The sequence below is a fragment of the Mesorhizobium sp. AA22 genome, from assembly GCF_001672375.2.
GTDB lineage: Bacteria > Pseudomonadota > Alphaproteobacteria > Rhizobiales > Rhizobiaceae > Mesorhizobium > Mesorhizobium wenxiniae.
Window position 1 is genome coordinate 1,355,957 of the sequence record NZ_CP048406.1, and the last position, 53,676, is coordinate 1,409,632.

The 53,676-nt window shown below is 60.9% G+C and carries 67 protein-coding genes, 1 tRNA gene and 1 pseudogene (2 of these 69 only partly in view); 33 read left to right on the forward strand and 36 right to left on the reverse strand.

From position 1 onward, the window contains the following. Together rpoH and A9K68_RS06505 are read right to left on the reverse strand one after the other, a co-directional pair. On the reverse strand, positions 1–179 hold the beginning of the coding sequence (rpoH, locus tag A9K68_RS06500) for an RNA polymerase sigma factor RpoH (protein ID WP_029348727.1). The gene continues 733 nt to the left of window position 1, outside the view; only the first 179 of its 912 coding nucleotides appear in the window; the start codon lies at positions 177–179; its stop codon lies off the left edge, out of view. 207 nt (positions 180–386) lie between these two features. Then, positions 387–1,487, reverse strand: a complete 1,101-nt coding sequence (locus A9K68_RS06505) for an RluA family pseudouridine synthase (protein ID WP_082982289.1) — start codon at positions 1,485–1,487, stop codon at positions 387–389. A gap of 25 nt (positions 1,488–1,512) precedes the next feature. Here A9K68_RS06505 and A9K68_RS06510 point away from each other — a divergent pair, with 25 nt between their 5' ends. From A9K68_RS06510 to A9K68_RS06540, 7 genes are all read left to right on the forward strand, one after another. Then, positions 1,513–1,890, forward strand: coding sequence for a fimbrial protein (locus A9K68_RS06510; protein WP_065007492.1), 378 nt, complete (start codon positions 1,513–1,515; stop codon positions 1,888–1,890). Beyond that, positions 1,887–2,294 carry a VOC family protein gene (locus A9K68_RS06515; RefSeq protein WP_065007491.1) on the forward strand — a complete coding sequence of 136 codons (408 nt, stop codon included), beginning with the start codon at positions 1,887–1,889 and terminating at the stop codon, positions 2,292–2,294. The genes A9K68_RS06510 and A9K68_RS06515 overlap by 4 nt, the downstream gene beginning before the upstream one ends. 90 nt (positions 2,295–2,384) lie before the next feature. Beyond that, a tRNA-Glu gene (locus A9K68_RS06520) sits at positions 2,385–2,459 on the forward strand. A 268-nt stretch (positions 2,460–2,727) separates the two neighbouring features. Next, entirely contained in the window at positions 2,728–3,162 is a 435-nt protein-coding gene (locus A9K68_RS06525) for a hypothetical protein (RefSeq protein WP_065007490.1), read from the forward strand. A 37-nt stretch (positions 3,163–3,199) separates the two neighbouring features. Beyond that, a complete protein-coding gene (locus A9K68_RS06530) occupies positions 3,200–3,964 on the forward strand; it encodes a TIGR02391 family protein (RefSeq protein ID WP_082982282.1) in 765 nt (254 codons plus the stop codon). Between the two features lie 213 nt (positions 3,965–4,177). After that, a complete protein-coding gene (locus A9K68_RS06535) occupies positions 4,178–4,702 on the forward strand; it encodes a hypothetical protein (protein ID WP_065007488.1) in 525 nt (174 codons plus the stop codon). 52 nt (positions 4,703–4,754) lie between these two features. After that, a complete protein-coding gene (locus A9K68_RS06540; RefSeq protein WP_156768260.1) occupies positions 4,755–4,928 on the forward strand; it encodes a hypothetical protein in 174 nt (57 codons plus the stop codon). Between the two features lie 54 nt (positions 4,929–4,982). Here the strand turns inward: A9K68_RS06540 and A9K68_RS06545 are convergent, their stop codons facing one another. The 4 genes from A9K68_RS06545 to A9K68_RS06560 form a co-directional block, all read right to left on the reverse strand. Further along, positions 4,983–5,303 carry a hypothetical protein gene (locus A9K68_RS06545; RefSeq protein WP_246811307.1) on the reverse strand — a complete coding sequence of 107 codons (321 nt, stop codon included), beginning with the start codon at positions 5,301–5,303 and terminating at the stop codon, positions 4,983–4,985. Between the two features lie 77 nt (positions 5,304–5,380). Next, positions 5,381–5,602, reverse strand: a complete 222-nt coding sequence (locus tag A9K68_RS06550) for a DUF768 domain-containing protein (RefSeq protein WP_065007485.1) — start codon at positions 5,600–5,602, stop codon at positions 5,381–5,383. 41 nt (positions 5,603–5,643) lie between these two features. Next, complete coding sequence (locus A9K68_RS06555) at positions 5,644–6,483, reverse strand: ATP-dependent DNA ligase (RefSeq protein ID WP_065007523.1); 840 nt, start codon at positions 6,481–6,483, stop codon at positions 5,644–5,646. Positions 6,484–6,624: 141 nt separating this feature from the next. Then, positions 6,625–6,975: a response regulator gene (locus A9K68_RS06560; protein ID WP_156768259.1), complete on the reverse strand. Its 351-nt coding sequence runs from the start codon at positions 6,973–6,975 to the stop codon at positions 6,625–6,627. Between the two features lie 137 nt (positions 6,976–7,112). Between A9K68_RS06560 and A9K68_RS06565 the strand changes: the two genes are divergently transcribed. Next, positions 7,113–7,295 (forward strand): hypothetical protein, encoded by a 183-nt coding sequence (locus tag A9K68_RS06565; RefSeq protein WP_065007483.1) that lies wholly within the window; start codon positions 7,113–7,115, stop codon positions 7,293–7,295. A gap of 985 nt (positions 7,296–8,280) precedes the next feature. Here the strand turns inward: A9K68_RS06565 and A9K68_RS06570 are convergent. From A9K68_RS06570 to A9K68_RS32445, 16 genes and pseudogenes are all read right to left on the reverse strand, one after another. Next, complete coding sequence (locus tag A9K68_RS06570) at positions 8,281–8,790, reverse strand: DUF2243 domain-containing protein (protein ID WP_065007482.1); 510 nt, start codon at positions 8,788–8,790, stop codon at positions 8,281–8,283. A gap of 526 nt (positions 8,791–9,316) precedes the next feature. Further along, complete coding sequence (locus A9K68_RS06575) at positions 9,317–9,940, reverse strand: isoprenylcysteine carboxylmethyltransferase family protein (protein ID WP_163602990.1); 624 nt, start codon at positions 9,938–9,940, stop codon at positions 9,317–9,319. 190 nt (positions 9,941–10,130) lie between these two features. Continuing rightward, positions 10,131–10,666, reverse strand: a pseudogene (locus A9K68_RS06580) (IS630 family transposase); the annotation flags it as partial. Between the two features lie 361 nt (positions 10,667–11,027). Further along, positions 11,028–11,702, reverse strand: coding sequence for a hypothetical protein (locus tag A9K68_RS06585; RefSeq protein ID WP_065007478.1), 675 nt, complete (start codon positions 11,700–11,702; stop codon positions 11,028–11,030). Between the two features lie 11 nt (positions 11,703–11,713). Continuing rightward, a complete protein-coding gene (locus A9K68_RS06590; RefSeq protein ID WP_156768258.1) occupies positions 11,714–11,875 on the reverse strand; it encodes a hypothetical protein in 162 nt (53 codons plus the stop codon). Continuing rightward, a complete protein-coding gene (locus A9K68_RS06595) occupies positions 11,872–12,117 on the reverse strand; it encodes a hypothetical protein (RefSeq protein WP_065007477.1) in 246 nt (81 codons plus the stop codon). The genes A9K68_RS06590 and A9K68_RS06595 overlap by 4 nt, the downstream gene beginning before the upstream one ends. Beyond that, on the reverse strand, positions 12,114–12,497 hold the full coding sequence (locus A9K68_RS06600; protein WP_065007476.1) for a hypothetical protein: 384 nt from the start codon (positions 12,495–12,497) through the stop codon (positions 12,114–12,116). The genes A9K68_RS06595 and A9K68_RS06600 overlap by 4 nt, the downstream gene beginning before the upstream one ends. Then, entirely contained in the window at positions 12,481–12,888 is a 408-nt protein-coding gene (locus A9K68_RS06605; RefSeq protein WP_065007475.1) for a hypothetical protein, read from the reverse strand. Before A9K68_RS06605 ends, A9K68_RS06600 begins: the two co-directional genes overlap by 17 nt. 168 nt (positions 12,889–13,056) lie before the next feature. Then, positions 13,057–13,338 carry a hypothetical protein gene (locus tag A9K68_RS06610; protein ID WP_065007474.1) on the reverse strand — a complete coding sequence of 94 codons (282 nt, stop codon included), beginning with the start codon at positions 13,336–13,338 and terminating at the stop codon, positions 13,057–13,059. Next, positions 13,335–14,087 (reverse strand): helix-turn-helix domain-containing protein, encoded by a 753-nt coding sequence (locus A9K68_RS06615; RefSeq protein WP_065007473.1) that lies wholly within the window; start codon positions 14,085–14,087, stop codon positions 13,335–13,337. Before A9K68_RS06615 ends, A9K68_RS06610 begins: the two co-directional genes overlap by 4 nt. A gap of 428 nt (positions 14,088–14,515) precedes the next feature. Then, complete coding sequence (locus tag A9K68_RS06620) at positions 14,516–14,707, reverse strand: hypothetical protein (RefSeq protein ID WP_065007470.1); 192 nt, start codon at positions 14,705–14,707, stop codon at positions 14,516–14,518. Beyond that, positions 14,704–14,895 carry a hypothetical protein gene (locus A9K68_RS06625; RefSeq protein ID WP_065007469.1) on the reverse strand — a complete coding sequence of 64 codons (192 nt, stop codon included), beginning with the start codon at positions 14,893–14,895 and terminating at the stop codon, positions 14,704–14,706. Before A9K68_RS06625 ends, A9K68_RS06620 begins: the two co-directional genes overlap by 4 nt. A gap of 80 nt (positions 14,896–14,975) precedes the next feature. Continuing rightward, on the reverse strand, positions 14,976–15,629 hold the full coding sequence (locus A9K68_RS06630; RefSeq protein ID WP_065007468.1) for a hypothetical protein: 654 nt from the start codon (positions 15,627–15,629) through the stop codon (positions 14,976–14,978). After that, positions 15,629–15,850: a hypothetical protein gene (locus A9K68_RS32435; RefSeq protein WP_348640705.1), complete on the reverse strand. Its 222-nt coding sequence runs from the start codon at positions 15,848–15,850 to the stop codon at positions 15,629–15,631. The genes A9K68_RS06630 and A9K68_RS32435 overlap by 1 nt, the downstream gene beginning before the upstream one ends. 120 nt (positions 15,851–15,970) lie before the next feature. Continuing rightward, on the reverse strand, positions 15,971–16,507 hold the full coding sequence (locus A9K68_RS32440) for a hypothetical protein (RefSeq protein ID WP_348640706.1): 537 nt from the start codon (positions 16,505–16,507) through the stop codon (positions 15,971–15,973). Next, a complete protein-coding gene (locus A9K68_RS32445; protein WP_348640707.1) occupies positions 16,491–17,108 on the reverse strand; it encodes a hypothetical protein in 618 nt (205 codons plus the stop codon). Before A9K68_RS32445 ends, A9K68_RS32440 begins: the two co-directional genes overlap by 17 nt. 278 nt (positions 17,109–17,386) lie before the next feature. Between A9K68_RS32445 and A9K68_RS06640 the strand changes: the two genes are divergently transcribed. Together A9K68_RS06640 and A9K68_RS06645 are read left to right on the forward strand one after the other, a co-directional pair. Continuing rightward, the gene (locus A9K68_RS06640) at positions 17,387–17,968 is read left to right on the forward strand and encodes a VOC family protein (RefSeq protein ID WP_029348723.1); all 582 of its coding nucleotides are present in this window, start codon (positions 17,387–17,389) and stop codon (positions 17,966–17,968) included. Positions 17,969–17,994: 26 nt separating this feature from the next. Next, the gene (locus tag A9K68_RS06645; protein WP_065007467.1) at positions 17,995–18,882 is read left to right on the forward strand and encodes a glutathione S-transferase family protein; all 888 of its coding nucleotides are present in this window, start codon (positions 17,995–17,997) and stop codon (positions 18,880–18,882) included. A gap of 149 nt (positions 18,883–19,031) precedes the next feature. Here A9K68_RS06645 and A9K68_RS06650 read toward each other — a convergent pair whose 3' ends face one another. From A9K68_RS06650 to A9K68_RS06660, 3 genes are all read right to left on the reverse strand, one after another. Further along, positions 19,032–19,916: a hypothetical protein gene (locus A9K68_RS06650; RefSeq protein WP_065007466.1), complete on the reverse strand. Its 885-nt coding sequence runs from the start codon at positions 19,914–19,916 to the stop codon at positions 19,032–19,034. Between the two features lie 403 nt (positions 19,917–20,319). Next, positions 20,320–20,556: a hypothetical protein gene (locus tag A9K68_RS06655; protein ID WP_065007465.1), complete on the reverse strand. Its 237-nt coding sequence runs from the start codon at positions 20,554–20,556 to the stop codon at positions 20,320–20,322. A 335-nt stretch (positions 20,557–20,891) separates the two neighbouring features. Further along, positions 20,892–21,251: a hypothetical protein gene (locus A9K68_RS06660; RefSeq protein WP_156768257.1), complete on the reverse strand. Its 360-nt coding sequence runs from the start codon at positions 21,249–21,251 to the stop codon at positions 20,892–20,894. A 761-nt stretch (positions 21,252–22,012) separates the two neighbouring features. Between A9K68_RS06660 and A9K68_RS06665 the strand changes: the two genes are divergently transcribed. From A9K68_RS06665 to phoB, 6 genes are all read left to right on the forward strand, one after another. Then, complete coding sequence (locus tag A9K68_RS06665) at positions 22,013–23,017, forward strand: PstS family phosphate ABC transporter substrate-binding protein (RefSeq protein WP_065007463.1); 1,005 nt, start codon at positions 22,013–22,015, stop codon at positions 23,015–23,017. A 120-nt stretch (positions 23,018–23,137) separates the two neighbouring features. Then, complete coding sequence (pstC, locus tag A9K68_RS06670) at positions 23,138–24,526, forward strand: phosphate ABC transporter permease subunit PstC (protein ID WP_065007462.1); 1,389 nt, start codon at positions 23,138–23,140, stop codon at positions 24,524–24,526. Next, a complete protein-coding gene (pstA, locus tag A9K68_RS06675; RefSeq protein WP_065007461.1) occupies positions 24,519–26,132 on the forward strand; it encodes a phosphate ABC transporter permease PstA in 1,614 nt (537 codons plus the stop codon). Before pstC ends, pstA begins: the two co-directional genes overlap by 8 nt. A gap of 12 nt (positions 26,133–26,144) precedes the next feature. Beyond that, positions 26,145–26,960: a phosphate ABC transporter ATP-binding protein PstB gene (gene pstB, locus A9K68_RS06680; protein WP_029348716.1), complete on the forward strand. Its 816-nt coding sequence runs from the start codon at positions 26,145–26,147 to the stop codon at positions 26,958–26,960. 38 nt (positions 26,961–26,998) lie between these two features. Next, positions 26,999–27,706, forward strand: a complete 708-nt coding sequence (phoU, locus tag A9K68_RS06685; protein ID WP_065007460.1) for a phosphate signaling complex protein PhoU — start codon at positions 26,999–27,001, stop codon at positions 27,704–27,706. A 16-nt stretch (positions 27,707–27,722) separates the two neighbouring features. Further along, positions 27,723–28,412 carry a phosphate regulon transcriptional regulator PhoB gene (gene phoB / locus A9K68_RS06690; protein WP_031254097.1) on the forward strand — a complete coding sequence of 230 codons (690 nt, stop codon included), beginning with the start codon at positions 27,723–27,725 and terminating at the stop codon, positions 28,410–28,412. 174 nt (positions 28,413–28,586) lie between these two features. Here phoB and A9K68_RS06695 read toward each other — a convergent pair whose 3' ends face one another. After that, on the reverse strand, positions 28,587–29,834 hold the full coding sequence (locus A9K68_RS06695; RefSeq protein WP_065007522.1) for an ROK family protein: 1,248 nt from the start codon (positions 29,832–29,834) through the stop codon (positions 28,587–28,589). Between the two features lie 262 nt (positions 29,835–30,096). On the opposite strand from A9K68_RS06695, the gene xylF reads away from it, so the two are divergent. The 4 genes from xylF (at position 30,097) to A9K68_RS06715 (ending at position 35,229) form a co-directional block, all read left to right on the forward strand. Beyond that, a complete protein-coding gene (gene xylF / locus A9K68_RS06700) occupies positions 30,097–31,137 on the forward strand; it encodes a D-xylose ABC transporter substrate-binding protein (RefSeq protein ID WP_065007459.1) in 1,041 nt (346 codons plus the stop codon). Between the two features lie 141 nt (positions 31,138–31,278). Further along, positions 31,279–32,610, forward strand: a complete 1,332-nt coding sequence (locus A9K68_RS06705) for a sugar ABC transporter permease (RefSeq protein ID WP_065007458.1) — start codon at positions 31,279–31,281, stop codon at positions 32,608–32,610. 73 nt (positions 32,611–32,683) lie between these two features. Beyond that, a complete protein-coding gene (locus A9K68_RS06710; RefSeq protein WP_065007457.1) occupies positions 32,684–33,478 on the forward strand; it encodes an ATP-binding cassette domain-containing protein in 795 nt (264 codons plus the stop codon). 125 nt (positions 33,479–33,603) lie between these two features. Continuing rightward, on the forward strand, positions 33,604–35,229 hold the full coding sequence (locus A9K68_RS06715) for a CHASE domain-containing protein (protein WP_065007521.1): 1,626 nt from the start codon (positions 33,604–33,606) through the stop codon (positions 35,227–35,229). Between the two features lie 95 nt (positions 35,230–35,324). On the opposite strand, the gene A9K68_RS06720 is transcribed toward A9K68_RS06715, so the two are convergent. The 6 genes from A9K68_RS06720 to A9K68_RS06745 form a co-directional block, all read right to left on the reverse strand. Further along, a complete protein-coding gene (locus tag A9K68_RS06720; protein WP_065007456.1) occupies positions 35,325–35,567 on the reverse strand; it encodes a YMGG-like glycine zipper-containing protein in 243 nt (80 codons plus the stop codon). Positions 35,568–35,646: 79 nt separating this feature from the next. After that, complete coding sequence (locus tag A9K68_RS06725; protein WP_065007455.1) at positions 35,647–35,973, reverse strand: hypothetical protein; 327 nt, start codon at positions 35,971–35,973, stop codon at positions 35,647–35,649. Between the two features lie 127 nt (positions 35,974–36,100). Next, positions 36,101–36,283 (reverse strand): hypothetical protein, encoded by a 183-nt coding sequence (locus A9K68_RS06730; RefSeq protein WP_065007454.1) that lies wholly within the window; start codon positions 36,281–36,283, stop codon positions 36,101–36,103. Positions 36,284–36,421: 138 nt separating this feature from the next. Beyond that, a complete protein-coding gene (locus A9K68_RS06735) occupies positions 36,422–37,456 on the reverse strand; it encodes a PAS domain-containing sensor histidine kinase (RefSeq protein WP_065007453.1) in 1,035 nt (344 codons plus the stop codon). Between the two features lie 151 nt (positions 37,457–37,607). Further along, complete coding sequence (locus tag A9K68_RS06740; RefSeq protein WP_065007452.1) at positions 37,608–37,775, reverse strand: DUF1328 domain-containing protein; 168 nt, start codon at positions 37,773–37,775, stop codon at positions 37,608–37,610. 230 nt (positions 37,776–38,005) lie between these two features. Then, positions 38,006–38,800, reverse strand: a complete 795-nt coding sequence (locus tag A9K68_RS06745) for a response regulator (RefSeq protein WP_065007451.1) — start codon at positions 38,798–38,800, stop codon at positions 38,006–38,008. A gap of 233 nt (positions 38,801–39,033) precedes the next feature. On the opposite strand from A9K68_RS06745, the gene A9K68_RS06750 reads away from it, so the two are divergent. Both A9K68_RS06750 and A9K68_RS06755 read left to right on the forward strand, forming a co-directional pair. Continuing rightward, positions 39,034–39,228, forward strand: coding sequence for a NepR family anti-sigma factor (locus tag A9K68_RS06750; RefSeq protein ID WP_065007450.1), 195 nt, complete (start codon positions 39,034–39,036; stop codon positions 39,226–39,228). Between the two features lie 3 nt (positions 39,229–39,231). Then, a complete protein-coding gene (locus A9K68_RS06755; RefSeq protein WP_029348707.1) occupies positions 39,232–39,783 on the forward strand; it encodes an RNA polymerase sigma factor in 552 nt (183 codons plus the stop codon). Positions 39,784–39,837: 54 nt separating this feature from the next. On the opposite strand, the gene A9K68_RS06760 is transcribed toward A9K68_RS06755, so the two are convergent. Further along, a complete protein-coding gene (locus A9K68_RS06760) occupies positions 39,838–40,218 on the reverse strand; it encodes a response regulator (RefSeq protein ID WP_082982280.1) in 381 nt (126 codons plus the stop codon). Positions 40,219–40,407: 189 nt separating this feature from the next. Between A9K68_RS06760 and A9K68_RS06765 the strand changes: the two genes are divergently transcribed. From A9K68_RS06765 to A9K68_RS06775, 3 genes are all read left to right on the forward strand, one after another. Further along, positions 40,408–41,169 carry a Crp/Fnr family transcriptional regulator gene (locus A9K68_RS06765; protein WP_065007449.1) on the forward strand — a complete coding sequence of 254 codons (762 nt, stop codon included), beginning with the start codon at positions 40,408–40,410 and terminating at the stop codon, positions 41,167–41,169. Positions 41,170–41,295: 126 nt separating this feature from the next. Then, positions 41,296–41,622 (forward strand): DUF883 family protein, encoded by a 327-nt coding sequence (locus tag A9K68_RS06770; RefSeq protein ID WP_029348705.1) that lies wholly within the window; start codon positions 41,296–41,298, stop codon positions 41,620–41,622. 12 nt (positions 41,623–41,634) lie between these two features. After that, on the forward strand, positions 41,635–42,099 hold the full coding sequence (locus A9K68_RS06775) for a hypothetical protein (protein WP_065007448.1): 465 nt from the start codon (positions 41,635–41,637) through the stop codon (positions 42,097–42,099). Between the two features lie 97 nt (positions 42,100–42,196). Here A9K68_RS06775 and A9K68_RS06780 read toward each other — a convergent pair whose 3' ends face one another. Continuing rightward, a complete protein-coding gene (locus tag A9K68_RS06780; protein ID WP_246811308.1) occupies positions 42,197–43,714 on the reverse strand; it encodes an HWE histidine kinase domain-containing protein in 1,518 nt (505 codons plus the stop codon). Positions 43,715–43,886: 172 nt separating this feature from the next. Between A9K68_RS06780 and A9K68_RS06785 the strand changes: the two genes are divergently transcribed. Continuing rightward, positions 43,887–44,087, forward strand: coding sequence for a hypothetical protein (locus A9K68_RS06785; RefSeq protein WP_065007447.1), 201 nt, complete (start codon positions 43,887–43,889; stop codon positions 44,085–44,087). A 29-nt stretch (positions 44,088–44,116) separates the two neighbouring features. On the opposite strand, the gene A9K68_RS06790 is transcribed toward A9K68_RS06785, so the two are convergent. Next, a complete protein-coding gene (locus A9K68_RS06790) occupies positions 44,117–45,037 on the reverse strand; it encodes a diacylglycerol kinase family protein (RefSeq protein WP_065007446.1) in 921 nt (306 codons plus the stop codon). A 283-nt stretch (positions 45,038–45,320) separates the two neighbouring features. Here A9K68_RS06790 and A9K68_RS06795 point away from each other — a divergent pair, with 283 nt between their 5' ends. Beyond that, positions 45,321–46,841, forward strand: a complete 1,521-nt coding sequence (locus A9K68_RS06795) for a PRC-barrel domain-containing protein (protein ID WP_065007445.1) — start codon at positions 45,321–45,323, stop codon at positions 46,839–46,841. 52 nt (positions 46,842–46,893) lie between these two features. On the opposite strand, the gene A9K68_RS06800 is transcribed toward A9K68_RS06795, so the two are convergent. Then, a complete protein-coding gene (locus A9K68_RS06800) occupies positions 46,894–48,471 on the reverse strand; it encodes an alkaline phosphatase family protein (RefSeq protein ID WP_082982287.1) in 1,578 nt (525 codons plus the stop codon). A 218-nt stretch (positions 48,472–48,689) separates the two neighbouring features. Between A9K68_RS06800 and A9K68_RS06805 the strand changes: the two genes are divergently transcribed. From A9K68_RS06805 to A9K68_RS06830, 6 genes are all read left to right on the forward strand, one after another. Then, complete coding sequence (locus tag A9K68_RS06805) at positions 48,690–49,622, forward strand: VOC family protein (protein WP_065007443.1); 933 nt, start codon at positions 48,690–48,692, stop codon at positions 49,620–49,622. A gap of 10 nt (positions 49,623–49,632) precedes the next feature. After that, positions 49,633–50,256: an alpha/beta hydrolase gene (locus A9K68_RS06810; RefSeq protein WP_065007442.1), complete on the forward strand. Its 624-nt coding sequence runs from the start codon at positions 49,633–49,635 to the stop codon at positions 50,254–50,256. A 3-nt stretch (positions 50,257–50,259) separates the two neighbouring features. After that, on the forward strand, positions 50,260–50,559 hold the full coding sequence (locus tag A9K68_RS06815) for a GNAT family N-acetyltransferase (RefSeq protein ID WP_029348700.1): 300 nt from the start codon (positions 50,260–50,262) through the stop codon (positions 50,557–50,559). Positions 50,560–50,743: 184 nt separating this feature from the next. After that, positions 50,744–51,802: a dipeptidase gene (locus tag A9K68_RS06820; protein WP_065007441.1), complete on the forward strand. Its 1,059-nt coding sequence runs from the start codon at positions 50,744–50,746 to the stop codon at positions 51,800–51,802. Positions 51,803–51,941: 139 nt separating this feature from the next. Next, entirely contained in the window at positions 51,942–53,228 is a 1,287-nt protein-coding gene (locus A9K68_RS06825; RefSeq protein WP_065007440.1) for a flavin monoamine oxidase family protein, read from the forward strand. A gap of 266 nt (positions 53,229–53,494) precedes the next feature. Beyond that, a protein-coding gene (locus tag A9K68_RS06830) for a hypothetical protein (RefSeq protein ID WP_065007518.1) crosses the window boundary here: on the forward strand, positions 53,495–53,676 show its beginning. 226 nt of this gene lie beyond the right edge of the window; only the first 182 of its 408 coding nucleotides appear in the window; the start codon lies at positions 53,495–53,497; the stop codon falls past the right edge of the window.

Below are 53,676 nucleotides of genomic sequence, written 5' to 3' on the forward strand. Positions count from 1 at the left end.
ACGAGCCTAAGATGACTGGTGACGAGCTTGTGTGCAGCCGTGGTGTCCTCATGCTCGGCGTAACGCTTGGCGAGCATGTACTCTTCCTGCGGCTGAAGCATCGGAAAGCGACGGATTTCTTCCAGGTAGCGGCTGAGGCCGCCTTCGCCGGAAACGATACTGGGTAATGACTGGGCCATGATAGCGCCCCTCTCTCTTGGAGTGGTGCCCCCGAAACGCGGCGGGCATATATCGCGAACACCAAAGGCTCGTTCGCGACAACCGGTGTATATAGGAACAAAACCAGAAAGGACAGCATTGGTTCAACACGAAACAGTGTGTCACGCCAAAGTGAACAACGCCGGTCAGGTTTTTGCCGATCAGGTTTTGAATGGATGGAAGGCGGTTCAGAGTTTGCGAAAGCCGTCGACGAGTTCCTCCATATCCCTCGGTACAGGTGCCTCGAACCTCATCGTTAAATGGGTCGTCGGATGCCGAAATTCAAGGAGGCGGGCATGCAACGCCTGTCGCGGAAATGCCTTCACCCGGCCCTTCAGCGGCTCGGGCAGCCGGTTCGCCTTGGTGCGAAAGGCCTGGCCGTAATCGGGGTCGCCGACGACCGGATGGCCGATATGGGCCATATGGACACGGATCTGATGGGTGCGGCCGGTCTCGAGCCGGCATTCGACCAGACTTGCCGTGGCACATTGCTTTTGCTGCTCGCCAAAGCGCTCGATCACGGTGAAGTGGGTGACGGCGTGGCGGGCATCGTCGCGGCCCTCCGGCACCACGGCGCGGCGCACGCGGTCGACGGCGCGGCCGAGCGGCTCGTCGACGGTGCCTGTCGGTCTCATCGGTATGCCCCAGACCAGCGCCAGGTAGGCCCGTTTGAGATCGCCGGTCAGGCCATGATCGGCAAAGGCCTCCGACAATGACTTATGGGCGCGATCGGTCTTGGCGACGACCATGACGCCACTGGTCTCCTTGTCCAGGCGATGGACGATGCCCGGCCGCCGCACACCGCCGATGCCGGAAAGACTGTCGCCGCAATGGTGGATCAGCGCGTTGACCAGCGTGCCGGTCCAGTTGCCGGCGCCGGGATGGACGACAAGCCCAGGCGGCTTGTTGATGACGATCAATTCATTGTCTTCATAGAGGACGTCGAGCGCGATGTTCTCGCCTTGCGGCTCCGCCGGCTCCGGCTCCGGCATATCGACCGATACGCGGTCACCGGCCGCCATCTTGCGTTTGGTCTCGTTGACCGGCTGGCCGCCGACCTTGACGGCGCCCTGTCTGATCAGCAGCTGCACCCGGCTGCGCGACATGTCCGGGCCGAGCTTGCCCGCCAGCCACTGGTCGAGGCGCTGGCCGGCCGCATCGGGACCCGCTTCCAGCACGATCGATCCCCCGTTTGGCGATCTACCGTCTGGTGATCCGCCCTCCATCAATCCATTCCCTATCAATCCATCCTCTATCAATATGGGGGCCTCTTCGTTATGAGCGCTCATCGAAATCGCTCCGGAATGTTTTGCCATGGCTGCTGCCGACGAAGACGAGGAAAAGCCGCTCGACCCCGAGGTTGAAAAGGTGCGCAAGAAGCTCGTCCGCTTCGTCGCCATCAATCTCGGCCTGCTGTTTCTCGCCCTTATGGTGGTGATCACGGCCCTTGTCTACAAAACGCGCACCGCGCCACCTACAGCCCCATCACTTGCCGGCGACATCCAGGTGCCGGCCGGCGAGCCGCTAACCGGCGACGTCGTGCTGCCGGTCGGCGCCAAGGTCATCAGCCAGTCGCTCTCCGGCAACCGCGTCTCGATTGATGCGGAACTTGCCGACGGCAGCCGCGCCATCTTTGTCTACGACATCACTGAGCGCCGAATTGTCGGTCGCTTTTCGATCCGTAACAAATGACTGGATTCGCCGAACATCGCCGTGTGGCCACCGTCGCGCTTGTCGTCGCAAATTACGACGAGGCGATCTCCTGGTACGTCGGCAAGCTGGGCTTTTTGCTCATCGAAGACGTCGATCTTGGCGGCGGCAAGCGCTGGGTCACGGTGGCGCCGGCCAACGGACAAGGCGCGCGGCTGCTGCTGGCCGAAGCGGCCGATGATGCGCAAACAAGCCGCATCGGCAACCAGGCCGGCGGCCGCGTCTTTTTGTTTCTCGAAACCGACGATTTTGTCCGCGACCACACGGCAATGCTCGAAAAGGGCGTCGAATTCCGTGAGGCACCTCGCCACGAGGCCTACGGCACGGTGGCGGTTTTCGCCGATCTCCATGGAAATCTCTGGGACCTGATCGAGCCAAAACGATAGGATTGCAACGGATATTTTTCCAGCATCATCGACTGTCCGAAGGCCAGTTGCTTTTTCCCAGCCGTCGGCCTATATCGCCGGTTCTTGAACGCGCCCATCGTCTAGCGGTCAGGACACCGCCCTCTCACGGCGGGAACAGGGGTTCGATTCCCCTTGGGCGTACCAATCAAATCAACGGCTTAGCCGAGTCTTAGGTCGATGCGACGAATATGCATCGAATATACGTCCGTGAACTATTGCGAACCTTGCGCAGTTGATTCCGTCCCGGTTCCTGACATTATCGGCAGGTCCACGCGACATGAACGCGACATGGGGAGGCACCAATTGGCTGACGACAAGTCAAAGCGCGGAAAGCAGGACCGGGCAAGGGTAGCGGGGAATGAACCCTATGAGGTGAACTAATGCCGCAGCCGAGAAGCTGAAGTAGAGAGACTTGAGAGAGCGGCGACCGTTCTATCGCGTTTATACCGTCACCAAGCAGGAGGCGGCGGCTCAACAGATTGAAGCTGCCATCCTAGCTTTCCACGCTGGCTATTTTGCGGTGACGATCACTTTGGCCGGGGCGGCTGAAGACATGGCATCTGGTAAACCGAATGGCCTTTGGGAAAGCATCCGGGACAACCCGAATCGCCGGTTTGAAGACAGAACAAAATGGATCGATCGCCTCAATGAAACTCGCAATTGGCTGAAACATGAAAAGCCCAATCTCGAGCAGTCGAGAAATTTGGTCGCATTTGAGGCTGGCCTCTTCATCCTTCGCGCGATGGACAAATGGGAGCCCTGGACGCCTCCCATGATCGCGTTCAAGGATCTTTGGTTCTCCTCTGACAAGCTTCTTCGACCAGACGATTATTTGCCTGAGACATGATGCCCGGCCACTCTCGCTGCCGCCAAACGGCGTTATAATGAAGTTGTCGGAGATCATCCCTGACGCCGAAGCCCTCATTGCCTTTGAGGCTGAAGAGCTGGGACTGCGGCTCCTCCCGTATTTAGCGCATTGTTCAAGGCGCGAGCCAATACAGCTCAGCACACTTTTGATTTTCGTGAATGGTTATCCGCAAGCCCCCGCGCAAAGTGCGGTTGGCGCGCCCACCTATCCTAGAGAGTTCAACGCTAGGATCGAAGTGGCGCTTCGTGAGGCATGGGCGTGGCTGGTAGGGGCCGCTCTCTTAGTCCCCCACCCGAATTATGCACATTCGATGATGGCGCTAAGTCGACGCGCGAAGAAACTGGCTGCGGAACCGGCCAATCGGAGCGGCAACAGTGCACATCGCGTTTCTAAAGATTCATTGCACGCGAACATCAGGGAGGATGTTTGGTCTCTCTATCATCGCGGAAAATATGACACTGCCGTATTCGAGGCCATGAAGGCCGTAGAGGTCGCCGTGCGGACCGCGGCGGCAATGCCAGAAAGCCTCCTCGGGGTGAAACTTATGCGAGCTGCATTCGCTCCAGAGAACGGGCCTCTTTCTGACATGGCGGTAGATCCGGGTGAGCGCGTCGCCAGAATGGAGTTATTCGCTGGTGCGATCGGCTCATACAAGAACCCCCAATCTCACCGAAAGGTGTCGCTGAATGACGCCGACGAAGCGGCCGAGATTATAATGCTGGCCAATCACTTGCTTCGAATCGTTGACGCCGCCAAGCTGATGAAACATTTGCTTTCCTGATCGCGGCCTGTTGATAGCCCGGCCACCGAAGCAGCCGGCATCGTTTCGCTTGCGGAATGATCAGTTCGTCTGCGAATGGGTTTCCCCGGTCATCCGGCGCGCCTCTTGCCGGCCGAATGTCTCCGTTGCCATCGCCTCGGCTGATGCCTTGAAGTCAAAAGGGCTTGCCTTGCACACTTCCTCGCGCAATGTTCCGCCAACGCGGAGGAGCGAATGGTTAAGGCACTTAAGGAAGACGATGGGCTAAAATCTGCTTTCGAGAACCATCCCGATATTCTTGAGCAGATGGGTCGAGCGATAGCTGTATGGGGCGCCATAAGTCATTTGCTGCGCGAGCTGACGACTCGTATTCTTAATTGCAGCCCTGAAAATGCAGATTCCTTACTCAGCGGCTTGCCGGGCGAGGACAAGCGCCTCCGCTTGCTTATCGACCTCCTGGATGGTGACGATGATGCCGAGACCGAAAAGCTCAGACGCGTTCTAAAGCATCTGAAGACGTTGACCGAAGAACGAAACCTTGTAGTACATGGCGCGCCGGTCCACGGAGGAAAGGTCGGTGTAAGACCGCGAAGCCACTACTTCGTAAATTTTAGAAAACGGGATGATGCAAATCGCTATGTAGATGCACGCGTCCTTTTAAAGAAGCATCTTGAAAAACTGCGACGCCGTGGGGGGGAGCTATTCGACATACTTTATCCCGATGATGAATTCGCGTTCCTAGCGGGACACACTGGATGAATTGCTTCATTTCCGCGCCCGAGATGGGTTCGCCAAGGGGGAGGAGAAAGTAATGGCCGCCTCGAAAGACGACTGGAAAGCTTATCGAGCAGAACTCACTGAGCAGCTCGACCTGGAGCGTAGTTTCATTGCCGACGCCGAAGCGGGCCGAACTGGTATGTGGCATATTGAACCTGGCAAAGGCCGGGTCGATACGACCGCAGCTCACGTAGCACTATCGAAGTGAGCTGTAGCCGTGTTGATATCGATGGCTGAGGATAGCGCAGCGGTTGGGCTGGATTTAGCGCCAGTCCGCCTTGACGATCCGGCGAGTATAGGCGCGCTCGACCTCAGCTACTGCCTGCTCTTTGGTTGGGACCGTCCCGCGCGCGCCGCCATCATGGCATGTCCAGAACCAAGTGCCTGATTCCGAACCGTGCAGCCTTTTCATGATGCGGCCGACGCTGTCCTGCTGGAACTGTGCGGCAAAGTCATACGGCGCTGCGTGCCCGCCAATTACCGTCCTGCCCCATTGCAGCCAGACGCGGGCACCACGGTCGAGAACGGACTGGAAGGCATTTTCCTTCTTGTCGAACGTGCTCAGGATTGCGCTGTCGTCCACGACTTGCCAGCCGCGTTGATAGGCAAAACGGATTGTGAGGCGATCGGCTGGCATCGGCCCGATATAGGCAGCGCCGATCAGTGCGCCAAGCCGGCGTCATAATGGACGATTGCGTCGAAGATCACCTCGTAGACACTGCCGACGTCTTCCTCGATCTCGGAGCTGCCGATACCGGCCGCCTTTGCATCGGTAAATAGCATCTGGGTCAGTTCAGAAACCGAAATGACATCAGTCCCAACCGTCTCGGGAACTTTGCTTCGGATCCATTGGTCCAGGAAATTGACGCCGCGTGTGCTCATCTCGCCATAAGACGGGACGACGCGTTAGGTTCCTGCGGGCTTCAACTTTCCTCGTCGCCGAAACCCAACAGTGACGCATAGCGTATGTGGCTGTGTTCGCCACGCAGATGCTTGACGCGCAGCTTCAGCCCCGGCTGCACCCATTGCGTGGCCGGTCGCTTCATGCCCTTTGGTGGTGGCCCGGCATGTTCCTGGACGCGCTTCCAGAGCCGTTCCCGCATTTCCCGGTTCAAGGTGATGAATGCGCTGCCAACATAGCGGCCTGTGCCTCGCTCGGCCATCAGAGCAAATGCTGGCTTGCCGGCTTCGCGCTCGACTCCCAGCAGCTCGAACTCGCCGATTGCGTAGCATTTCGCCTTCAGCCAATTGGTGGTCGGGCCGCTGCGATATTTGCTGTCTCGACGCTTCGATACCATCCCTTCCAGGCCGGCCGCGTCGATCAGATGATAGATCGCATTAGCCTCGCCTGGCATTGTCTCACTGAACTGGATGCGGCTGTCAGACCAAATAAGGCCGGCCAGGATTTCCCGCCTGTCCTCCAGCACCATGTCGCGCAAGTCGTGATCGTTGAGATGCAGCAGATCGAACGCGACGAAATAGAGGTCGTGCTGGCGTCTGGTGATTGCCTTGCGCAGCGCGGCAAAATCCGAAAGGCCAGCCTCATTCACGACGACGACTTCGCCATCGATGATGGCACTCTCGACGCCCAGCGTTCGGGCCGACGCAGCTAGGTCGCGGTATTTGGAGGTCCAGTCGAGTCCGCGGCGGGTGAGAATCCGCGCACCGCCGGCATCGATGATGATCTGGGAGCGGTATCCGTCGAATTTGGCTTCGTGGGACCACGCGTCGCCCTGGGGCGGCTTGGCGACCAAGGTAGGCATCATCGGCGGAATGAAGTCGAGCCGGCCGACGCCGGTACTTACAATTTTACGCACCGGTTCGATTCTAGGCGGCCGGCTTATATTAGCCAGAGTGAACGAAACGTGATTCCGAAAGGCTGGACAAAGTTGCCGCCCAGCAGGTCAGCCGGCAACCATCGACTTAATGAGATCGACGATCTCTTGCGGGTCGCCAGGCTTGGCTATGAACTTTCCATAGGCGAATGCCACGTCGCAGTCTGCCGGTAGAACGCCTGAGTGAACCACGAAGGGCACGCCCAGCAGGACCAGCCGTTCAGCTAGTGAGACGCACTCTCGGTCTTTCAATCGCACCTCGAGAACCGCCATATCCGGACGTTCATCTGACAACCACGCTTGGGCTTCTTCACAGGAGGCCGCCAGAACGACAGTAAATCCTGCTTCGCAAAGGACCACTTCAAGATTGATCGTGATTAGGGGCTCATCGTCGGCAACAAGGACCACTGGTTTTTTCATGGTCTCCAACAATGCATGTCCTGTGAGCAAGTGCGAGTTGGGTCGAGCCGCAAGATTTCGGTCGAGCGGTTCGCCGTTCCAGGAACAAGTCACCCTCTCGATGGTTGGTACTATACTACCGTCGGAAAGGAACACAAATGGGAGATGACCAGCCCAGCCGCGAGCGACTGAAGGAGGCTCAGGCGAAGGTCCTCGCGGAAGAGACCGGCATAACGGAGGCGCAGGCAAGCGATCTCATTGAAATGATTGGGACCGATCGCGCGTCATTGCTGCGCGAGGCGCGGATATTGAAGAAACGCCAGACGCCGCCAAAGTCATGACTGCGAGAAAGCCCGCACCCTCCGGGAGAGGACGCGGGCGGATCGGAGGACACCGATCGCAGCATTGGTCTCGTACCAATGCTGCCGATGTCTAACCCGCGGGCCCAAGGTTGCGTTCCATGAGAATCCGCGGGGTGCAGGTGCCTACTAGAGCGTAAACTCATAAATCGAGCGGCAGCTTCCGAGCCTTTGCGGAAACTGGGGTGGAGCAGGAGAGCGAACTCACATCTCCAAAAGGGAAAACGCTCCCATTAATACCATAGCCGCTGCCGCAGCAAACCAATAAGACGGTTGGAATATCCTGCGGTCTGCTCTCCCTACAAACTCTCTTACGAGCATAACGGATCCGACCAAGCATAATATAACTGCCGCAACGGCCGACAGAATAAACAGATACATACCGGTCTCCAACCAAGGTCAGTACCCAAGTACATGTATCATCTGTCTGTCGATGGTTCCAGTCGTGGTCCACTGATCCAATGGCGATGTCGGCTTTCCACCCCTCCGACCATTCCGAGTTTATGAGTCTATGACCTAGGCCTTCTTGTCCTTTCGGTTCCGCTTAGTCGCTACCAATGCAGCAGGATGAGGGGTTTCAGCCATAAGTCGTTGCTCTCGTAGCCGAGCCGTCTTTGCATCTCGTTCTACGCGCTCAATTTCTGTTAATGTCCTCGCAGCATCCGACGTGCGCTCCTGTCTGGCGTGTTTTTCTTTATGGGTGAGGCCCTGCTTTTCCCGCATTGTTGATCCAATCTGACGGCATGGTGCAGTGTTGCCGCACCGAACGATTGTCGCCAGATCGGGTTCCACCCGGACAGCAAAAAAGCCCGCCGCACCTTTTTTACGGGCTCTACTCCGGACAATTTATAGCGGGGGCCGCCCAGTTCTTCCTCCGCGCGAGGCCCGGACTGAAGAAGAGCCAGAAGCCGCAAGGAAAGTCGTGGCCACCGGAGCACTGTTGAGCAAAGCGGGCGCCCGTTGTCCGTTAAGTTCGGCGAACTTCGTCAAAACGGTCCTGTTTGGAATTTCGATAGAGCACAAAGCCGCCGGCCAGCATTACCGCGCCCCAAACTAGGAAGGCGATGTCCCAAAAGATCCATAGATCGCGCGGAGCGGTCTCATTTACGTGATGCAGTCCCAAGATCTGATGATTAACAACTCCTTCGATCAAATTGAAGAGACCGAATCCGATCAAGATCGTCGCGAAAAGCAGATTGGCCGACCACCAAAAGTGAGGCTTTCTTGCTGTATTCCACAGAACGACCAAGCCAAGCACAGTTAAGATATAAGTGGCGGCATGGAAGAATCCGTCCAACATCGTGTTCAGCTTCAGATTTTCAACAGAGTTGGGCGGATAGCCCGCGCTTGTGATCATGTGGTGCCATTGCAGAATTTGGTGGAGCACGATCCCGTCGAAAAAGCCGCCTAGGCCTAACCCTAGAAGGATACCGGCCGAAGCAGGAAATTTACGCTCTTTTCGGGGACTGGTGGTCATTGGTGAGGCTCCGTGCCGTCGTCAAGCTAGACTGTCTGTTCCTAACGCGCGCCACAACGAGGTACCCATTAGTAGGCGCTACACGGTACCGGAAGTGATTGCGGATGTGGTCATTGAAATTGCGGCCCTGGCAAAGGCCGCTTTGAACGCGGCGAAGGTTTCCGGCGGCACGCAGTCAACGATCTAGGTGACGACGTGTTCCAGGTCCTTCACGCTTCATGCGAAGGCATAGCCGCGGGCTTGGCAACCGCCGACGAGCCTATCAGGCAAAACAACAGCGCCAACACTAGTGGATCGAATCTAACGCTTGGTACCCGGGCACGACCGTCCTTCCGGTTCGTGGAAGGGCACCGCGGCCTTGCCCATTTGCAGACGTTCCGAAGGTCGCAGGAGGGTGGAAGGCGGACATTGGACGCGGGTTTTCAGACCTAAAGCGCGCCACTTTCGGATACGACTGGCTTGCCTCTCTCAGAGACGGTAACGGCCGTTTGGTGAGGAGCATGCCTTCCCAAGCGAGGTGTGGCCCTCACCAAATGCCCGGGACGAGCCGCCATCGGACCCGCGCGGCGTAATCCGAATAGCCTGCAAGCTCTCGCTGGAGAATTCGATCCTCCGTGATTGTCCGATAGAGCAGAAACGGCAGGCTGAAAATCACAATGAGCGCAGCCGCGAGCCACGATCCAAGTGCAGGTCCGCTCGCCACGATAATCAAAATCCCGGCAATGTATCCTGGATGGCGGACGAGGGCGTAGGGTCCCGTGGTGACGACGTCGTGACCACGGTCGGTTTGGATGCGAATAACCGAGGAGAAAAACCGGTTTACGCGCATAGCCCAGAGCGTCAGGCCGTAGCCGGCCCCGACCGTGAACAGGCAAATGCCTTGCAGCCAGCCGGGCACGTCGTCGCTCCAATGGAACCGACCACGGTCGAGCCCGGCAACGATCCAATGCAGGAGCAGAACGAGCGAGAAAAGTCTCAACGCGAGCGGCGGCTTGTTGCCACCTGGCCGCATCCGCTCGCGCAAGAGGTCCGGGTCGAGCGCGGCGAACGAAATGATCATGACCACGGCTAGGATTGCCAGATACGTCCAAAAGCCTGGGATGGCGACTGTACCGGCTGCTGCGAACAGCGCGATGGCCGCAGCGATCACGAACAAGACTGCCTGGAGGTAAGCGGAGATTGGCATTCGCTACTATACCATATTAGAGGAGGCAAAGCCCCTAGATGCGCCGCTGCACGCTTATCGTTTAGCGTCTGCAACGGGTCGATTTTGCCCCGTCGATCTCGGTCCGGAAGCTGACGTAGATGAGGCGGCAGCACACGATAGCCCGTACCAAGCGGACTAAGTCCAGGGCTTGGTGCCCGCGCCGGACGGCGGCGATGATCTTGTCCGGATCGGCGGTCCAGGTGAAGGGTCTGGGCGCATCGTTGGTCTCGGCCAGGAAGCGGTTGATGGCGGCCTGCAGGTCGACGATGGAGCGGAAAACGCCCCGCTTCAGCCGTCGTCGGGTGAGCTTGGCGAAGAAACCCTCGACCGCATTGAGCCAGGAGCATGAGGGCGGCGTGAAGTGGAAGACGAACCTTTCGTGCCGGTTGAGCCATGCGCGGACTTCGGGTGCTTATGGGCCGCGTAGTTGTCGAGGATCACGTGGACGACCTTGCCGGCCGGCACCTCGGCGTCGATGGTGTTGAGGAAGCGGATGAACTCCTGATGCCGATGGCGCTGCATGTTGCGGCCGATTACGGTGCCGTCGAGGACGTTCAACGCGGCGAACAGGGTCGTGGTGCCGTGCAGCTTGTAGTCGTGGGTCATCGTGCCGAGCCGCCCCTTCTTCAGAGGCAGGCCCGGCTGCGTGCGGTCGAGCGCCTGGATCTGCAGAAAGTGCTCGCAACGCTGCTAAAACAGAAAATGTCCTAGGCTGCCCGCTATTTATCAGAATTGGGTTGTAGGCGGGCTCTAGTACCTCGTTCGAAGGATGCTATTCCATTACCCTCCCGCGCAGGTCTGCTTCTTGGAGAGGCGGCTACTTGCTACCTTATTACAAGAAGGGCCGGTGTTCGTAGCGCCGGCCTTTTCCCCTATACGAATGATACAGCAAACAGAGCCTCAAAGCCGGCGGATGACATTTCCAGCGGCCGGATCTCCAGTGTGGGATCGACTTCCACCTCGCTGCCGTTCGGAATGACGGCTCCCAGGCAGTTGCCGCAAAAAATTGGAATTCGTAGGCCTGCATCGATCAGTCTCCCGCTTGTTGATGCCGGAAATCGGCGTTTGACTGGACACCCTTGGTTTGCGCCCGAATGCCAGCTCGGTTGTCGAGCGGTCCGCCAAGGCTGAGAAATGACAACAGCAGCGTGTCGGCCTGGATTGCCGGACGGCTCAATCGTGCCGGGATAGGGGCCCGTGGCCCTTCCATCGCTTCACGGCGAAGGGTCGTCAGGTTGACGCGCAGATCGGGACGCTTGGCCTTTTCGAATTCGCCATCGGTCGCGATCAGGGAACGCCTGAGCGCATCGCATTCGAACAGTTCGGCGCGCGCCTGCTCAATGAGGCCATAGACCTTTTTCCAGCGCTTCGAGAGGTCGGCGGCCTTGGCTATCGCATCCTTGCCCAGCGCCTCGATATCGATTGCGGCCTCATCTTGTGCAGCCTTCGCACGCCGGGCTTCAGCGCCATCAATCGCCTTTTCGATGAGCTCAATCTCGGAATTGCAGTCCGCGATCAACGCGCGAACCTCGGCCAGGTCGCCATCGCCGAAAATCGCCTTGTCCTCGGCTTTGGCGAGATCGGCTTTCCGGATCATTGCTGCGTTGAGGGCATTATCCAACGAGGCGATAACCGCAGCGAAATCGCCGGAGGTGCGGGCAGCGTGGAGTGCCTCAGAGTGCACTGACAGAAGCAGCGTCGTCATGGGTCTTTTCCTCACCTCGGGTTCGCCGGAAACCAGGCATCCAAGCTTTCGCCGGCCGCCTTGCACATCTCGATCGCACGGCGCGGGTCAGCCCGGATCAGATTGCTGATCGCCGTGATGCTCTTGATCTTGCCCTGCTCGTCGCGCTTGAACGGGTTTTCGTCTGTGGTCATCGCCACGACCCAAGGGGGTCGTAGGGTTTCGGCCGAGGTGGCAGCGGCCGCCAGTCGATGAGGCGGGCATCGCGAACCTCTCTACGGGGAGCCGCTGGGGCCTTTGCGCTCTGGACCAGAGCGAGCATCGGTTCGGGCTTCGGTTCGGGCGCAGACTGGCTTTCAACCAGCATCTGCAACCGTGCGCGCTGCTCAGGCGAAAGCTGTGCAAGAACCCGTTTGATCGCGGCGAGCGTGGTCATGGCGACCTCTCAAGCAGGGCCAGAATTCGGGTCGCCAACTCCGTATCTTCGGGGCTGTTGCGCTCGTAACTTGTTGCGCTTCCTACACTCCCGTCACCTTCCGGGCCGTCTAGGAGGTACCCGCCTCCATTGGCGCGAAGGTCCGCGGTCAACTGCCTGATCCTGATCTCAAGCGCGGCGTCGTCCATGCCTGCGAAGGGGTTGGCGTTTGCCTTGGTTGTCTCTTCCTTCACTGAAAGCAGGTCGGCGATCGCCTTGCTGGCGGTGACAGCAGCGCCGACATTCTCGGCCTTCACAGCCAGGTCATGGTCGCGCTGGAGCTGAGCGATAAGGCTGACGAGCAAGTCCTTCCTGGTGGGCGCTTTAGCCGGCTGAGCCATCAGAGCCTCCGAGCAGTCCCACCCAGTCGATGGACGGCGATGCGGTCTTGGCTTCGGATGCCAGCGACTCTCTCAGGCCGAGCAAGAGCCGTTCGCGGTTCAGGAGGTTGCAGACCCTCACAAGCTCGTCGCCGCTATCCTCGCCGCGCGCCTGGCTCGCTACCAGCAACTCCTGCCGAACCATGAGTCCGGCCATGACGTGCACGCGGTGCTTCTGCAGGCTCGTCGCGTTGCCGCCCAGATCGGCCAGCAAGTCAGCCTCAAGCTCCTTCTGCCGGCGCCCCTCGACGCTGCGGGCATCAACACGGCCAAGAAAGAGCGACGACCCGTTGGCCTTGCGGCTACGTACCTTTGACGGTGGCGTAATGATGGTATCACTAACTGCCAACATTTTTCGCTCTCTCAAGGCTAGATATTCGACGCTTATTCGATCATAGCACAGGAATGTAGGTTAAGTCATTGTATTGGCTCAGTTCACCTGCGTGCACAGGCGTACTATTTCCGCCTTTGTACGGCGGCAAGCGGCTTGTGTGGCAGATCGAGCGCCGCCGGGTTTGCGCTAATGGCCTTCTTTTTTTGAGGCTTGTGAGAGCGGCAGAAAAAGTCGTGTCCCGAGCGCGTGCATAGGCGGTGGGGAACAATCCGGTCCGCCATGAGTTAGTGGATCATGATGGACGCTACGGAACTCCACGGACGCGCGATGGCCGATGCCAGAGAGCGCATCAATCAGACCCAGTTCGCGCTTGAACGCACAGAAGAAATGATCGCCGAGAATATCGCGCTGTGCAGAAGGATACGGCGTGTGGTCGAGGCTGCGGACCGCTTGGCAGCCGGCGGTCATGATGCGCCACCGACATCGAGAACACTGCCAATCTCTTCGAACAGCCTCTGAGCCCTTCCATAATTGGAGTCGTTGTTGTCCAGCGTGGCTGTGTCGCCTACCAGCCCGTCCAGCCATTTATGCCATTTTCGAAGATTGGTGATCTGTGCGCCGGCTTTGAACGAGCGCTCGACAATTGCCAGAAGAGCGCCGACGCTTGTCGAGTTCACCCGCTCATTGCCCCTTTTCCAGGGATGTTGCTTCGATGACGCCGTCTCAACGGGATGTATTAAAACCGTTTCACGGGATGTATTATAGGTTTCACCTAATATATTTACACCAGTATCCTCTTGATAATTAACAGCTTTCTCAAAATCCTTGTTACCTATCGGGCCATTTTCGGCAACAGGGTTGCTACCTATTGATGCTGCATTGGTAACGGGGTTGCTACCTATTCCAGCCTTGAGATAAAGGCCGTCGAACTCGGAATAGATCACCCGATAGACCCTGAGCCTGCCATTGAGTGGGTGCGGGCCGGCGGTGATGTACTGCTTGCCGGCGAGCGTGCTGAGAGATCGCGACAGGCTCTTGATGTGGCAACCGACGAGAGCGGCAAGACGGGGATGGCTGGCGTAACAACCTATCCCGTTCGCCCCGAGCCGGTCGTGGGCTGCGAGCGCCATAAGCACCCGCAAATCCTCGCCGGTCAGCGTCTTGTCACCCATCGCCCTGGCAGGGATCGGCGCATAGATAGGCTTGGGCTCGGCCATCAGCCGGCCTCGCACTTAAAGACCGCTAGCCTTTTGTGTTCCCGCCGATGATGCAGCCGGCAAAGCCAGTCGACTGCAAGCGGCTTATCGTAATCGGGATGATGAGCCTCGGCATCGAGGGACCCGCATTCCTTGCAGGGTTCCTGGATGATCAGGCCGCGTTTGAGAGCCGACCTGAGCGCTTGCTGGGCCCAGATCGCTTTCGGGTTCGCCAACTTCCATTTTGTCGCCGGTGAGGTCATGGCCGGCCTCCAAGGCCGGCAAGCTCCACGACGACGCGGGCTGTCTGCGCCGGCAAATGCCAGCGGCGCGCAACAGTCGCGATCGCGAAATCCGTTGCCGAGAAACTGAAGGTGGGGTAGAAAGCGATTGCTGCTACTTTGGAATTCCCGCCGTTCCCGATGCCACTCGGGGCGGCGGATTCCGTTTCAGGGTTTCGCATCGGCCGCCTCCCTTGCCTTGGAGGCGACGCGGCAGGCTTCCACCGCCTCGGTCACTGAAAGGCCAAACCGTTCGCGCAACAACGGGATAACGGGCTGAGTGAGCCAATCGCGTGGGTTTTGGGCTAGCCAGTTGCCGGCGAGGTTGATGGCTTCGGAATGCGAGTGGTCGAGGGTCATGCCGCCACCCCGCGAACAGGTAGGTTGTCTAGAAAGGTCTTTAGGTCGTCGGCCGTGATGACGGTGCGGCGTCCGAGCTTGCGCGCCTTCAACTTGCCGTCGCGCATCGCGAGAAAGATCAGTGTCCGGCCAAGGCCCGCAGCCGCGGCTGCCTCCTCGGGGCTGTAGCCAACTTTTTCGATGTTCATCTTAGGCTCCGTGTGAATGTGTTGACGTTCCACGGAGGGCAATATGGCGGGCGTGATGGGTCCGCGAATACGACAGAACCCTAGCAGGAACCGAGGGGGGTTTTGTTCACCTTTTGTTTCAGCTTGGCAGCAGCGCGTCTCACCTGAAGATCGATCTGCGGCTCGTCTTTGTCGGGGTCTCGGCCTTGGGCAATGGAGTAAAAGGCTTTCGCAAACGGGAAGAATTTTCCCGTCGGCGACCCACTGATCTGCCCAGGCAAAAACATTTGGAAAAACCGGGCCGCTATATCTATGGTCCGCTGTTTTCGGTGTTCCGGGGGACGCCCATTTTCAACAGTTTGAGCGTCGCGGGCAGCTTGAGCGATCGTCTGCACCGCTGCCAAGACGAGGGGCCGTTCGAACTGAGCAATCGTCTGTTCGAGCCGGTCGTTGTAAACAGGCCCAAATACGTCTGAGAGCCAAAAGTCTGCGTGAGAATGCGGATGGACACGGAGGGCGGTGATCCGCTCCATCAATGCTTCAGCTAGTTCTTCAACCTCTTTAATTGGGACATTTCGATCCGAAGATGACGGCCTCGCTTGTGCTCGCGGATGAGGCGTCGCCAGCAAGCATCCATTAAGTACCTGCCGAGCCGAGTGATTCCAAAGGTCAATCCTTGCGACGCCAAGAAGGCGGTCAAGCTGCTTGTCGGTGAACTCGCGCCTGTAGGGATCTACGATCTGTTGCTGGCCCATCACAGCGCCCCCCGCATCGAAACCACGTTGCTTTCGACGGTGGGCACTAGCGGCACCACTGCCGCCGCCGCGAGATCCTCAAGGCCGTCGACAATCCATCGGCCATAGTGCCTTTCGATCATCTGGACGGACGTGTCGTGCAGCGCTGCGACAAGCCTGATTGGAAGGTTCGCCCGAATGCCGCGCACGATCGAACTATGCCGCAGGCCGTAGGGGATCACCGCCGGCATTCCTGCCCGATGACGGACATCGTTCCAAGGCCGCTGCAATTCGCTTGGCGATTGCCAAGGGGCGCGGCCGGCGCGTTCCCATCCAATCGATCCGGCAACTTGTTTGCTACGCTAACGCTCCAGAAGGATTTCATTGTTGCCCCGCCCCGCTGTGGCCGGCAGCAGCGCGTCCAGCGTATCCTTGCCGACTGGATAGGCTACACTGGCAATCTTGCCTCCCTTGCCCTTCCGCGAGCTCGGGATCATCAACCGACCTTGGGCCCGCTGCACGTCGCCGACCTTCATCCGGGCGACCTGCGAAAACCGCGCGCCGGTCGCCGCCAGCACCACCACGAAACGAAACAGGTCACCATCCCATTCTTGCTCGGCGTCGATCTCACGGGCGGCGCTGATCACCGTCCCCACTTGAGCGATGGTCAAAATCTGGTTGTCTCGGGCAAGCGGCACGGCGTCGTCGCTGTCCTGGTTCTCAGCCTTGAGGCCATGTTTGATGATGGCTGGCAATGTCGGGTCCAGTTTCTCGCGATGGGCGGCATAAGCCCCGTTGAGCGCAGCTTTGAGATCGTTGATCAGTCGTTGCTCGGTCGAGGCTTTCAGTTCTTCGGGCAGGCCCTTCCGCCACGTCAGAAGGTCACTTTCCTTCAACATGTGCAAGATCACCGACGCCAGTGGCGCGGCGGGCCTCCTGCTTGCCGCGCTTGTCCTGCCCGAGCACATACCGGCGCAATCGCTGCCCCGCGTCTGAGCGCACCGCACGGCCCTTTCTGCGGCTGTCTCGCGCATCGCGCTCGGCAATGTAGGTTTCGACGGCGCCCCGAACGGTTAGAGCCGGCCCGGCGGCGGCTGCCTTTGCCTCCTGACGGGCCTGTGCGACGATCTGTCGAGCAAGGGTCTCTGCCTGGGGAAAGGTCAGCAGGCCATCTGTCGACTTGTCGTTGACGTCGTTCGCGGGACCTACAGACGATTGCAGGTAATTCGCGCCTTCGCCCCAATTGCGCCAGCGGGCAAACCAGACACCGCCGCGCTTGCCCTTCCGATACCAGACAGCCGCATCGGCATCGAGGCGCCGGGGATATTCACCAGCCGCCAGTTTCGAGCGCGCGCTTGCCGTCGTGATCGGAGCTTCCTTGAGGGTCTTGGCCATCGTGTTTCCGCCGTGTTGTTTTGATAACACGTCGAATATACGTCCTTGTTCAGCGGTGAACGTAAGAGTACGAACCCCTTGCCATAAAAGGACTTGAGCGCACATGCCTGAACGCCAAGGCCTTGAAGAGTCAGCCCTCTCACGGCGGGAACAGGGGTTCGATTCCCCTTGGGCGTACCAAGGATCTCAAAACGTTTGCGTACCTGGCATCGCCGTCGGTCACGGCCGGCAGTCACCGCTTCTGGCGCGGCCCCCTCAATTGAATTAGCATCGCGTCATGTAAATAGGGGCAAAGGTGCAGAACGCCGCCGGAGATGAATTTGTCGCGCAACGAATAGATCGAAGCTCGTCGGGAAGAGAAGAGCGCAGGGAGAGAGGGCCAAATGCAGAAATTGCAGTCGCAGGGCGTCCATCACATCACGCTGGTCGGCGCCGGGCGTCAGACCTCCATCGACTTCTGGGAAGGCGTGCTTGGCATGCCTTTCATCTTCGAGCAGCCCAATCTCGACAAGGCCAGCGAAAGCCACCTCTATTTCGATCCGGGTGACGGCCGGCTGATCACTATCTTTACCGATGAGAGCCGCACGCCGGTGAAGCGGCGCACGCCGACCGATACGGGCTGCGTCCATCACATCGCGTTTGCAGTGTCGCGCGTCACTTTCCTGCAGGCGGTTGCCCGGCTCGACGAGCGCGCCATCAAGCACAGCGGCGTCAAGGATCGCGGTTTTATGGACTCGATCTATTTCGAGGACCCGCTCGGCCTGCTGATCGAACTCGCCTCCTACCGTTTCGAGCCGCCGGCGGGCTTCACCCATGCCGACGTGCTGATGCAGGCGCATAAGCTTCGCGTCGCGCGCGGCGACTACGCAATCGCCGAAGTGCATCTCGCCGACGCGATCCAGGCGCTTGTCGAGCGCTCCCGCGCGACCTTGTCGGAGGACCGCGCGCCGAAAAATCCATACTGACGACAGCAACCCGAGGGAGGACCATAATGGCAAAGACGACAACGAAGAGTGCGAAGAAGCCGGCTGTCAAGGCCGCCACAAAGCCAGCTGCCAAGGCGACAAAGCCTGCGGCCAAGGCGCCGAAAGCTTCCGCCGGGTCGGCAACGAAAGCCGCCGCAAAACCTGCAGGCAAGGCATCCGCGAAGCCCGCGGCCAAGGCCAAAGCGAAATCAGCGAAAAAAGCCGGGCTGACGCTCAGCATGCTGAAGCCGAGCGTCAACAATATGAGCGTTCGGGTGTTTGCGCGCGCGGCCGGGCTCGACCATTCCGAGACCGACGTATGGGGCCACACACGCTCGCCTGAGTACATGGCGCGAAACCCGGCGCATCTGACGCCGATGATCGAGGACAAGGGCTTGCCGAGAGGCGTCCTGTGGGAAAGCTGCGCCATCATGCAGTATCTCGCCAACAAGCATGGGCTGGAGAAATTATATCCCAAGGCGCCGGCCAAGCGGGCAATGATCGACAGCGCCATGTTCTACCTGATCGGCACGCTCTACCCCTATGTGGCGCGCGCCACCTATCCTGCGCTGAACTTCCCACAATATGCCGGCGAGGTCGGCCACAGCGACGCTCATCCCGACAAGAAGTCGGAAGCCCAGAAGGCCGCTATAGCCGCGATAGCCGAGCCGCTGGAGGTCTTTCACAGCTTCTTCAGGAACGGCAAGCCGTTCATCGGCGGCAAGAATCCGTCGATCGCCGACATTCGCCTGGCCGCGACGCTCGAATTCCTGGCCGTCATCGACTATACGCTGCCGCAATGGGCGAAGGAGTACATGGCGGCGATCGAGAAGAAGCTCGGCAAAGCCTATGCCGAGCCGGCCGCCGACGTGCGCGGCTATATCGCCTATGTGAAGTCGCAGGCCGAGGCGTGAGGCGTCTTGGCTGACTGCGTTGAGCGCATCGAGCTTGCCCCTCAGGCGACAGGGCTGCAGTCATAGGCCGAGACACCGCCCGGCCGCCGGATAGATAGGCCAGAGGCATCGGCATTGCTGCAAATCGGGGGCGGCGTTGCGCTTGGCGTTCACGGACCGAACATCACAAGCTCGGTGAACGTCAGATCTCCGAGCGAGGGTGGTCTGGGACCCTTGAAGTACTTCAGCCCCCTGTTGGGGCGGTACCACCCGAACAGACCTGCAATCGGCTCCTTGGCGTCGACGACGCACAGCAGGAAGCCGCTTCGCAAGAGAAAGCGTCCCACAGCACCGGCGCACCGGCTCAAATCCGCGAGGGAGCGGCAATAGATGACCTGATAGGATGGGATAAGACCGCGCAATATCCGGCGCGGCATTAGTATGAAAGGAAACGCTGCTCCGTCGCAGATGCAAATCAATGACAGGCAGCCCAGCGCGGCGTGTTCCGAGAGTATGTATCTCTCACTGTCCGGCAGCATCGCCATTTCGGAAAGATCGGGACGAGCTTCAAGCACGCGACATGACCGCTGCGCCGAACTAAAAGCCGGCAAGAAGGCAAATTGTCCGGTGGAGAAGGGGCGAAAGCCGAGCGCCCAGTTGGCTTTTAACGTTGCGGGCGCCGGCGAAATATTCGTGTAGGTCACGTCCCTGCGCTTGAGAAGCGTCGTAACCAATTTGGCGCCATAGGGACGGAATTCCGCGTCGACGGACCAGCTTGAAAGGTTACAGCGGACTTCGTCGCCTTCCTGCCCCGGATAAAGGGTATACAGGGTCAGCACAACGCCGACGATCCGATCAGCCTTCTCCAAAGCCAGGCCGTATTGTGGGAAGTCGGCGACGGCAGGCCGTTGCGACAAACGTGTCAGCGCCTGAATCCAGTAACTCCGGTCACGCTCCGGAAAGCCCCGGCACAGGCAGTCGACCACTCCTTCCCAATCAGCTTGGCGAATTGGTCGACAGAGAACGTCGGGAGGGAGGGCGCCAAGTACGGCCATAAATTGACTTCCAGAATACGATAGTTACTTAGGCATGCTTCACACGCTAACACATTGGTTCACAACGATTAATAATATGTGCCGCATTTAAAGACGACTTTCCGCACTCATCACGAAAACGCAGATCAGATTGACCATGACGCGTCGATGAGCAGCTTCCGTCGGTTAAGGATTCGTTAACCAAATCCCTATCTACTGATCGGCAATTCACCTCCAACTCGCGACCACGGATGTACTGGCGCAGTCGAGGTGGAAGGAAAGGTCGGCTATGTGCCGGCCTTTTTGTTTCAACGGCTATTGTCCCCGGGAAACTGCGGCCTGACTTGTCGTCGGGTGTCAAGCCTTCAAACATCGGGGTGGCGGCATCTCAAGCGATCGGACCCGAATCCCGGTCCACGAGATATCAGTGTTGCCCGCGTCTCGCATTGACATGGCGCGCCAACTCCGGCGCCTCGAAGACGTAGTCGCTCCAGGCCGATTCCGGAATCTGGCCGGCCAGGTAGCATTCCAGCAAAAGACTTTGCTCAGGGCTGAGAGGTCTCGGCGCGCGCTCATGGTCAAGTCTCAGCGAGTGAAACAGATTTCTGGGCGAGTGAAACAGATTTCTGGTCAGGTCCGAGACCGTGAAGTGAATCGACATGTGTGCCGTCTCCTTTGACCATCCAGCGCATCACCAGAAAGATCGGGATCAATCTCTGCCCCGCTTGCCTTCGGTTCAGGACCATGAGCCAAATCAAAACGCTACAACGTGTTTTGTGCGTCCAAAGGTACGCGCGGCGCTGCAATAGCCGTTAACGTCGAGGGCGGGATAAGGTTTCAACGTGGCGGCGGTAACGCCGATCGCGCAACCCGAAACCCACCGGTCAGCACATGCTTTCGGCGGTCGCGTGCGCGTGTGACCGAACCGCTGCGTCAGGTGCGCAGCACGTGTTTAGGACGCATCTTTTTAGCTGCCACCGTTTGAATGCCGGCTGGCTATTCGCAAACCATGCGGACCCGTTTTCCGGGTTGACTGACGTTCCTGCAGGTGAGCGGTTTTGCCGGCTCGGATGACGGCGTCGGATCTTTGGAAATCCTGGTGATTTGCCTTCTCCGCGCCACGGGGGTGCTGATTCTGCCGGCCGCCGCTCTTTGCGGCGTTTCGGGCGCCACAGGAAAGACATCGGTCTGCAGCAACTGCGGCTGTTCGGCTTGCGCCTGCTGCGGCGGCCTGTCCCAGAACCGCCGGACATCGAGGGGCCTTGGAATGACGACGGTGCCGTCGTAGCTGCGCGAGCAGCCGCTCCCCAACAGCAGCATCGGGCACAGGAAAAAAGGCAGGATCCGTCCCAACATCAGCAACACCCTTGCGGGATTTATAACGCGGCTTCGGTTCTACCGACAACCGTCGGAATACACTGCGGGCAAGGCTAGCGCATGACCCGGAGAATCGGAATCGATTTCGCCGGGGATCATGCGCAAAATCAAAAGTGCCGCAGCGTCCCTGGCGCGACTGGAGGGCGGGCATGGACGATGACCTGCCCAAGCCCATCAGCCCCAGGGCGTCTTGCTCGAAAGGTCGGCGCGGACTGAGAAATCCAGTGCAACGCGGGATAGCCACGTCAGTCCGTAGAGTTCAGCCGATTCGGCGAGGCATTGCGGACAAGACTATGGTGCGATCGCACCATATCAAAGCGTGCGTCCGGTTGGGACAATAAGCGCATTCGAGTTCCGCTCCTCCAGTTACGGGCGGGAGCAGCGACCGCCGGCAAGAAACAGGGTCAGATTTACCCCAACGGACCTGTTTCGGCGATGGCGCGGCCATGACCTCCTTGGCCGCATGCAACGCGCTCCCGCCCGGATTTTCTTTTTCGGCGCCAATTATTTTCGCCCGTCGAGGGCAAATGCCGGCCGCAAATCGTGCAAGCTGCTGATTCCAGCGGCAAACCGCGGCTGTGCCGGCGAGACCCGCGTCCGTTCCTTTTCGACATGGCTGTGCGGCGGTTACCGGGCTGACATCAAACTGTCATGTGACTGTAATAATCGGGGCCTATTGGCCTCAGCGGGCGCCGAAGGAATGGCGCCGAGAGACCATTTTCCGAACAGGAGCAGGCCACATGAAAAATTTCCTCCTTACGGCGTCGGCCGCGGCGCTTGCGCTCGCCGCGTCGGCTGGTTATGCCGCCGCGCGCGACCAGATTCAAATCGTCGGTTCGTCCACAGTGTTCCCCTTCACGACGGCTGTCGCTGAAAAGCTCGGCCAGAGCGGAAAGATCAAGACCCCGGTCGTCGAGTCGACTGGCACCGGCGGCGGCATGAAGCTGTTTTGCCAGGGCGTCGGCGAGAATACCGCCGACTTCACCAATGCCTCGCGCGCCATCAAGGACAGCGAGCTTAAGACCTGCAAGGCAAACGGCGTGACGCCGGTCGAGATCAAGGTCGGCTTCGACGGCATCGTACTGGCCAATTCGAAGGCGGGGACTGTCGTTGATCTGACCAAGGAACAGATTTTCAAGGCGCTCGCCAAGAACGTCGCTGTTGACGGCAAGGTCGTCGCCAACCCTTACAAGAACTGGTCGGATGTCGATGCGTCGCTTCCCGCGACAAAGATCGAAGTGCTTGGCCCGCCGCCGACATCCGGCACGCGCGATGCGTTCGTCGAACTCGTCATGGATGCGGCCTGCCAGGAAGAAGTGAAGGCGGCTAATGAAAAGGGCTGCGGCGAGATCCGCGAAGACGGCGCTTTTGTCGAGGCCGGCGAAAACGACAATCTGATCGTCCAGAAGCTGGAAGCCAACCCCAATGCCTTCGGCATCTTTGGCTTCTCGTTCCTTGACCAGAACGCCGACAAGCTGCAGGGCCATAAAGTCGACGGCGTCGAGCCGACCTTCGAGAACATCGCATCCGGCGATTACGGCGTTTCCCGCTCGCTCTATGTCTATGCCAAGAAGGAGCATGTTGGCGTCATCCCCGGCATGCAGGAATTCATCGCCGAGTACACCTCGGAAGGTGCATGGGGTCCTGATGGTTATCTGGCCGACAAGGGCCTGATCCCGCTGCCGGACGCCGAGCGCGCCAAGTGGGCCGAAAACGCCAAGGCCCTGAAGGGCATGGGTTCCTGAGGTTTCGGGGTCCGGGCGTATATCCGCTCTGACCCTCATGCTCTAAAGCCCAAAGCGCGGGACCAAGGTCCCGTGCTTTGAGCCGGTGAATGACCGGCGGTCGAGGGGACGTCCTGAATCATGGTCGGTTATCTCGTTGTTCTTCTGTTGGTTCTGGCAGCTGCGGCCTATTTGATCGGCCGGAGACGCGCCATTGCCAGTGTCAATGGCGACGTCGCGCGATTGCATTCGCTGCCCGGCCAACATGGCATGTTTCTGGCGCTTTTTGCTGCCGGTCCCGCGCTGCTTGCGATCGTGTTGTGGTCGCTGGTCACGCCGGGAATTGAATCGTCGATCATTGCCGACCGCTTCTCCACCGAATTGTCGGGAATGGGCGTCCCGCAGGTCGAAGCTTTCATCCGCGACGCTCGCGCGATGGCCTTTGGCGGGCTTGTCGGCTTCGCCGATCCCACGAAAGAGGCGGCCGCCGCCGCCTACAAATCGGTCCATGCGACCAGCACCTGGATCATCTGGACCGTCGCGCTCGTGCTTTCCGCGTCCGGATTTTACTGGGCCTATTCCCGCATCGCACAGGCCTACCGGGCGCGCCACGTGGTCGAGCGCATTCTTCGCGCATTCCTGATCGCCTGTTCGGTGGTCGCGATCCTGACGACGATCGGGATCGTCCTGTCGCTCATCTTCGAGTCTCTGCGGTTCTTCCAACAGGTGCCGTTCTACAAGTTCCTGTTCGGCACGCATTGGTCGCCGCAGAGCGCCTTCACCGGCGCGGGAGCGGAGGCCGGGGCGGTCAACGAGGACATTTTTGGCATGGTGCCGCTCTTTGCCGGCACGTTGCTCATCACCTTCATCGCCATGCTGGTGGCTGCGCCTATCGGGCTGATGGCTGCGATCTACCTTTCGGATTACGCCTCCAAAAGCGTCCGCGCGGTCGCAAAGCCGGTTCTGGAAATCCTCGCCGGCATTCCGACCGTCGTCTACGGCTTCTTCGCCGCGCTGACGGTTGCGCCCTACTTCCGCGGTATCGGCGAAAGCCTGGGCCTCAACGTCGCGTCCGAATCTGCGCTCGCCGCAGGCGTGGTCATGGGTATCATGATCATTCCCTTCGTTTCCTCGCTTTCCGATGATGTGATCAACGCCGTTCCGCAATCCCTGAGAGACGGTTCCGCCGGCCTCGGCGCGACCAAGTCGGAAACCATCCGCAAGGTGGTCCTTCCTGCTGCCCTTCCGGGCATCGTTTCAGCGATGCTGCTTGCCGTCAGCCGCGCAATCGGCGAAACAATGATCGTGGTCATGGCGGCGGGCCTGGCGGCAAACCTCACGGCCAACCCGCTCGAAGCGGTCACAACCGTGACCGTGCAGATCGTGACGCTGCTGGTGGGCGACCAGGAGTTCGACAGCGCCAAGACGCTTGCAGCCTTCGCACTCGGCCTGGTGCTGTTCTGCATCACGCTTTCCCTCAACATCGTCGCGTTGCGCGTCGTCCAGAAATACCGAGAGCAATATGACTGATGCGATCTCGTCATTGGGCGCCGTCGGACGGCCGGTCAGCATTCATACCGACGATGCCGCGAAGGCGCGGCTGAAGGGCCGCTACCGCACGGAAACGTGGTTCAAATGGCTTGGCGCCGCAGCTGTTGCGTTGGCCGGCTTGTTCCTTGTGCTGCTCCTGTCGACGATCGTCACGCAGGCGATTCCGGCGCTGCGGCAGAACTATGTGACGCTGCCGATCGATCTTTCGGCGGCCAAGGTCGACCCGGCGAAACTCGACGAAGTGAATTACGACGCCATCGCTCAGGAAGCGCTTACGGCAAAATTTCCGGATGTGACGAGCCGCCAGGACAAGCGCCTGCTGCGCGGACTGATTTCCACCGGCACAGGCGTGTTCCTGCGCAAGGATATTGCGGCTGATCCGGGGATGCTCGGAGGAACGGTGGACTATGCGGTTCCACTTGACGATTTTGCCGACCTCTATCTCAAGGGTCTGCTTGCCGACGTCGGTTCGGACGAAGCGATTTCGACAAGCGTCACGCCTTCGCAAACCAGCGGCGACATCGATCTGACCTTCGGCGACGATGCCATGCTGGCGCTGGCGCGCGGCCATGGTGCGGCCGAGGGCGAAAACGGCATGCTCACCCTGACGAGTGGCGCGTCGTCGCTGCTGGTCGCGTTCAATGGCGGCACGGTCAAGCTGACCGCGCTGTCACCTGCGGCCAACGGCATGGTGATCGCTAAGGGCACGGTGATCGAGGCGCTGGACAGCACGGCGCCCGCCGCGAGCGGCCAGGCATTCCTGCGCGTAATCGAGGCGCCGGAAGCATCGCGAAAGATTTCGGACAAGATGATCGTCTGGCTCGACACGCTGAAGAGCGCCGGCCTGATCGAAAGCCGGTTCAACTCGATCTTCTTCTTCACCGGCGCAAGCCGCGAGCCGGAACTGGCCGGTGTCTGGGGCGCGGTCGTCGGATCGTTCCTGACCATGATCGTAACGCTGGCCATCGCCTTCCCGATCGGCGTTTCAGCGGCGATCTATCTTGAGGAATTTGCGCCCAAGAACCGGCTGACGACGATGATCGAAGTGAATATCAACAATCTGGCGGCGGTGCCTTCGATCGTCTTCGGCCTGCTTGGACTTGCCGTATTCCTGAATTTCTTCGGCATGCCGCGCTCCGCCCCGGTGGTCGGCGGCATGGTGCTGGCGCTGATGACCCTGCCGATCATCATTATCGCCTCGCGCGCTTCGCTGCGCGCGGTGCCACCGTCGATCCGCGAGGCGGCGCTTGGCATCGGAGCCTCCAAGGTTCAGACCGTATTCCATCACGTCCTGCCGCTGGCGATGCCGGGCATCATGACCGGCACCATTCTCGGAATGGCGCATGCGCTGGGCGAAACCGCGCCGTTGCTGATGATCGGCATGGTCGCCTTCATCGTCGACATTCCCGGCGGCTTTACCGATCCCGCGACGATCCTGCCGGTGCAGATATTCATGTGGGCGGATTTCCCGGAAGCTGGATTCCAGCAGAAGACTTCGGCGGCGATTTTGATCTTGCTGCTGTTTTTGGTCATCATGAACGCCATTGCAGTGATACTGCGCAGGCGCTTCGAGCGGCGCTGGTAAGGGGTAGAGGATATGAACATCATGACGGAAGCCGGCGTCGAACAGAAACTGAGCAGCGGAACCAATGCCCCTTCGATCAAGATGAAGGGCGAAAAGGTCTCTGTTCATTACGGTGAGAAGCGAGCTCTGTTCGACGTGGACCTCGATGTCCGCGAGAACCAGGTGACGGCGTTGATCGGCCCATCGGGCTGTGGCAAGTCGACCTTCCTGCGTTGCCTGAACCGAATGAACGACACGATCGATATCGCGCGGGTGAGCGGCAAGATAACGCTCGACGGCGAGGATGTTTACGACCCGAAAATCGATGTCGTCGAGCTGCGAGCTCGCGTCGGCATGGTATTCCAGAAGCCGAACCCGTTTCCGAAGTCGATCTATGAAAACGTCGCCTACGGTCCGCGCATTCACGGCCTGGCCAGGAGCAAGTCCGAGTTGGACGGCATTGTTGAATCGAGCCTGAAGAAGGCCGGTCTGTTCAACGAGGTCAAGGATCGCCTGCTCGAGTCGGGCACCGGTCTCTCCGGCGGACAGCAGCAGCGCCTGTGCATCGCGCGCGCCATCGCCGTGTCGCCGGAAGTGATTCTGATGGACGAGCCCTGTTCGGCGCTGGATCCGATCGCCACCGCCCGCGTCGAGGAACTGATCGACGAACTGCGCCAGAACTACACGATCGTCATCGTCACCCACTCGATGCAGCAGGCAGCGCGCGTGTCGCAACGCACGGCGATGTTCCATCTCGGCTACCTGGTCGAGGAGGGCGCAACCGACAAGATGTTCACCAATCCCGACGACAAGCGCACCCAGGACTACATCACCGGCCGGTTCGGCTGAGCGGTCCGGCGGCGAATTTCGAACACGAGGACAGGATCATGGGTGAACACACCGTCGCATCTTTCGACGAGGAACTGGAGCACATCGACAGGCTGATCCGCGACATGGACGAGCTCGCCGCCGCGATGGTCGCAGCCTCGATCCGCGCGTTGCTTGCGTCAGACAATGCGATGGCGCAGCGTGTCGTCTCGGACGACGCGATCATGGATGCGCGGCAGCGCGAACTCGACGACAGTGCGATCACGCTGATCGCCAAGCGGCAGCCGATGGCGCAAGATCTGCGCGCGGTGGTTGGCGCAATCCGCATGGCCGGTGATCTCGAGCGCATCGGCGATTTGGCCAAAAACATAGCCAAGCGGGTCAGCGCAGTCGGGCAGAGCACCACGCCGCGTAATCTGTCGCACGGTATCGACGCGATGGCGGATCTCGTTCTTGTGCAGCTCCGCGGGGTGGTTGAGCACTATGTGTCGCGCAATGCCGGCGCTTTGAAAGAACTGCGCGCCGACGATCAGAAGATCGACGTGAAATACACGGCGGTTTTCCGCGAACTCCTGACCTACATGATGGAGGATCCGCGCAACATCACCGCTTGCACCCATCTTCTGTTTTGCGCCAAGAATCTCGAACGCATCGGCGATCATGTCACCAACATAGCCGAAAACGCCTACTTTGTCGTGACCGGGCAGCAATTGCCGGCGGATCGCCCGAAGCTCGACGAAACGACGATGTCGGCGCCGGCGACATGACAGGAGTGACCGGCCGATGATCGCGCCGCGCATCATGGTGGTGGAGGATGAAGAGCCGCTGGGCGTCCTCCTCCGCTACAATCTGGAATCCGAAGGCTATCAGGTCGAGGTGGTGACGCGCGGCGACGAGGCCGAAATCCGGCTGCAGGAAAACGTGCCCGATCTTCTGGTGCTCGACTGGATGGTGCCGGCGGTTTCGGGCATCGAGCTTTGCCGGCGCCTTCGGGTGCGTCCCGAAACCGAGCGGCTGCCGATCATCATGCTGACCGCGCGCGGCGAGGAGAGCGACCGGGTTCGCGGCCTTTCCACCGGAGCCGACGACTATCTGGTCAAGCCGTTCTCGACACCGGAATTCATGGCCAGGGTCAAGGCGCTGCTGCGCCGCGCCAAGCCGGAAGTACTGTCCAGCGTGCTGAAGGTCGGCGACATCATGCTCGATCGTGAATCGCACAGGGTCTATCGCAAGAAGAGCGAGATCCGGCTCGGGCCGACCGAATTCCGGCTGCTCGAATTCATGATGCGGCACCCGGGTCGGGTCTTCTCGCGCAGCCAGTTGCTCGACAATGTCTGGGGCGAGACGATCTACATCGACGAGCGCACGGTGGACGTCCATGTCGGCCGGTTGCGCAAGGCGGTCAACAATGGTCGCATGCCCGATGTCATCCGCACCATCCGCGGCGCGGGCTATGCGATCAGGGAAGACTAGGGATGTGCTGATATCCAGGTGGTGCCGGCCTGCGAACGCCGGCTTCCTGGGCTTCCGGTGCTCACGTACCCAAAAGTACGCTCCGCTCCGGTTCTCGGAACCCACCATTCTCGACTCGGCCTGACCTGAATCTCAACACACCCCAAGTCGCGATCCGGGATCCTCCCTTCGAGTTCAAGCCACGTTCTTTCCGACCGAGCCGGCTCGTGCCTGGATGCTCGGCGCGAAGATCTCTTGGTCGACGAAGCTCAGCGCCCGCATGGCGCAGCCTTCTCGGATCAGCGGCAGTTCGTTCGGCTCGGTGTCGAAGGAAATCGAACCCGAATGCTGGCCGCCCGCGGTCTGGGCGATGGCCTCGCGCAGGGCCGGCTCGATCAGGTCGAAGGCGGCAGCGCTGGCACCGACCATGGCGACCGGCGCCGGATCGATCAGCGCGAACAGGCTGCCGAGCCCGAAGCCGAGCGCCTCGCCGGCCTTGCGGTAGGCTTCGCGCTCCGGTCCGTCCGTCTCGCGCGCCCGGGCCGCCAGTGCCCGCATCTCGGCGTCGCTGACATCGGCGACCGGCTCGGCGTTCTCGCTCAATTGCCTCGCGTTGCGCCAGATAGCGTAGTTGCCGGCATAAGCCTCGACGCAACCACGCCGCCCGCAGCGGCAAAGCGCGCCGCTCGGCCGATGAATCATGTGGCCGAATTCGCCGCCTGAGGAATGGGTGCCGGTGAACAGCTCGCCCTTGAGCACCAGCCCCATACCGATGCCATGCGAGAGCAGGATGGCGATGAAATCGTCGCGGTAGCGATCCGGGTCGCGCCGGCGCAGCGCCACGGCCATCATGTTGCAGTCGTTCTCCATAATGGCCGGGATGCCGAACTCGCGTTCCAGAATGTCGGCGAAGGCGATGTTCGTCTGCGGCGTGATCGGCGACCACAACATGGCGCGCGCATGGGAATCGGTAATACCCTGGATCGCCAGCGCGATGCGGGCGACGCTTTGGACGTCGAGGTCGGGGTCTTCGAGCCGGCGCCGGACTATGGCGACACATTCGTCGATCAGCTCGTCGCGCGACATGGTCAGCGTGTCCAGCCGGCGCTGTTCCTCGGCGACCACTTGTCCGGCATAGTCGATGACAGCGACCGACAGCGAATTCAGCGACAACACGACGGCCAATACCGCAGCGGCTTCCGGATTGAGGCTGAGGCCAACCTGCGGCCGGCCACGTTTCAGCGAAACGGTCTCACTCGCCTTGCTCTCGGCCAGGATGCCTTCGTGGATCAGGTCGGAAGAGATCGCCGATATGGTCGAATGGCTGAGGCCGGTGGTTGCGGCGATCTCGGTCCGTGACGGCTGGCCTGCGCGCCGTACGGCCGAAATAACCATCGCCCGGTTGCGCCGGCGCAAATCGTCATGGCGGATCCCAACCGACATTGTTTTGCTTCCTACCCTATTGCCGCGGCCGCTCATGAATCGGAAGCCGTCAGGCCGACAAATACTGGCAGAAGCAGAAGGACCTGTCATTGTTTATTCCGAGGCTCGAAAAAAAGCCAACAGGACACCAAAATTCCATCAGAATTCATGTTGACAGTGCTTCGGCGTTGGATCAGTATTTTTTCGAGGCTCGAAAAAAAGAGCTTTTGTGCAGGCCTTTGGGCCAGTTGGTCGCGCCGTACGCGGCGCAGGGAGGAATATCATGAATAGATTCACAGCCGCCATTCTGGCGGGGGTCGCCATGTCGCTGACGCTCGCGTCGGTCGCACAGGCGAAGGACAAGGTCATCGGTGTTTCGTGGTCGAACTTCCAGGAAGAGCGCTGGAAGACTGACGAAGCCGCCATGAAGTCGGCGATCGAGGCCGCCGGCGACAAGTATATTTCAGCCGATGCACAGTCCAATCCCGGCAAGCAGCTGACCGACGTCGAGAGCCTGATCTCGCAGGGCGCCAACGCGCTGATCATCCTCGCGCAGGATGCCTCGGCCATCGGGCCGGCGGTGCAGAAGGCGCTGGACGAAGGCATTCCGGTCGTCGGCTATGACCGGCTGATCGAGAACAAGGACGTCTTCTATTTGACCTTCGACAACCAGGAAGTCGGCCGCATGCAGGCCCGCGAAGTGTTCAAGGTGGCGCCGGAAGGCAATTACGTCTTCATCAAGGGCTCGGGCGCCGATCCGAATGCCGATTTCCTGTTCGCCGGCTCCATGGAAGTGCTCAAGGATGCCATCGACAGCGGCAAGATCAAGAATGTCGGCGAGGCCTATACGGACGGCTGGCTTCCCGCCAACGCCCAGAAGAACATGGAACAGTTCCTGACCGCCAACGACAACAAGGTCGATGCGGTGGTTGCCGCCAATGACGGCACCGCTGGTGGCGTCGTCGCGGCGCTGACGGCGCAAGGCTTGGCCGGATCCGTTCCGGTGTCGGGCCAGGACGGCGACCATGCCGCGCTGAACCGCATCGCGCTCGGCACACAGACCGTATCGGTGTGGAAGGACGCGCGCGAGCTCGGCAAGAACGCCGCCGAGATCGCCTCGCAACTGGCCGACGGCAAGCAGATGACAGATATTGCCGGCGTCAAGGACTTCGCCACGCCGGGCGGCAATGTCGTCAAGTCGCTGTTCCTGACGCCGATTGCCGTCACCAAGGACAATCTCAACGTCGTCATCGACGCGGGCTGGATCAAGAAGGAAGAGGTCTGCGCCGGCGTGGCGACGGGCACGCTCCCGGTCTGCAACTGATCCGGCCTTCGCAAGAAGCCTGAAACGCCGCGGCTTCACACCGCGGCGTTTTTTCAAAAAGAATTGTTTTTCCGCTTCTCGCGGATAACTCCAAACTGCTTCCGGCATCCGCGGCAGACGGCAACCCGGTGGGAGGGCATCATGACCGACACAACTTCCAACACGCCGGCCGCCGATACAGGCGCCGATCGGGCGCGTGAATCCGAGCTCAGCCCGGTCGGCCGCTTTCTCAAGGCAACCGAGCTCGACATACGCATGCTCGGCATGGTCGGCGCGCTGCTGGTCATCTGGGTTGGAATCCACCTCCTGTCGGGCGGGCTTTTCCTCACGCCGCGCAACCTCTGGAACCTGTCGGTGCAGACCTCCTCGGTCGCGATCATGGCGACCGGCATGGTGCTGGTCATCGTGATGCGCAACATCGATCTTTCGGTCGGCTCCGTCGAAGGCGTGATTGGCATGGTGATGGGCGTCGCGCAGGCCGAATTCCTCATCCGGGTCATGGGGTTCCAGCTTGGAAATCCCTGGATATGGATCATCGCACTGGCTGCCGGCGTGGTGCTCGGCCTCATGATTGGCGCGCTCCAGGGCTTCATTATCGCCTATCTCGAGGTTCCGGCCTTCATCGTGACGCTGGGCGGCCTGCTGATCTGGCGCGGCATGGCGTGGCTGATGACGAGCGGGCGCACCGTCGCGCCGCTCGACGCCACCTTTCAGCTCATGGGTGGCGGGCCGCGTGGCTCCATCGGGGCAACCGCAAGTTGGATCGTCGGCATTCTCGCCTGTGTGGCCGTCGCCTTGATGCTGCTCAACGGCCGGTCGCAGCGCAAGCGGTTCAAGTTCCCGCTGCGTCCCGTCTGGGCGGAGACCGTGCTTGGTGTTGTCGCTTGCGCCGCCATCCTCGGCGCCGTCTGGATCGCCAATTCCTATCCCTGGCCGATCGGCATCGTTCGCCAGTACGCCCAGCGGACCGGCATCACCGTCCCGGAAGGCGGGCTGTTTATCGCCCATGGCATCGCCATACCGGTGCTGATCGCGGTCACTGTGGGCATCGTCATGACCTTCATCACCAGCCGCACCCGTTTCGGCCGCTATGTCTTTGCCATCGGCGGCAATCCGGAAGCGGCGGAACTCGCCGGCATCAACACGCGCTGGGTGACTATGAAGGTGTTCATGATCATGGGCGTTCTGGCCGCGATCAGCGCGGCGATTGCTTCGGCCCGCCTCAATGCGTCGACTAATGCACTGGGTACGCTGGACGAGTTGCTGGTCATCGCGGCCGCGGTCATTGGAGGCACGTCGTTGGCCGGCGGCTCCGGCACGGTGCTCGGCGCCATGCTTGGCGCACTTCTGATGCAGTCGTTGCAGTCCGGCATGGTGTTGCTCGGTATCGATTCACCGCTTCAGAGCGTCGTCGTCGGCGCCGTCCTGGTCGTCGCCGTCTGGCTCGACACCGTCTATCGCAAGCGGGTCTGAGCATGATCCCGAAAAAGTGGATACCGGTTTCGACAATATCATGCTCAAGCAAAAACCATAGGGAGGAACGATCATGGCTGACACAACTGCTCCCACCCCACTGATCGACATGCGCAACATCTCGATTGCCTTCGGCGGCATTCGCGCCGTCGACGATGCGTCGATCGACCTTTTCCCGGGCGAAGTCGTGGCGCTGCTTGGCCACAACGGTGCCGGCAAGTCGACGCTGATCAAGATCCTGTCCGGCGCCTACAAGCGCGACTCGGGCCAGATCTTTGTCAATGGCGAGGAGGCTTCGATCTCCAATCCGCGCGACGCCAAGAAATATGGCATCGAGACGATCTACCAGACGCTGGCGCTCGCCGACAATGTCGACGCCGCCGCCAACCTCTTCCTCGGCCGCGAGCTGATGACCGGCTGGGGCACGCTCGACGATGGCGCCATGGAGGCCGAGGCGCGCAAGGTGATGGGCAGGCTCAATCCCCGCTTCCAGCGCTTCAAGGAGCCGGTTGTCAAGCTTTCGGGCGGCCAGCGGCAGTCGGTGGCTATCGCGCGCGCCATCCTGTTTAACGCCCGCATCCTGATCATGGATGAGCCGACGGCGGCACTAGGCCCGCAGGAAACGGCACAGGTCGGCGAATTGGTCATGCAGCTCAAGGCCGACGGCATCGGCATCTTCCTGATCAGTCACGACATCCACGATGTGTTCGAGCTTGCCGACCGCGTCTGCGTGATGAAGAATGGTCGGGTCGTCGGCACGGCGCGCACCAGCGACGTGACCCAGGACGAGGTGCTCGGCATGATCATCCTGGGCAAGTGCCCGCCCGGTGCCATTCCTGGGCCAGGTGCGCTGAAGATCGCCGCCTGAAGCTTCAAACGAGCCGCCTAATACCCGTCATGTGATGTGCCAGCGGTCATGATGGTTTGGCCGCGCCATTGTGTTGACGCGAGGACTTGCCCATAAGATGGGGAACCATGGGCCGCAGCAGCAATTTGAAGAAGTTCTTTCCGATCGTCGCTTTCATCGCCGTCGCGCTGATCAGCCTGACGATGGCGGGATTCGCCTATTTCGCCACGCAGGAAGCGGCGCGCATCAAGTTCGAGGCGACGGCGGACGATGCGCTCAACCGGATCGATAGCCGCATCGACCTGCATCTGTCGCTGCTGCGATCGACCCATGCGCTGTTCGAGGCGCGCAATGGTGGGATTTCGCGCGGCGAGTTCAAGGCGTTCTTCAACGCGCTCGATATTGACGACAATTTCGCCGGCCTGCGCGGCATCGGCTTTCTCCGGCTGACGAGACCCGGCGACGAGGCAGCGGTCGAGCGTGCCATCCTGCACGACTATGGCGCCAGCCATCCGATCTATCCGGCTACGACGACGCTGCCCTGGCGGACGCCCATCACGCTGTTCGAGCCGCTGGACCCTTCCAATCAATCCAGCATCGGCTACGACATGTTCACAGAACCGGTGCGGCGTGAGGCGATCGAAAAGGCGATGGCCGACAACCAGCAGCACGCGAGCGGGCGCGCGCAGTTAGGCAAGGAAACAGGTGCTGCGCAGACCTTCACCGGCTTCCTGGTCTTCGTGCGGCTCAACATCGAAACCGCGCCGGACGGCGTCGATGCGACCAGATCCACGACATCAGGCTTTCTTTACGCGGCCTTTCGCGCTCGCGATCTGTTCCAGACCGCGCTCAGCCGGACGCCGCTGCTGCCGGTCAACATCGAAATCTATGACGGCAAGGTTGATGCCGACCATCTTTTGTTCCAGTCGGAAACGCCGCCGGCGTCGATCTTCGGTGACAGGCTGGTGGTTTCTCGCGAGATCACCATCGCCGGACGTCCATGGACCGTCCTGTTCAGGCCGACAAGCGCCTTTTCGCAACCCTCCTCGCGCGCCATTCCGGTGATGCTCGGCCTGTTCGGGCTGCTGCTCGCGGGAACCATCGCGCTGGTGGCACGCTATCAGGAGCGGGCCTATGACGCGGTCTCGCTGCTTCATGAGACGACGGAAAAAAGCCTGCTCGAAAAAGATCTGATGCTGCAGGAGATGAAGCACCGCATCAAGAACTCGATCACGCGGGTGCTGGCGATCGCGCGACAGACGGCATCGCACGCCACCGACGTCCACGAGTTCTCGTCCTCTTTTTCGGCCCGGCTGCAAGCGATGGCGGCATCCCAGGACATGCTGACGCGCTCGCGCTGGCAGAAGGCAGACCTCGGCGATCTCTTGCGCATCGAGCTTGGTCAGGTATTCGGCAAGGAGCTTCCTGAGGGGATATTGTCGGGGCCAGAGGTGCTGCTCGACGAGACAACGACGCAAGCGCTCGGCCTGACCTTTCACGAACTGGCGACGAATGCGCTGAAATATGGCGAAGCCGGCAACTCGGTCGGTGCGCTCAAGGTCGCTTGGTCGGTCGAGGGCCACTGGCGCGACCGGACGCTGGTTCTCAACTGGCGCGAAGTCGGCCAGAAGAAGCTTGAAGCACCTGCCAAAACCGGTTTTGGCACCAAGCTGATCGATTTGAACGTGACGCGCGAATTGCGCGGTACGATCAATCGCGATTTTCACGATGGCGGATTGAGAGTGGAAATCAGGATCCCACTGTCGGACTGAAAACGCTGCCGCAAACCGACCGTTTTCGAAGGCGAAAGCAAACAGAGACCGGCTCGTCCGGTCTCCGCTTCTATTGCTCATGCGTTTGAAACGGATCAGCAGCGAGCCGTAAACAGACGGCCACGGTTGTCGCGGTACTGGCAATAGCCATTGCGCAGGTTGCGCACCAGCAGGCCGGTACCGGCACCGATGGCTGCGCCGACCAGCGCACCCTTGCCGCCGTCAATCAGGCCGCCGGCCAGAGCGCCGACACCGGCGCCGACGCCGACATCCCGCTCAGTGGTGCTGCAGCCGCTGACTGCGACCACGGCAACCATGGCAATAATCATCTTCCGCATAGGGTCACTCCTCGCTTTTGTCCTCACTTGAGCTCCACCCGTCACTTACCATGCGAAAAAGGGTTTTGCCCGATCGATCTCATTGTTGGCTAAGAGAATCTTTTTCGGGGCGCGCGCCGGTCGAAGCAACCTCAAGATTGGAAATCTCCACGGAAGCGTCGAGCGTGCCGTCCGGACGCACATTCCAGACGATCTGATGGTAATCATCCTCAAGTGCCGGATCGACGGAAAGGCATTTGGCAATTATGCGCGGAGCCTGACCCTGCACATTGCTCAAGACAAACGGACGCTCGGCGGCGCATTCCTGAGCGGTTTCGAAAACACCCACCGATACGGGCAGTTCACGACATTCCGTCATCGCGTTAGAACAGCCAATGACAAGCAACACGGCAGCGATGTGTTCCATGGCAACCTCTCGCCATAAGAACGGGCCATATTCGTCAAAGTTCCTGCGATGCCGGCTGGCGCGACTGATTGGAGAACAGGTCGACATGAGGCAAGCACAAGCCGCCGGCCACTTTGGGTCCGACGCTCTAGATCAACTGGAACGCGGCGGCCAGGACGACCACCGCAGCCACCCCGATTGCGGCGAGGCCGGGGGTCGGGTGGGAAGCACGGGGCGACGGCATCGCGGATGCTTCGAGATCCTGAAACCCGCCCATCGAAACGCGTGCGGCATGTTCCAGCCTGTTGATGTCGGCAACGGTCAAAGCCATTCCTCCCGTACTGCGCAGCAGATTGCGATCGAAAAGTCATTCGGACCGGTGTCTGAACAGCTTCGGACTTTATGGTGAACAGGTGGTTAAGGCCGGCGCGGCCGGTACTCAGGCCTCTTTGGCTCGGCTGTTGTCCAGTCAATCCGTCTCGAAATTGCCGCGAGGAACGACAAGCCGATACTCGAGGCGGTCCCCGGTGATTTCAAGCGTCGCCGTTCCGTTCAACGACGCAGGCACGACGCGCTCGAGCGCGACGCTGCCAAAACGCTTCTCGCGGGGCTGATTGTCGTTGGCCCCGATGGCTTCGGCCCATGTCAGCGATAGTGCGGTCTCGCCAGCGGAAGCAGCCGTCAGATCGGCCGTCACCTCGACGAATCCGTCGGCTCGCGACAGAGCGCCATAGCTGACTGAATTGACGGCAAGTTCGTGCATGGCCAAGCCTATATGCAGGGCGGCATTGGGGTTGAGGTATGGATTTGCACCCTGGAAGCGCAGGCTGCGCAAGGGGTCGGCTCCGTAGCGGCCGACCTGGCCGGACACCAGTTCGCGCAGTGCCGCTCCCCGCCAGTTGGACGAGGTCACCAGATCCTGGGATGAAGCAAGCGACTGCAGCCGGCCGCGAAAGCGTGTCAGGAAATCACTGAGCGTGTCCGAATAACGGCTGGTCTGGGTGGCGATGCTTTGGATGATGGCCAAAAGGTTCTTCGAGCGGTGGCTGACCTCGCGCAGCAGCGTTTTCAGCGTCTGCTCGCGACGTTTCTGCTCGGTCGTTTCGACCATAGTGGTGACGACGCCCTGCACGGCGCCGCCGTCGTCGTGATCAGCGTCTACCCATAGTTGGAACCAGCGAACGCCATCGTCGGCGGGAATACTGAGCTCAAGATGTTCCGGATTGCCGGATGCGACTACGTTGCGTTTGGCGGCACCAATGCGTTCCGCATGCACCAGGGGCAGCATGCCGTTGCTGTCGGCAGTATCGGAAGCCCATGGCGGGCGCATGTTGCGGGCCCAGACGGTTCTCATCTCGCGATCCTGATAGAGAACCGAAATGCCGGCATTATGCAGCGCATGGAGAAGGGCCCGACCAAGCTGCATTTCGCTGTCAGCAGAATGCAGAGCGATGATCTCATCGCTCCGTCCGCTGTCTTTCATGTCTCCGGCTCTGGATTGCATCGGTAACTTCACCCGCCCGATCCAAGCTGAACGGCTGACGGAAAAATGGGTTCCCAAAAGAAGTCCGCCGAGCGGCGTCCCGTTAAAGGATACTGCCCGGCGGTAGCTGGAAACCGCTTGAGGGGTGCGGTTCCCAGTGTTGGATCGCAGTTCACGACGCGCGTTTGAACAAGCCCGCAACAAGCGAGATGATCAGGAAAGCAAGAAAGATGAAAAACAATATCTGTGCTATACCTGCCGAGGTCCCGGCAATACCGCCGAAACCAAGAGCGCCTGCAATGATCGCGACGACGAGAAACACGAGCGCCCAGTAAAGCATGATCCATCTCCTTCAAATGGTACGGCAAAAACGTCTTTCGCTGCCGTTTGTTCCACCTTTTCCCGAAAAAGACGATCCCTGGAAATCTTTCCGGCCCGAATTGAATCGTCATGGGCAGGGGAAGTTCGAGGCGCAAGTGACGTTTGCCAGCCGCAAGGGGCCGGCGTCGTTCGATCAGCAAACGGGCGACCCGTGGAAACCGGGCAGCGCGAGGCCGGGCCTGCCCGGTCCTATGCAGCGGCTTTCGCGTGCCGGTCGAAGAACAACGCCTGGCTGATCAGGGCCTTGACCATATCCGGATTGAACGGCTTGGTGACGAGGAAGGCCGGCTCCGGCCGCTCGCCCGTCAGGAGGCGCTCGGGAAAGGCGGTGATGAAGATCACCGGCACCGGCGTGGACGACAGGATCTCGTTCACCGCTTCGATGCCCGAACTGCCGTCGGCCAGCTGGATGTCGGCCAGCACCATCTTCGGCCGCGTCTTTGTGAACATCGCCACCGCCTCGGCGTGGGTACGCGCAGTTCCGACGACACGATGGCCCAGGCTTTCGACCATTTGCTCGATGTCCATGGCGATCAGCGGCTCGTCCTCGATGATCAGCACATCGGTTGCCACCTGGCGGGAAATCTCGTTGCTGGCCTCGGCGAGGAGTTCGGAGAATTCTTGATCGTCAACGTCGAGAATCTCCGCCGCCTCGTCTTCGCTGAAACCTTCCACGGCGACCAGCAGGAAGGCCTGCCGGGGACGGGGTGAAATCGCGTTCAGATTGGCGGCGGCGCGCTGTTCCCACGCCGACTGCGGATGTTCTTGCGGAACGCGGATGGCGACCGAGGTGAACAGCCTGGCGAATACCTTGTAGAGCGCGATGCGGTCGTTCGACGCGTCCGGAAAGATGTCGACGTCGGCGATGATAGCTTCGAGCATCGCGGCGACCAGCGCGTCGCCACTCTCCTGCGATCCGGAAACAGCCCGCGAGAAGCGGCGCAGGAACGGCAGGTGCGGAGCGATGGTTGCGGACAGGCTCATGATGGACGTCTCCCTCTGACGTAATTGGATAGATTGCAGGCCAAGGTGATTACAAGCCCCGAAATTAGCCCTGAAAACATAAACGCCGGCTTTCCGAAAAAGTTCCGACGGTTTGGAACTTATATAAGCGGACGGCGTTTGAGGTCGGGACGGGCAACCAGACGAGGGGAGGCCTGCTTTGCGTCGTGTATTAAAGGGCGGCAGGGTACTGGGAAAAAGGGCGAAATGAAGAGATGACGAAAGATATCACGGCTGGCGCTGCAAACAGGCGCCGGGCAGCTTCCGGCGACCCGCTCGGGCCAAACTCGGAAATCGGCCGCAAACTCAAACAATATTACGACGAACTGGTCTCCGACAACGTGCCGGATCGCTTCGCCCAATTGCTCAGCCAATTGGAACAGGCCCAACCTGCACGGAAAAAGGACTGAGGCATGGCGGCCGTCTCCCAGAGCTTCAAGACGGATCTGCTCGGCTCGATTCCGAGCCTGCGGGCCTTTGCCGTGTCATTGACGCAAAACGCTGACAAGGCCGACGATCTGGTGCAGGAAACACTGGTGAAGGCCTGGGATAAGCATGAAAGCTTCGAGCCGGGCACCAATCTCAAGGCCTGGCTGTTCACCATCCTGCGCAACGAATTCTATTCCCAGATGCGCAAGCGCGGCCGCGAGGTGCAGGACAGCGACGGCATCATGACGGCCAGGCTAGCCGTCCATCCGGCCCAGCACGGCCAGCTCGACCTCAAGGACTTTCGTAGCGCGCTCGAGCAATTGCCCGAGGACCAGCGCGAAGCCATCATCCTCATCGGCGCGTCGGGCTTTTCCTACGAGGAAGCCGCCGAGATTTGCGGCTGCGCGGTCGGAACGATCAAGAGCCGCGTCAGCCGCGCCCGCACGCGGCTGCAGGAAATCCTGAAGATTTCCGGTGATGACGAGTTTGGCCCGGATGCGATATCGGCTCAGGTGACGGGGTCGAACGCCGCCTGAACTGTCCCTCGACAATAATAGGCCCCGGTAATATCGGTCCCGGTTTTCCGGACATCAAACAAGAGGGCCGCGCCCGCACGCCGCCGCCACTGCCTCCACGAGATCGTCTCCCGAATAAGGCTTGGTGACCAATCTGACATCCGGAAAGGAAACCTTGATTTCGTCCATGTCGGAATAGCCCGAGGCGAAGACGAAAGGCACGCCCGATTCGCGCAGCCGCGAAGCGAAATCGAGCGTCGAAGCGCCGCCAAGCATGAGATCGACGATGGCGGCGTCGAATTGCGAGGCAACGCTCTTCCGATCGATCTCACCCAGATTGCGGGCGATGATCACGTCGCCGGCGCCGTAGTCGCGGCAAAGCTGCTCGACATCCATGGCGATCAGGAATTCATCCTCCAGAACAAGAATCCGCAATCCGTCCAGCAAGGGGGGCACGTGGCAATGTCTCCATGGGGCGCAGGGAACAGAGCAATCATGATGCCTATTTGGCTTCCTGTCATTTAAAGTTATTTGGCATGCTGTCATTTAAAAAAGACATGCCCGTCGCGGATGGCGGAACCTCGATGCCTGCAGGGCGTTTGCTATCGCCTTCCGGAAGAGGGCCGCTTTCGAAGAGGGATTGAAATGCCTGGCCAGAACGGCCGTTCTTTTTCCACCCGCCGGTATTCATGTGAGAACTGCCCACTGCGGCCGTTGCCGGCGTTCCGGGCATTCGAGAAGCAGGAACTTGTCTTCGTCGACGCGATCAAGAAGGGCGAACTGGCCGTCGACAAGGGAGCTACGGTTCTGGTGGAGGGAAGCCACAGCGCCCATCTCTATACGGTGCTGTCGGGTTGGGCTTTCCGCTACAAATTGCTGTCGGATGGCCGCCGCCAGATTTTGAACTATTCCATGCCAGGCGATCTCATCGGCTTGCAAGGCAGTCTGATGGGAGAAATGCAGCATTCCGTGGAAGCGCTGTCGCCGATGCTGCTCTGCGTTTTCGAGCGGGAAGCCCTTCCCGAACTCTACCGCAGCCATCCGGGCCTCGCCTACGACATCACCTGGATCGCCTCGCGAGAGGAGCGCATGCTGGACGAGAACCTGCTCAGTATTGGCAGACGCACCGCGCTCGAGCGTGCAGCCTATCTCATCGCGTTCATCTCCAGCCGCGCCAGGGTGGTCGGGCTGAACGGCAGGACGCCCGTGCAGATTCCGATCACGCAGCAGCATCTCGCCGATACCCTCGGCCTGTCGCTGGTCCACACCAACAAGACGATCCGCAAGCTGATGGACCGCAAGCTTATCTTCTGGCGCGACGGTGGCTGCGAGGTGGTCGACAACGAAAGGCTCAAGGAACTCGCCCGCTGGCAAGGGTTGAGCGAAGCTCGCCGACCGCTGATCTGAGCGGCTACCGGAGACGTGCCGGGCTGGACTCGCTTGCGGAAACACCCTTTCATGGGAGTTGTTCCGATTTCGGAACCTTGGGGTGGGTCGAGCGTTTCGACCCGAGCAAACGCAAGGAGTTAAGTGATGGCGACTGCCGCAGGAAAGTCCCCGAACGAAAGCCGGACGAATTCGGACCTTGAAGCCGATATCAGGCAGTTGAAAGTCGACATTCAGAAACTCACCGAACAGCTGGCCGAGACCGGCCAACATGGTTACGGGGCTGCTCGTCGCGTTGCCGCGGAAGGAATGGAACAATTGCGCGCCCAAGGCGAAGCAGCGTTTGAAAATATGCGCAGCAACGCAAGGGACCTCGAAGCCCAAGTGGTGGCGAGCGTGCGCGAAAAGCCGGTGACGTCGCTGGCGATCGCGGCAGGCGTCGGCTTTCTGTTCGCGCTTCTCGCGCGCCGCTAAGCCTCAGCCCAGATGGGAATGCTGGCATCGTTGGTCTCGGGGCTCGCCTCGGGTGAAGCCGTGGCAGCCGTGCGCCGCGCGCGCACGGCTGCCATCGTCTATGCGCTCGCAGCACTTGCCGCACTGTGCGGCGTCGGTTTCCTGGTCGGAGCGGCCTATGTCTGGGTGGCGGGTCGCTACGGGCCGATGGCAGCCTGCCTTGGTTTTGGGGTCGGTTTCCTGGTGATCGCAGGGCTTCTCCTGCTCTTCCATCAGCAGTCGGCCGGCGCGCGCGCCCGACGCCGGGCGCGGAGGCGCCAAGCCGATATGAAGGCGGTCGGCATCACGGCCGCGCTCGCCGTGCTGCCGGCGCTACTCAAGGGAAAAGGCGGCCTGGGCTCCATACTCGGCCCAGCGATCGCACTCGCCGCCTACGCCATCTACCGCGAGAACGTGAAGCCCGATGCCGACGATCCGGATGCCGGCGAAGCGAAATAGCTCGAAGCGATTCTTCTTGTTGACGACAATCTAATCCCAAAACCGGGCTCAACTTTTCGCTGACGCGGAACTTCGGTTCGGGATCATGGCCGGGCCGTCACTTCGGCAGATCCTCCAGCGGCATCGATATTTCGGCGAATACGCCTTCCCGCCGGAATTCGTGGGTCACTTCGCTGGAGATGACCTTGGCCAGGCTGCGGCGGATCAGGATCGAGCCGAAGCCGTGGCGTTCGGGCGAGGCAACTTCAGGCCCGCCGCTTTCGCGCCAGGTCAGCACCAGGCGCCGTGCGCCTTTCCGGCCCTGTGCCTGCCAGTCGAGATCGACCTTGCCCGAAGCCGCCGATAGCGCTCCGTATTGCAGCGCATTGCTGGCCAGTTCATGCAGAATCAGGCCAAGCCCGACTGCCTGGTCGGGCGAAAGCAGCAGATCGGCGCCTGAGATCGTCATGCGCGGTTGCTCGGCGGTGTCGAACGGCTTGACCTCGATCTGCACGAGTTCGCGGATGCCAATGCCGCGCCACTCGCGGTCGGACAGCAGGCTGTGGGCGGCGCCCAGCGCCTGAAGCCTGGCGCTGAAGGCTTCAAGGAATTCGCTGGGCTGGCGCGCATGGCGAACGGTCTGCGTCGCCAGCGCCTGCACCGTCGCGAGCGTGTTCTTGACGCGATGGTTCAGCTCGCGCAGCAAGAGCCGTTGCCGCTCGTCGCCGAGCTTGCGTTCGGTGATGTCGTAATTGACGCCGAAGATCAGCGTCGGCTTGCCGTCGCCGTCGCGCTCGATGACACGGCCGCGCGTCGCGAGCCAGCGCGGCGGAGTGAAGCCCTTGACGCGGTATTCGCCAAAATAGTCGTCGCTGCCGGTCAGCGCGTCACGAAAGCGCGTCTCGGTCTGGTAGACATCACGCGGGTCGATGGCGGCAAGGATATCGCGTGCCCTCAGCCGATTCGAGCGCGGCAGGCCGAACAGCTCGGACAACCGGACATCGCATTCGATCATATCGGTGTGGATATCCCATGCCCAGCTTGCGAGCGAGGCGGCATCGAGCGCGATGCCGCGCCGTTTTTCCTCGCGCGCCAGCGCCGCAGCGATGCTGGCGCCGTTGCGGGTGGCGTCCTTCAATGCGAACAGGCTGGCGGCGAGGCTGGCGAGCTCCGTCAATTGTTCGAGCTGGGCGGCAGACGGCGACGCGCGCGGCTTCCGGTCGAGCACGCAGAGCGTGCCAATCCGGGCGCCGGCCACCACAATCGCCGCACCCGCATAGAAACGGACATGTTGCTGGCCAGTGACCAGCGGGCTGGCGTTGAAGCGTGAATCCGTGGTCGCATCGGTCACCACCATCGGCTGGTCGCCGGCGGCAATGGTATGGGCGCAGAAAGATGCATCTGTCGAGGCCTCGGTCTCATCCAGGCCGACACAGGACTTGAACCGTTGCCGCTCGACATCGACCAGCGTCACCAGCGCGATGGGCGCTAGCATCACCGCGGCGGCAAGACCGCTGATATGGTCGAAGTCACGATCGGCCGCCGTGTCGAGGGCGTCGAGACCGTGCAGTACTGCAAGCCGGTCCTGCGCCCTTACCACACTAAGGACGTCGACCGGCAGATTCGGCTTTTTCACTACCCTGCTATCCACAAGGCCCCCAAGTGCATCGGCTTGCAGCCATTCTCGCCAGTTGCCTGCGTCTGAACCGGAACCTTCGCCTTGAGGAACCGTTACCCAACCACGTTTTGCCAGCCGCGCCCGCCAGCGCCAAACGACATGCCAGCGCCAAACGAAATGGAGGCCGATCATGCCCAGGATCGTTCCTGAAGACAAAGCCCGCCAGGGACGCTGGGGGTGGCACACTTTCCGTATCTTGATCGCCGCGCTGCTTTTGGCGTTTATCGCCTGGGGCATCGCAGAGATCTACGGCAACATGATAGACAAGACGTCGACAACCGAACAGGGCGAGCTTCCCAGGGGCGAACAGGGCGAGGTTCCCAAAGGCTGAAGCTATCCGATCGACTGTGCCGGACTGCATCACGCTGCCTTCGCTTGGACAGCGCGCGCCGGGACCAGAACGTTCAGCGCGCCAGGATGGATTTCGATCGTCGTTTCGGGGTCAAGCCTGACCAGTTCGCCGTCCATGACGGCGCGGAACTTCTTGGCAGCCGAGTGCACTTTCAAAACGGCCCGGTCAGCCTGGTGGATTTCCACATGCGCACTGTCGCGCCATTTGCCGCGCGCCATGTCGAAAAGGACCCTGAGCAGTTCGCCACGCCGCCGCGCCACCGTGACATAGATGCCGAGCACGCCGCCGGCGGGATTGTCGGCATAGGGCAGGTGACCCTCACCGAAGAGATTGTTGGTGATGCCGATGCCGGTGGTGCGCGTCACGATCTCGGATTCGCCGATGGTCAGCGTCACCTTCATTGCCGACGGGTTGTTGATCGCCGCCCACGCAGCCTTGACTGAAGCCCGCATCTTTCCCAACCGCGAGCCAAACTCCATGGTCTGGCGAAGCTGAACCATCCTGGCATGCATGCCGATCGAGAACTGATGCACGAATGGCTTATTGTTGGCTGTTGCCACATCGACTGCGATCACCTCGCCGTCGGCAAGAGATTTCACGGCCGCGTCAAGGGTCTGTGGGATGCCAAGCCCGCGCGCGAACAGGTTCATCGTGCCAGCCGGTAAAACCGCAAGTGCTTTCTTCCTGCCCATCAACCGGGCAGCCGCGGCCGAAATGGTGCCGTCGCCGCCACCGGCCAGCACAATGTCGACGCTGTGCTTCGAAGCGATGCGGTCCAGCGTTGCGACGATGTCCTTGGCGGCAACGATGTCGATATCGATGGAGTGACCTGCTGCCTCCAACGTCTGGCGCATCCGGTCCGTGAAGGCGGAAAGATCAAACGTGCGCAGGGTGCCGCCCTCCTGGTTCAGCACCGCCGCAAATCGCATCCCCCCACTCCGTTTTTTCTTGGCAACCATCGGATAATCATCGGCGAGGACAGACCCAGCCGTAGGCTGGAACGGGGCGGCTGAAAAAAAGTTCCGCAGCTCTAACGAAAATACAGGAGCGAATCTCACCGGCCGAGGGCATGAGCGAGCGCGTTTCGGGTGGTTTTTTCACGACGCTCACCATGGTGTCGGAACAACCGCGCGGTCACGACGTTGTGAATATGTAACGCCGCGACCGATCTCCCATGCTCGCGGCGGGAACGAGATAACGCAGGAGGATTAAATGATCCGCACCCTTTTGACCACCACCGCACTCGCAGCGCTGCTTGCGACCGGTGCATATGCGCAGACGGCCACAACCCCGGCGCCGACGCAGGACCCGGTAGTCCAGGATACCGCTCCTGCGGCTCCCGTTGCGCGCGCCGAAGGCAGCCTGGTGACCAACATCATCGGGGAATCGGTCTATAATGGCACAGGCGACGATGCCGAGAACATTGGCAATGTCGACGACGTTGTCTTCGATGAAAACGGTCAGGCAAAATCCGTGGTCATCGGCGTCGGCGGCTTTCTTGGCGTTGGCGCCAAGAACGTGGCTTTCGACTACAATAAGCTGCAATGGGCCGAACGGAACGGCGACCGTTGGCTGATTGCGCAAACCACAAAGGATGAGTTGACGGCTCAGCCGGACTTCGACCGCAGCGCTTTCGATCCGGCTCCTGCGGCCAATGACACTACGGCTACGGCTCCTGCCGCTCCTTCCGGCTCGACGGAAACCACCGCACAGAACGCTCCGGCTGCTCCAGCCGAGAGCACCGCAGCTCCGGCCGAACCTGTGAAGCGTGCCGACGGTAATCTTGCCACCAATATCATCGGCGAAACCGTCTACAACGGCACTGGCGACGACGCTCAAAACATTGGCGACGTGAACGACATCGTTCTGGCCAAGGATGGCAAGGCAGAGTCGCTGATCATTGGCGTCGGCGGCTTCCTTGAGGTTGGCGAAAAGAATGTTGCCTACGAGTTCGATAAGGCCAAGTGGGCGGAAAGGAACGGCGATCGCTGGCTGGTGGCCGAGACCACCAAGGAAGACCTGGAGGCGTTGCCGGAGTTCAACCGCGAGGCCTATGATCCCGCCCCGGCGACAACCGCATCGACTGACGCGGCGACGCCGGCGCCAGTGACAACCACCCCTGCTGTCGATGCGGCCCCAGCCCCGGACAAGACAGCGCAGGCCCCGGCCACAACGCCTGACACCACTGCTCCGGCACCGGCGGACCAGACGGCGCAGGCCCCGGCCACAACGCCTGACCCGGCTGCTCCGGCACCAGCAGACAAGACGGCGCAGGCCCCGGCAACAACGCCTGACCCGGCTGCTCCAGCACCGGCGGACAAGACAGCCGAGGCCCCGGCTGCAGCAACGCCTGACGCAACCCCCGACCAGACGCAGACCGCGGCGATCGACAAGTCGGCGCTGACCGAAATGCCGATCAACGAAATCCGGTCCGAAGATTTGGTTGGAACCACCGTCTACGGCGCCAATGATGTCAACGTCGGCGAGATTGGTGACGTCGTGTTGACGGGCGACAAGAAGGTCGACGCCGTCATCATCGACGTCGGCGGTTTCCTCGGCGTTGGCGAGAAGGAAGTGGCGGTCGGCATGGACAATCTTAAATTCATGACCGACAAGGATGGCAATCGCTATCTCTACACGAACTTCACCAAGGAGCAGCTCGAGGCGCAGGTCGCGTACGACAAGGGCACCTATGCAGAGAAGCGCGACGAGCAGCGCATGATGATGCGTTAATTCGCTCTAACGACGAAAAAAAGCCCGCGCCGGCAACGGCGCGGGCCTTTTTTCATGACTGGAAAGGTGGCAGGCCTGCGACGTGGCCGGCAACGCCATCGTCGGTCAGTTCGGCAAGCGCCAGCGACTGATCGAGATGTTCGGCCCGCCAGGCAAGCAGCCTTTCGGCAAGCTCCAACCGGACCGGCAGATAGGCCGGATCGGCAGCGACATTGGTTAGTTCGTCTCGATCCTGCTCCAGGTCGAACAGCAGCGGCGGCAGGCCGCCGCCGAAATGTACATATTTGAATTGTTTCGTGCGGATGACGGCCAGATTGCACTGGCGCGGACCGATGCCGAAATGGCGCTCGGCATCACCTTCGGCCACCGAGCGGAAATCGAATTCCCAATGCGCGGCCTCGCGCCAGTCCCCCGGCTCGACGGCGTCCAGGAACGGCTTCAGCGATCGTCCGTCGAGATGCGGCGGGGTTTCCTCGCCAAGCAGGGCGAGCAATGTCGGCGCTATGTCCACCGCCTCAGTGAAGCGATCGACCTTGGCGCCGGCCGCTTTGCGGCGACGCGGGTCGCGGATGATCAGCGGAATATGATAACTGCCGTCGAAAAAGCCGCCCTTGCCCAGCATGTAATGGTCGCCCATCATCTCGGCATGATCGGAGGTCAGCACGACGATGGTGTCATCCCATGCACCCGCCCCCTTGACCGCCTGCCAGATGCGGCCAAGCTGTGCGTCGACCTCCGAGATCATACCGTAATAGAGCGCGCGGATGCGGCAAAAATTGTCGTCTCCCCAGTCGCGCACCTTGCCCTCGGCGCCGGGGCGGAAATTCGAACGCTCCTGCAGGTCAAGGTTATAGGCAAGGTAGGGATGGCTTTCTGCCTCGGCCTGCCAGCTCACGGCGCGGTGGAAACCCGGTCCCTCGGCAGGATCATACATCCTGTTGTAAGGCTCGGGCACGATGAAGGGCGGATGCGGGCTGAGGAAGGAAAGATGCGCGAACCACGGTGTATCGCGCTCCTGTTCGTCAAGCCAGCGGGCGAATTCGCCGGTCAGGAAAGCGGCAGGGGTTTCGTCCTTCGAGTAGACGGGCGGCGCGCTTGTCACCGCGCCGTCGGTCCTGGCTCCAAACTCGTCCGCTGGGCGATGGATGTCGGGAAAACCGGCGCTGCTCTCGATGCCGCGCGCCTTGAGCCACGACAGCCACGGTTTCTGGTGCTCCGGCAGGAGTTGGCGCACGGTGAAGCCGGGCAGCACGCCTTCGTAGCTTTTTAGCCGCGGGTCGCCCGGCGCCAGCGTGCGCGGATCGGGCGATACGTCGGTATAGCCGAACAGCGTCGGATCATAGCCGAGACTGCGCGCCGAGAGCGCGATGTTGCCGTGACGGGCGTCGAGCGGGGTTCCGTTGCGGCAAACTCGGTTGTTCATCTGGTAGAGGCCGGTGTATAGGCAGGCGCGTGCCGGCGAGCAGGGCGCCGCGCCGCCATAATGCTGTCGAAACAGCACACCCTCGGCGGCGAGCGCGTCGGCATTCGGCGTCCGCACCACCTTGTGGCCTGCCGCCGACAGGCAGTCGCTGCGCCACTGGTCGCAGGTGATCAGGAGAACATTCGGGCGCCTGTCTTTTCTGACCAATGCTGTATCCTTCATTGAAAACGTGCCGCTCATGGAGCCGAATTTTTGTGGCGACGCAAGCCTCAGGTATTCGCCAAATCGTGAACAAAAGCTGCCTTATTGTTCACTTATAGAGCACAGTCCATCTGTGTTTGCGCCCTTTGCCGCCGGCTGGCCGGTTCTCATATAGGCGTGGACCGCGGCATGGGCCGCACAGGACAAGGAAAGGAGCAGGAAAAATGCTCGACCAGATCAAAGGCCTGCATCACGTCACCTCGATGGCCGGGGATGCGCGTCAGAACAATGAGTTCTTCACCAAAAAGCTCGGCCTGCGCCGGGTCAAGAAAACCGTCAATTTCGACGCGCCGGATGTCTACCATCTCTATTATGCCGACGAGCTCGGCACGCCCGGTTCGGTGATGACCTATTTTCCGTTCCCCAATATCGGCAAGGGTCGCCACGGCGTTGGCGAAGTAGGCACCACGGTCTATTCGGTGCCCGAAGGCACGCTCGCCTATTGGGAAAAGCGTTTTGCCGATGAGGGCGTCGCCGGGCTGTCGCGCGAAGAGAGCTTCGGTGAGAAGCGCCTTGGCTTCGCTGGTCCCGATGGTGACGGGTTTGCGCTGGTCGAGAACAAGGCAGACACCCGGAGGCCGTGGGCGAAGGGCGATGTTCCCTCCGACGAGGCGATCCGCGGCTTCCACTCGGTGTCGCTTAGGCTGAAGGATGGCGGCGCCACCGAAGAGCTGCTGAAATTCATGGGCTATGAAGAAGTCGACACGTCCGGCACTGTAAAAAGGCTGGCGGTGAAGAACGGCAACGGCGCCAATATCGTCGATATCGAATCGTTGCCGGGCGCCGCTTTTGCCGATCTCGGCGCCGGCTCCGTCCACCACGTCGCCTTCGCTGTCGAAAACCGCGCCAAGCAACTCGAAGTGCGCAAGGCGCTGATGGACACCGGCTATCAGGTGACGCCGGTGATCGATCGTGACTATTTCTGGGCGATCTATTTCCGCACGCCGGGCGGCGTGCTGTTCGAAGTCGCCACCAACGAGCCCGGCTTCGACCGCGACGAGGACACCGCCCATCTCGGCGAGGCGCTGAAGCTGCCGTCGCAGCACCGGCATCTGAGGCCCTATCTCGAGCAACATCTGCAGAAGCTGGAAGACTGAGGACAAGGCCATGAGTAAGGACGCTTACATCTACAAAGCACTGCCCGGTTCGCCTGATGGATCGCTGCTCTTCGTCTTCCACGGGACCGGGGCCGACGAGAGTCAGCTTCTGTCGCTCGGGCGCGATCTCGCGCCGCAGGCGACTATCGTCTCGCCGCGCGGCGATGTCTCGGAACACGGTGCCGCGCGCTTTTTCCGCCGCACCGGCGAGGGCGTCTACGACATGGGCGACCTGGCGCGGGCGACGGACAAGATGGTCGGTTTCGTCAAGGCGCATGTCGAGGCGGCAAAACCCTCGTCGGTGCTTGGGCTCGGCTATTCCAACGGCGCCAACATCCTGGCGTCGGTGGTGTTCGCGGCGCCCTCTCTGTTCGACGCGGCGGTGCTGATGCATCCGCTGATCCCGTTCGAACCGCAGATCGAGGGAAGTCTCGCCGGCCGTCGCATCCTGGTGACAGCAGGCAGGCGCGATCCGATATGTCCGCCCAACCTGACGTCGCGGCTGGAGGCCTATTTGCGCGCCGGTGGCGCCGATGTCACAGTGGAGTGGCACGACGGCGGCCATGAGGTGCAGTCGAACGAGATCGAGGCGGCGCGGCGGTTCCTGTCCGCTACGCCGATAGAAGGAGCGTAAGCAATGCTTGACCAATTGCCGGAGATCGAACTGGAGGATCGCGGTTCCAAGGGCCGTTATCTCTTGCGCGGGCCTGATGGCGCCGAGGCGGAGATGACCTTCACCAAGATCGGCGAGCACCAGATCATCATCGACCACACCGAGGTGCCGGATGCGTTTCGCGGCCAGGGCGCCGGGCTTCGCCTCGTTACCCGAGCCGTCGAGGACGCGCGCGCGGCGGGCAAGAAGATCATCCCGCTTTGTCCGTTCGCCAACGCCCAGTTCCATCGTCACAAGGAATGGGCCGACGTGCTGAAGCAATAGCGCTGGTCCTACCCATAGGCCTCCGCACGCGATGACGGTTGAGGGCGGGCAGCCATAAGGCATCCATCGCTGTGGCATTTGCGCAGATCGCCTGTCTTGCCTAGTGGGCTGTCTTGCCTAGTGGGTATTGCCTTGCCTAAGTAGGTATATTGCCGCCCGACCAATCGAACCGAATGATCCCTTGATGACCGAGACCGACCTCGTTCCCGTCTTCGACGGCCACAACGATACGCTGCTCAGGCTCTATCAGTCGAAGGACGCGGATGCTGAGAAGCTGTTCATCGAGGGAACGCAGGGTGGCCACATCGACCTGCCGCGTGCGAAAAAGGGCGGCTTTGCTGGCGGCATGTTCGCAATCTTTCCGCCGCCGGTCGAAAAATCCAAGCGCAGTGCGGTTCCACCTGCGCCGAGCGATACCGAGCCCTTGCCGCCCGAAATTCCGCGCGCCGACGCGCTCGCTTCCACCATCGCCATGGCCTCGATCCTGTTCAGGCTGGAACGAGCGTCGGCGCTCACCGTCTGCCGCAGCGCCGGCGACGTGCGAAATGCGATGGCGCAAGGGTCGATCGCGGCGGTGTTCCATATTGAAGGCGTCGAGGCGATCGACCCCGAACTGACGATGCTCGACGTGTTGCATGGGGCCGGCCTGCGCTCGCTCGGCGTCGTCTGGAGCCGCCCGAACGCTTTCGGCCACGGCGTGCCGTTCCGTTTCCCGTCGACGCCCGACACCGGACCTGGCCTGACCGATGCCGGCAAGGGACTGGTCAAGGCCTGCAACCAGCTCGGCATCATGGTCGATCTTTCGCATCTCAACGAAAAGGGGTTTCGCGACGCCGCCGAGATCAGTGACGCCCCGCTGGTCGCGACCCACTCGAACGTCCATGCGATCTGCGGCCATTCCCGCAACCTCACGGACTGGCAGCTAGGCGCGATCCGCGAGTCGGGTGGCTTGGTCGGGCTGAATTTCGCCACCGGGTTTTTGCGCGAGGACGGCAGGATGAATGCCGATACCAGTCTCGACATCATGGTGCGCCATGTCGATTCACTGCTGCAGGCGCTGGGCGAAGACGGCGTCGGCCTCGGGTCCGATTTCGACGGCGCCATGATCCCGGCTGTGATCGGCGACGTCACCGGCCTGCCGAAGCTGCTCGATGCGTTCGCCGAGCGCGGCTTCGGTCGTGCGCTGATCGAGAAGATCGCCTATCGCAACTGGATCAGTATGCTGGAAAAGACCATCGGGTAAAGCGTGTCGCCCCGGCAGAGTAGCCAGCGACCTGCAATATATATCGATCGAGCGGGGTTTTGATGATCTCGACAAGACCATTGTCTCCGGAGCTCAAGCCGCTGATGATTGCGGACTTCGAGAACTTCAGGGCCGGCTCTTGAAGCGCCAGGCCGTACGAACCGATGTCGCCATCGTCGGCGCCGGCTTTACCGGCCTGTCAGCCGCGCATGAATTGAACAAGGCCGGCATTGATTTTGTGCTGCTCGAGGCGCGCGGTCGCGTCGGCGGGCGGGTCGAGTCCAAGTGGAATGGGCTTGGCGAGCGGATCGACAGCGGCGGTCAGTTCCTGTGCGAGGACATGTCGGAACTGATGGCCTTGGTGCGAACGCTCGGTAAGACGTTGGTCGAGACCTATGCTAAGGGCGAAGTCATTGCCCAGCCGCTGACGGGCGAACAGGATGCCGAGCGAATCTACTACGCCTCGAGGGCGATCCGCGACCGCATGAACGCGATTGCACCGGGCGAGCCGACTATTGCCGGCTTGACCGTCGCCGCATGGCTCGATCGCCAGAACGATCCCGGTGAGGCCAAGGCGGCTTTTCGCTCGATGATCGAAGGCCTGTGGTGCCAGGCGCTCGAAAAACTGCCGCTTTGGCACCTCATCGACAATGACCGCCGTATCACCAATGAGGTGTCGGAGCTGCAGTATTTCGTGCACGAAACCATGCAGTCTCTGGCGGATGATTTGGCTGAGGATCTCGGCGACCGCCTGCGATTGAACACGCCGGTCAGAACGATCGAGCGCAGACTGGGAGGAGTTCGTCTCGCGGCGACGACGGGCTTGATCACGGCGCGAACGGCGCTGATCGCCATGCCGCCGATGGTGGCCTCGAAGCTGGATTTTGCGCCGCCGCTGCCGGTTGCCTTGGAAAAGGCCCTCGGTGTCTGGCAAAGCGGCGCGGTGATCAAAATGCAGGTGCGCTACCCCACAGCCTTTTGGCGCGCCAAGGGCTTGAGCGGCATGGTGATGTGGCGCGATCCGCCGGCACTTTTTGCCTGTGACGTCAGCAAGGATGGCGGCCACCCTGCGTTGGTCGTCTTCGTCGGCGGGCCGCTTGCCCTACGCTGGCGGGAATTGGGAGATGCCGCGTTGCGCGCAGAGGTTACCGCGCGGCTCAAGGAGGCGCTCGGCACGGACGCAGGCAGCTTCACCGATTTCAGCTGTCGCGACTGGACCGATGATCGCTGGAGCGGCGGCGGCTACAGCGATCTCATCATCGATGCGAGTGCCACCGACGCCGAACAAACCCTCCTGGCCGGCGCGCCGCCAGTGTATTTCGCATCCTCGGAATTGTCGCCGTCATTTCCGGGCTATGTCGAAGGCGCAATCGTGGCTGGGCGCATTGCGGCACAGAAAATCCTCTCGGAATTTAATCCGCAGTAATCACCAGCGCCCCATGGTCGCAGGCGAGTCGCTCGAGCCGGCGACCGTATGCCGCCGGGCCAGAGCGGCGGCGTGATTTGATCCCGTGAACATGCGACTAGACGAAAACATTCGGCAACGAACTGCCTCGCCCCGCGATGACCGGATGTGGTCCGAATTCCGGTTTCAAATCTGTTACACGGCCAGTTTGCGCGCGTCGTTCGTCCGTTACCGGGTGCGGCTATGTTCGCTTCCACAGAAAAAGAAGATCGACGAAGGGAATGGCGATGCATACGAAAATCCGGACTGCCTACAATGACCGCCTGCAGGCCCCGGAGCGCAATGATCGGCGGCCGAAGCTGGCGCTGCGCCGGCGCGCCAACGACCATCCGATGGCGCTGTTCGTGGTGCTGGGCGCCGCCGCATTCGTCGGCATGGCGTTCGCGCCGACGGTTGGTCCGGCCTTTGC

Excerpts from the sequence above, each read along its gene's own strand:
- A9K68_RS06505 (WP_082982289.1), bottom strand. The coding sequence starts at position 1,487 with ATGAGCGCTCATAACGAAGAGGCCCCCATATTGATAGAGGATGGATTG.
- A9K68_RS06510 (WP_065007492.1), top strand. The coding sequence starts at position 1,513 with ATGGCTGCTGCCGACGAAGACGAGGAAAAGCCGCTCGACCCCGAGGTT.
- A9K68_RS06515 (WP_065007491.1), top strand. The coding sequence starts at position 1,887 with ATGACTGGATTCGCCGAACATCGCCGTGTGGCCACCGTCGCGCTTGTC.
- A9K68_RS06530 (WP_082982282.1), top strand. The coding sequence starts at position 3,200 with ATGAAGTTGTCGGAGATCATCCCTGACGCCGAAGCCCTCATTGCCTTT.
- A9K68_RS06535 (WP_065007488.1), top strand. The coding sequence starts at position 4,178 with ATGGTTAAGGCACTTAAGGAAGACGATGGGCTAAAATCTGCTTTCGAG.
- A9K68_RS06540 (WP_156768260.1), top strand. The coding sequence starts at position 4,755 with ATGGCCGCCTCGAAAGACGACTGGAAAGCTTATCGAGCAGAACTCACT.
- A9K68_RS06550 (WP_065007485.1), bottom strand. The coding sequence starts at position 5,602 with ATGAGCACACGCGGCGTCAATTTCCTGGACCAATGGATCCGAAGCAAA.
- A9K68_RS06555 (WP_065007523.1), bottom strand. The coding sequence starts at position 6,483 with ATGCCTACCTTGGTCGCCAAGCCGCCCCAGGGCGACGCGTGGTCCCAC.
- A9K68_RS06560 (WP_156768259.1), bottom strand. The coding sequence starts at position 6,975 with ATGAAAAAACCAGTGGTCCTTGTTGCCGACGATGAGCCCCTAATCACG.
- A9K68_RS06565 (WP_065007483.1), top strand. The coding sequence starts at position 7,113 with ATGGGAGATGACCAGCCCAGCCGCGAGCGACTGAAGGAGGCTCAGGCG.
- A9K68_RS06570 (WP_065007482.1), bottom strand. The coding sequence starts at position 8,790 with ATGACCACCAGTCCCCGAAAAGAGCGTAAATTTCCTGCTTCGGCCGGT.
- A9K68_RS06585 (WP_065007478.1), bottom strand. The coding sequence starts at position 11,702 with ATGACGACGCTGCTTCTGTCAGTGCACTCTGAGGCACTCCACGCTGCC.
- A9K68_RS06590 (WP_156768258.1), bottom strand. The coding sequence starts at position 11,875 with ATGACCACAGACGAAAACCCGTTCAAGCGCGACGAGCAGGGCAAGATC.
- A9K68_RS06595 (WP_065007477.1), bottom strand. The coding sequence starts at position 12,117 with ATGACCACGCTCGCCGCGATCAAACGGGTTCTTGCACAGCTTTCGCCT.
- A9K68_RS06600 (WP_065007476.1), bottom strand. The coding sequence starts at position 12,497 with ATGGCTCAGCCGGCTAAAGCGCCCACCAGGAAGGACTTGCTCGTCAGC.
- A9K68_RS06605 (WP_065007475.1), bottom strand. The coding sequence starts at position 12,888 with ATGTTGGCAGTTAGTGATACCATCATTACGCCACCGTCAAAGGTACGT.
- A9K68_RS06610 (WP_065007474.1), bottom strand. The coding sequence starts at position 13,338 with ATGACCGCCGGCTGCCAAGCGGTCCGCAGCCTCGACCACACGCCGTAT.
- A9K68_RS06615 (WP_065007473.1), bottom strand. The coding sequence starts at position 14,087 with ATGGCCGAGCCCAAGCCTATCTATGCGCCGATCCCTGCCAGGGCGATG.
- A9K68_RS06620 (WP_065007470.1), bottom strand. The coding sequence starts at position 14,707 with ATGACCCTCGACCACTCGCATTCCGAAGCCATCAACCTCGCCGGCAAC.
- A9K68_RS06625 (WP_065007469.1), bottom strand. The coding sequence starts at position 14,895 with ATGAACATCGAAAAAGTTGGCTACAGCCCCGAGGAGGCAGCCGCGGCT.
- A9K68_RS06630 (WP_065007468.1), bottom strand. The coding sequence starts at position 15,629 with ATGGGCCAGCAACAGATCGTAGATCCCTACAGGCGCGAGTTCACCGAC.
- A9K68_RS32440 (WP_348640706.1), bottom strand. The coding sequence starts at position 16,507 with ATGTTGAAGGAAAGTGACCTTCTGACGTGGCGGAAGGGCCTGCCCGAA.
- A9K68_RS32445 (WP_348640707.1), bottom strand. The coding sequence starts at position 17,108 with ATGTGCGCTCAAGTCCTTTTATGGCAAGGGGTTCGTACTCTTACGTTC.
- A9K68_RS06640 (WP_029348723.1), top strand. The coding sequence starts at position 17,387 with ATGCAGAAATTGCAGTCGCAGGGCGTCCATCACATCACGCTGGTCGGC.
- A9K68_RS06645 (WP_065007467.1), top strand. The coding sequence starts at position 17,995 with ATGGCAAAGACGACAACGAAGAGTGCGAAGAAGCCGGCTGTCAAGGCC.
- A9K68_RS06650 (WP_065007466.1), bottom strand. The coding sequence starts at position 19,916 with ATGGCCGTACTTGGCGCCCTCCCTCCCGACGTTCTCTGTCGACCAATT.
- A9K68_RS06655 (WP_065007465.1), bottom strand. The coding sequence starts at position 20,556 with ATGTCGATTCACTTCACGGTCTCGGACCTGACCAGAAATCTGTTTCAC.
- A9K68_RS06660 (WP_156768257.1), bottom strand. The coding sequence starts at position 21,251 with ATGTTGGGACGGATCCTGCCTTTTTTCCTGTGCCCGATGCTGCTGTTG.
- A9K68_RS06665 (WP_065007463.1), top strand. The coding sequence starts at position 22,013 with ATGAAAAATTTCCTCCTTACGGCGTCGGCCGCGGCGCTTGCGCTCGCC.
- pstC (WP_065007462.1), top strand. The coding sequence starts at position 23,138 with ATGGTCGGTTATCTCGTTGTTCTTCTGTTGGTTCTGGCAGCTGCGGCC.
- pstA (WP_065007461.1), top strand. The coding sequence starts at position 24,519 with ATGACTGATGCGATCTCGTCATTGGGCGCCGTCGGACGGCCGGTCAGC.
- pstB (WP_029348716.1), top strand. The coding sequence starts at position 26,145 with ATGAACATCATGACGGAAGCCGGCGTCGAACAGAAACTGAGCAGCGGA.
- phoU (WP_065007460.1), top strand. The coding sequence starts at position 26,999 with ATGGGTGAACACACCGTCGCATCTTTCGACGAGGAACTGGAGCACATC.
- phoB (WP_031254097.1), top strand. The coding sequence starts at position 27,723 with ATGATCGCGCCGCGCATCATGGTGGTGGAGGATGAAGAGCCGCTGGGC.
- A9K68_RS06695 (WP_065007522.1), bottom strand. The coding sequence starts at position 29,834 with ATGTCGGTTGGGATCCGCCATGACGATTTGCGCCGGCGCAACCGGGCG.
- xylF (WP_065007459.1), top strand. The coding sequence starts at position 30,097 with ATGAATAGATTCACAGCCGCCATTCTGGCGGGGGTCGCCATGTCGCTG.
- A9K68_RS06705 (WP_065007458.1), top strand. The coding sequence starts at position 31,279 with ATGACCGACACAACTTCCAACACGCCGGCCGCCGATACAGGCGCCGAT.
- A9K68_RS06710 (WP_065007457.1), top strand. The coding sequence starts at position 32,684 with ATGGCTGACACAACTGCTCCCACCCCACTGATCGACATGCGCAACATC.
- A9K68_RS06720 (WP_065007456.1), bottom strand. The coding sequence starts at position 35,567 with ATGCGGAAGATGATTATTGCCATGGTTGCCGTGGTCGCAGTCAGCGGC.
- A9K68_RS06725 (WP_065007455.1), bottom strand. The coding sequence starts at position 35,973 with ATGGAACACATCGCTGCCGTGTTGCTTGTCATTGGCTGTTCTAACGCG.
- A9K68_RS06730 (WP_065007454.1), bottom strand. The coding sequence starts at position 36,283 with ATGGCTTTGACCGTTGCCGACATCAACAGGCTGGAACATGCCGCACGC.
- A9K68_RS06735 (WP_065007453.1), bottom strand. The coding sequence starts at position 37,456 with ATGCAATCCAGAGCCGGAGACATGAAAGACAGCGGACGGAGCGATGAG.
- A9K68_RS06740 (WP_065007452.1), bottom strand. The coding sequence starts at position 37,775 with ATGCTTTACTGGGCGCTCGTGTTTCTCGTCGTCGCGATCATTGCAGGC.
- A9K68_RS06745 (WP_065007451.1), bottom strand. The coding sequence starts at position 38,800 with ATGAGCCTGTCCGCAACCATCGCTCCGCACCTGCCGTTCCTGCGCCGC.
- A9K68_RS06750 (WP_065007450.1), top strand. The coding sequence starts at position 39,034 with ATGACGAAAGATATCACGGCTGGCGCTGCAAACAGGCGCCGGGCAGCT.
- A9K68_RS06755 (WP_029348707.1), top strand. The coding sequence starts at position 39,232 with ATGGCGGCCGTCTCCCAGAGCTTCAAGACGGATCTGCTCGGCTCGATT.
- A9K68_RS06765 (WP_065007449.1), top strand. The coding sequence starts at position 40,408 with ATGCCTGGCCAGAACGGCCGTTCTTTTTCCACCCGCCGGTATTCATGT.
- A9K68_RS06770 (WP_029348705.1), top strand. The coding sequence starts at position 41,296 with ATGGCGACTGCCGCAGGAAAGTCCCCGAACGAAAGCCGGACGAATTCG.
- A9K68_RS06775 (WP_065007448.1), top strand. The coding sequence starts at position 41,635 with ATGGGAATGCTGGCATCGTTGGTCTCGGGGCTCGCCTCGGGTGAAGCC.
- A9K68_RS06785 (WP_065007447.1), top strand. The coding sequence starts at position 43,887 with ATGCCCAGGATCGTTCCTGAAGACAAAGCCCGCCAGGGACGCTGGGGG.
- A9K68_RS06790 (WP_065007446.1), bottom strand. The coding sequence starts at position 45,037 with ATGCGATTTGCGGCGGTGCTGAACCAGGAGGGCGGCACCCTGCGCACG.
- A9K68_RS06795 (WP_065007445.1), top strand. The coding sequence starts at position 45,321 with ATGATCCGCACCCTTTTGACCACCACCGCACTCGCAGCGCTGCTTGCG.
- A9K68_RS06805 (WP_065007443.1), top strand. The coding sequence starts at position 48,690 with ATGCTCGACCAGATCAAAGGCCTGCATCACGTCACCTCGATGGCCGGG.
- A9K68_RS06810 (WP_065007442.1), top strand. The coding sequence starts at position 49,633 with ATGAGTAAGGACGCTTACATCTACAAAGCACTGCCCGGTTCGCCTGAT.
- A9K68_RS06815 (WP_029348700.1), top strand. The coding sequence starts at position 50,260 with ATGCTTGACCAATTGCCGGAGATCGAACTGGAGGATCGCGGTTCCAAG.
- A9K68_RS06820 (WP_065007441.1), top strand. The coding sequence starts at position 50,744 with ATGACCGAGACCGACCTCGTTCCCGTCTTCGACGGCCACAACGATACG.